This is a genomic window from Terracoccus luteus (assembly GCF_003635045.1).
Taxonomy (GTDB): domain Bacteria; phylum Actinomycetota; class Actinomycetes; order Actinomycetales; family Dermatophilaceae; genus Terracoccus; species Terracoccus luteus.
On the sequence record NZ_RBXT01000001.1, the window covers coordinates 971,251 to 1,027,803 of the forward strand.

55 protein-coding genes (2 of these 55 cut by a window edge) are annotated in these 56,553 nt (G+C 73.5%); 41 read left to right on the forward strand and 14 right to left on the reverse strand.

Annotated features, from left to right (window positions below; translation table 11 throughout):
• The 24 genes from smc to DFJ68_RS04610 all read left to right on the forward strand — a co-directional run.
• On the forward strand, positions 1-1,064 hold the 3' portion of the coding sequence (smc, locus tag DFJ68_RS04495; protein ID WP_121031359.1) for a chromosome segregation protein SMC. 2,623 nt of this gene lie to the left of the window's left edge; only the last 1,064 of its 3,687 coding nucleotides appear in the window; the start codon falls outside the window, past its left edge; the stop codon is at positions 1,062-1,064.
• 124 nt (positions 1,065-1,188) lie between these two features.
• Complete coding sequence (locus DFJ68_RS04500; protein ID WP_121031361.1) at positions 1,189-1,392, forward strand: hypothetical protein; 204 nt, start codon at positions 1,189-1,191, stop codon at positions 1,390-1,392.
• A 192-nt stretch (positions 1,393-1,584) separates the two neighbouring features.
• Positions 1,585-2,805 carry a signal recognition particle-docking protein FtsY gene (ftsY, locus tag DFJ68_RS04505; RefSeq protein ID WP_245963466.1) on the forward strand — a complete coding sequence of 407 codons (1,221 nt, stop codon included), beginning with the start codon at positions 1,585-1,587 and terminating at the stop codon, positions 2,803-2,805.
• A gap of 142 nt (positions 2,806-2,947) precedes the next feature.
• Entirely contained in the window at positions 2,948-4,372 is a 1,425-nt protein-coding gene (locus DFJ68_RS04510; protein ID WP_211333267.1) for an ammonium transporter, read from the forward strand.
• Positions 4,369-4,707, forward strand: a complete 339-nt coding sequence (locus DFJ68_RS04515) for a P-II family nitrogen regulator (RefSeq protein WP_121031367.1) — start codon at positions 4,369-4,371, stop codon at positions 4,705-4,707. The genes DFJ68_RS04510 and DFJ68_RS04515 overlap by 4 nt, the downstream gene beginning before the upstream one ends.
• 299 nt (positions 4,708-5,006) lie before the next feature.
• Positions 5,007-7,370, forward strand: a complete 2,364-nt coding sequence (locus tag DFJ68_RS04520) for a [protein-PII] uridylyltransferase (RefSeq protein ID WP_121031369.1) — start codon at positions 5,007-5,009, stop codon at positions 7,368-7,370.
• A 147-nt stretch (positions 7,371-7,517) separates the two neighbouring features.
• Complete coding sequence (ffh, locus tag DFJ68_RS04525) at positions 7,518-9,125, forward strand: signal recognition particle protein (protein ID WP_121031371.1); 1,608 nt, start codon at positions 7,518-7,520, stop codon at positions 9,123-9,125.
• Positions 9,126-9,234: 109 nt separating this feature from the next.
• Positions 9,235-9,594: a tRNA-dihydrouridine synthase gene (locus tag DFJ68_RS04530; protein WP_121031373.1), complete on the forward strand. Its 360-nt coding sequence runs from the start codon at positions 9,235-9,237 to the stop codon at positions 9,592-9,594.
• Positions 9,595-9,597: 3 nt separating this feature from the next.
• The gene (locus DFJ68_RS04535; protein ID WP_121031375.1) at positions 9,598-10,812 is read left to right on the forward strand and encodes a glutathionylspermidine synthase family protein; all 1,215 of its coding nucleotides are present in this window, start codon (positions 9,598-9,600) and stop codon (positions 10,810-10,812) included.
• Positions 10,813-10,894: 82 nt separating this feature from the next.
• Entirely contained in the window at positions 10,895-11,326 is a 432-nt protein-coding gene (locus tag DFJ68_RS04540) for a DUF350 domain-containing protein (RefSeq protein ID WP_245963467.1), read from the forward strand.
• Positions 11,327-11,611: 285 nt separating this feature from the next.
• Positions 11,612-12,631 carry a hypothetical protein gene (locus tag DFJ68_RS04545; protein ID WP_121031377.1) on the forward strand — a complete coding sequence of 340 codons (1,020 nt, stop codon included), beginning with the start codon at positions 11,612-11,614 and terminating at the stop codon, positions 12,629-12,631.
• Between the two features lie 194 nt (positions 12,632-12,825).
• Positions 12,826-13,926: an amidohydrolase family protein gene (locus DFJ68_RS04550; RefSeq protein ID WP_121031379.1), complete on the forward strand. Its 1,101-nt coding sequence runs from the start codon at positions 12,826-12,828 to the stop codon at positions 13,924-13,926.
• Between the two features lie 100 nt (positions 13,927-14,026).
• Positions 14,027-15,037, forward strand: coding sequence for a GNAT family N-acetyltransferase (locus tag DFJ68_RS04555; protein WP_121031382.1), 1,011 nt, complete (start codon positions 14,027-14,029; stop codon positions 15,035-15,037).
• A gap of 161 nt (positions 15,038-15,198) precedes the next feature.
• Positions 15,199-15,648 (forward strand): 30S ribosomal protein S16, encoded by a 450-nt coding sequence (rpsP, locus tag DFJ68_RS04560; protein ID WP_121031384.1) that lies wholly within the window; start codon positions 15,199-15,201, stop codon positions 15,646-15,648.
• 2 nt (positions 15,649-15,650) lie between these two features.
• Positions 15,651-15,893 carry an RNA-binding protein gene (locus tag DFJ68_RS04565; RefSeq protein WP_121031386.1) on the forward strand — a complete coding sequence of 81 codons (243 nt, stop codon included), beginning with the start codon at positions 15,651-15,653 and terminating at the stop codon, positions 15,891-15,893.
• Positions 15,894-16,134: 241 nt separating this feature from the next.
• Positions 16,135-16,701: a ribosome maturation factor RimM gene (gene rimM / locus DFJ68_RS04570; protein ID WP_121031388.1), complete on the forward strand. Its 567-nt coding sequence runs from the start codon at positions 16,135-16,137 to the stop codon at positions 16,699-16,701.
• Complete coding sequence (gene trmD / locus DFJ68_RS04575; RefSeq protein WP_245963468.1) at positions 16,698-17,921, forward strand: tRNA (guanosine(37)-N1)-methyltransferase TrmD; 1,224 nt, start codon at positions 16,698-16,700, stop codon at positions 17,919-17,921. Before rimM ends, trmD begins: the two co-directional genes overlap by 4 nt.
• A 236-nt stretch (positions 17,922-18,157) precedes the next feature.
• Positions 18,158-18,577 (forward strand): 50S ribosomal protein L19, encoded by a 420-nt coding sequence (gene rplS / locus DFJ68_RS04580; protein ID WP_121031389.1) that lies wholly within the window; start codon positions 18,158-18,160, stop codon positions 18,575-18,577.
• Positions 18,578-18,644: 67 nt separating this feature from the next.
• Positions 18,645-19,418: a signal peptidase I gene (gene lepB, locus DFJ68_RS04585; protein ID WP_121031391.1), complete on the forward strand. Its 774-nt coding sequence runs from the start codon at positions 18,645-18,647 to the stop codon at positions 19,416-19,418.
• 14 nt (positions 19,419-19,432) lie between these two features.
• A complete protein-coding gene (lepB, locus tag DFJ68_RS04590) occupies positions 19,433-20,380 on the forward strand; it encodes a signal peptidase I (protein WP_308331219.1) in 948 nt (315 codons plus the stop codon).
• Positions 20,381-20,504: 124 nt separating this feature from the next.
• Positions 20,505-21,359 (forward strand): ribonuclease HII, encoded by an 855-nt coding sequence (locus DFJ68_RS04595; RefSeq protein ID WP_245963758.1) that lies wholly within the window; start codon positions 20,505-20,507, stop codon positions 21,357-21,359.
• Positions 21,356-21,673, forward strand: coding sequence for a DUF2469 domain-containing protein (locus DFJ68_RS04600; protein WP_121031396.1), 318 nt, complete (start codon positions 21,356-21,358; stop codon positions 21,671-21,673). Before DFJ68_RS04595 ends, DFJ68_RS04600 begins: the two co-directional genes overlap by 4 nt.
• Positions 21,674-21,853: 180 nt before the next feature.
• On the forward strand, positions 21,854-22,792 hold the full coding sequence (locus DFJ68_RS04605) for an endonuclease/exonuclease/phosphatase family protein (RefSeq protein ID WP_121031398.1): 939 nt from the start codon (positions 21,854-21,856) through the stop codon (positions 22,790-22,792).
• A gap of 46 nt (positions 22,793-22,838) precedes the next feature.
• The gene (locus DFJ68_RS04610; protein ID WP_121031400.1) at positions 22,839-23,621 is read left to right on the forward strand and encodes a metallophosphoesterase family protein; all 783 of its coding nucleotides are present in this window, start codon (positions 22,839-22,841) and stop codon (positions 23,619-23,621) included.
• Positions 23,622-23,714: 93 nt separating this feature from the next.
• Here DFJ68_RS04610 and DFJ68_RS04615 read toward each other — a convergent pair whose 3' ends face one another.
• Positions 23,715-24,080, reverse strand: a complete 366-nt coding sequence (locus DFJ68_RS04615) for a bleomycin resistance protein (RefSeq protein WP_121031402.1) — start codon at positions 24,078-24,080, stop codon at positions 23,715-23,717.
• Positions 24,081-24,218: 138 nt separating this feature from the next.
• On the opposite strand from DFJ68_RS04615, the gene DFJ68_RS04620 reads away from it, so the two are divergent.
• The 3 genes from DFJ68_RS04620 to dprA are packed head-to-tail and all read left to right on the forward strand — an operon-like array spanning position 24,219 to position 27,282.
• Entirely contained in the window at positions 24,219-24,608 is a 390-nt protein-coding gene (locus tag DFJ68_RS04620; protein WP_372498830.1) for a YraN family protein, read from the forward strand.
• Positions 24,605-26,155 (forward strand): YifB family Mg chelatase-like AAA ATPase, encoded by a 1,551-nt coding sequence (locus DFJ68_RS04625; RefSeq protein ID WP_121031404.1) that lies wholly within the window; start codon positions 24,605-24,607, stop codon positions 26,153-26,155. The genes DFJ68_RS04620 and DFJ68_RS04625 overlap by 4 nt, the downstream gene beginning before the upstream one ends.
• Entirely contained in the window at positions 26,152-27,282 is a 1,131-nt protein-coding gene (gene dprA, locus DFJ68_RS04630; RefSeq protein WP_121031406.1) for a DNA-processing protein DprA, read from the forward strand. Before DFJ68_RS04625 ends, dprA begins: the two co-directional genes overlap by 4 nt.
• A gap of 175 nt (positions 27,283-27,457) precedes the next feature.
• On the opposite strand, the gene DFJ68_RS04635 is transcribed toward dprA, so the two are convergent.
• The 7 genes from DFJ68_RS04635 to DFJ68_RS04660 form a co-directional block, all read right to left on the reverse strand.
• Entirely contained in the window at positions 27,458-29,002 is a 1,545-nt protein-coding gene (locus DFJ68_RS04635; protein WP_121031408.1) for an aldehyde dehydrogenase family protein, read from the reverse strand.
• Positions 29,003-29,099: 97 nt separating this feature from the next.
• Positions 29,100-30,149 carry a proline racemase family protein gene (locus tag DFJ68_RS04640; RefSeq protein ID WP_121031410.1) on the reverse strand — a complete coding sequence of 350 codons (1,050 nt, stop codon included), beginning with the start codon at positions 30,147-30,149 and terminating at the stop codon, positions 29,100-29,102.
• Positions 30,146-31,060 (reverse strand): dihydrodipicolinate synthase family protein, encoded by a 915-nt coding sequence (locus DFJ68_RS04645; RefSeq protein ID WP_121031412.1) that lies wholly within the window; start codon positions 31,058-31,060, stop codon positions 30,146-30,148. The genes DFJ68_RS04640 and DFJ68_RS04645 overlap by 4 nt, the downstream gene beginning before the upstream one ends.
• Positions 31,057-32,616, reverse strand: a complete 1,560-nt coding sequence (locus DFJ68_RS04650) for an NAD(P)/FAD-dependent oxidoreductase (RefSeq protein ID WP_211333268.1) — start codon at positions 32,614-32,616, stop codon at positions 31,057-31,059. Before DFJ68_RS04650 ends, DFJ68_RS04645 begins: the two co-directional genes overlap by 4 nt.
• A complete protein-coding gene (locus DFJ68_RS18425) occupies positions 32,613-32,876 on the reverse strand; it encodes a (2Fe-2S)-binding protein (protein WP_245963469.1) in 264 nt (87 codons plus the stop codon). Before DFJ68_RS18425 ends, DFJ68_RS04650 begins: the two co-directional genes overlap by 4 nt.
• A 110-nt stretch (positions 32,877-32,986) precedes the next feature.
• Positions 32,987-34,177 carry an NAD(P)/FAD-dependent oxidoreductase gene (locus tag DFJ68_RS04655; RefSeq protein ID WP_121031414.1) on the reverse strand — a complete coding sequence of 397 codons (1,191 nt, stop codon included), beginning with the start codon at positions 34,175-34,177 and terminating at the stop codon, positions 32,987-32,989.
• An 88-nt stretch (positions 34,178-34,265) separates the two neighbouring features.
• Complete coding sequence (locus DFJ68_RS04660) at positions 34,266-34,967, reverse strand: GntR family transcriptional regulator (RefSeq protein WP_121031415.1); 702 nt, start codon at positions 34,965-34,967, stop codon at positions 34,266-34,268.
• A gap of 359 nt (positions 34,968-35,326) precedes the next feature.
• Between DFJ68_RS04660 and DFJ68_RS04665 the strand changes: the two genes are divergently transcribed.
• The 9 genes from DFJ68_RS04665 (at position 35,327) to DFJ68_RS04705 (ending at position 46,863) form a co-directional block, all read left to right on the forward strand.
• The gene (locus DFJ68_RS04665) at positions 35,327-37,348 is read left to right on the forward strand and encodes a glycoside hydrolase family 127 protein (protein ID WP_121031416.1); all 2,022 of its coding nucleotides are present in this window, start codon (positions 35,327-35,329) and stop codon (positions 37,346-37,348) included.
• 137 nt (positions 37,349-37,485) lie between these two features.
• Positions 37,486-39,219 (forward strand): ABC transporter substrate-binding protein, encoded by a 1,734-nt coding sequence (locus DFJ68_RS04670; protein WP_121031417.1) that lies wholly within the window; start codon positions 37,486-37,488, stop codon positions 39,217-39,219.
• Between the two features lie 6 nt (positions 39,220-39,225).
• A complete protein-coding gene (locus DFJ68_RS04675; protein ID WP_121031418.1) occupies positions 39,226-40,233 on the forward strand; it encodes an ABC transporter permease in 1,008 nt (335 codons plus the stop codon).
• Positions 40,233-41,225 (forward strand): ABC transporter permease, encoded by a 993-nt coding sequence (locus DFJ68_RS04680; protein WP_121031419.1) that lies wholly within the window; start codon positions 40,233-40,235, stop codon positions 41,223-41,225. Before DFJ68_RS04675 ends, DFJ68_RS04680 begins: the two co-directional genes overlap by 1 nt.
• Entirely contained in the window at positions 41,222-42,163 is a 942-nt protein-coding gene (locus DFJ68_RS04685) for an ABC transporter ATP-binding protein (RefSeq protein ID WP_121031421.1), read from the forward strand. Before DFJ68_RS04680 ends, DFJ68_RS04685 begins: the two co-directional genes overlap by 4 nt.
• Positions 42,160-43,143, forward strand: coding sequence for an ATP-binding cassette domain-containing protein (locus DFJ68_RS04690; RefSeq protein WP_245963470.1), 984 nt, complete (start codon positions 42,160-42,162; stop codon positions 43,141-43,143). Before DFJ68_RS04685 ends, DFJ68_RS04690 begins: the two co-directional genes overlap by 4 nt.
• A 50-nt stretch (positions 43,144-43,193) precedes the next feature.
• On the forward strand, positions 43,194-44,459 hold the full coding sequence (locus DFJ68_RS04695; RefSeq protein WP_121035090.1) for an alpha/beta fold hydrolase: 1,266 nt from the start codon (positions 43,194-43,196) through the stop codon (positions 44,457-44,459).
• On the forward strand, positions 44,456-45,895 hold the full coding sequence (locus DFJ68_RS04700; RefSeq protein ID WP_121031423.1) for an aminopeptidase P family protein: 1,440 nt from the start codon (positions 44,456-44,458) through the stop codon (positions 45,893-45,895). The genes DFJ68_RS04695 and DFJ68_RS04700 overlap by 4 nt, the downstream gene beginning before the upstream one ends.
• Positions 45,896-45,948: 53 nt before the next feature.
• Positions 45,949-46,863 carry a tyrosine recombinase XerC gene (locus DFJ68_RS04705; RefSeq protein WP_121031425.1) on the forward strand — a complete coding sequence of 305 codons (915 nt, stop codon included), beginning with the start codon at positions 45,949-45,951 and terminating at the stop codon, positions 46,861-46,863.
• Between the two features lie 92 nt (positions 46,864-46,955).
• Here DFJ68_RS04705 and DFJ68_RS04710 read toward each other — a convergent pair whose 3' ends face one another.
• Positions 46,956-47,459, reverse strand: coding sequence for a peptidoglycan DD-metalloendopeptidase family protein (locus DFJ68_RS04710; protein ID WP_121031427.1), 504 nt, complete (start codon positions 47,457-47,459; stop codon positions 46,956-46,958).
• A 182-nt stretch (positions 47,460-47,641) separates the two neighbouring features.
• On the opposite strand from DFJ68_RS04710, the gene DFJ68_RS04715 reads away from it, so the two are divergent.
• The gene (locus DFJ68_RS04715; RefSeq protein ID WP_170165699.1) at positions 47,642-48,421 is read left to right on the forward strand and encodes an SDR family NAD(P)-dependent oxidoreductase; all 780 of its coding nucleotides are present in this window, start codon (positions 47,642-47,644) and stop codon (positions 48,419-48,421) included.
• Positions 48,422-48,573: 152 nt separating this feature from the next.
• On the opposite strand, the gene DFJ68_RS04720 is transcribed toward DFJ68_RS04715, so the two are convergent.
• From DFJ68_RS04720 to DFJ68_RS04740, 5 genes are all read right to left on the reverse strand, one after another.
• Positions 48,574-48,870, reverse strand: a complete 297-nt coding sequence (locus tag DFJ68_RS04720; RefSeq protein ID WP_121031431.1) for a DUF4235 domain-containing protein — start codon at positions 48,868-48,870, stop codon at positions 48,574-48,576.
• A 59-nt stretch (positions 48,871-48,929) separates the two neighbouring features.
• Complete coding sequence (locus DFJ68_RS18430; RefSeq protein WP_211333269.1) at positions 48,930-49,487, reverse strand: DUF3618 domain-containing protein; 558 nt, start codon at positions 49,485-49,487, stop codon at positions 48,930-48,932.
• Positions 49,477-49,923 (reverse strand): phage holin family protein, encoded by a 447-nt coding sequence (locus DFJ68_RS04730; RefSeq protein ID WP_121035091.1) that lies wholly within the window; start codon positions 49,921-49,923, stop codon positions 49,477-49,479. Before DFJ68_RS04730 ends, DFJ68_RS18430 begins: the two co-directional genes overlap by 11 nt.
• 150 nt (positions 49,924-50,073) lie before the next feature.
• Positions 50,074-51,246: a pyridoxal phosphate-dependent aminotransferase gene (locus DFJ68_RS04735; protein ID WP_121031433.1), complete on the reverse strand. Its 1,173-nt coding sequence runs from the start codon at positions 51,244-51,246 to the stop codon at positions 50,074-50,076.
• A 52-nt stretch (positions 51,247-51,298) separates the two neighbouring features.
• Positions 51,299-53,230, reverse strand: a complete 1,932-nt coding sequence (locus DFJ68_RS04740) for a DUF6541 family protein (RefSeq protein ID WP_245963472.1) — start codon at positions 53,228-53,230, stop codon at positions 51,299-51,301.
• A 359-nt stretch (positions 53,231-53,589) separates the two neighbouring features.
• Between DFJ68_RS04740 and rpsB the strand changes: the two genes are divergently transcribed.
• The 4 genes from rpsB to pyrH all read left to right on the forward strand — a co-directional run.
• Positions 53,590-54,552, forward strand: a complete 963-nt coding sequence (gene rpsB, locus DFJ68_RS04745) for a 30S ribosomal protein S2 (protein ID WP_121031437.1) — start codon at positions 53,590-53,592, stop codon at positions 54,550-54,552.
• A 131-nt stretch (positions 54,553-54,683) separates the two neighbouring features.
• Positions 54,684-55,514 carry a translation elongation factor Ts gene (gene tsf / locus DFJ68_RS04750; protein ID WP_121031439.1) on the forward strand — a complete coding sequence of 277 codons (831 nt, stop codon included), beginning with the start codon at positions 54,684-54,686 and terminating at the stop codon, positions 55,512-55,514.
• A gap of 129 nt (positions 55,515-55,643) precedes the next feature.
• Positions 55,644-56,279 (forward strand): putative antibiotic biosynthesis monooxygenase, encoded by a 636-nt coding sequence (locus tag DFJ68_RS04755; protein ID WP_121031441.1) that lies wholly within the window; start codon positions 55,644-55,646, stop codon positions 56,277-56,279.
• A 176-nt stretch (positions 56,280-56,455) separates the two neighbouring features.
• On the forward strand, positions 56,456-56,553 hold the 5' end (the start) of the coding sequence (gene pyrH, locus DFJ68_RS04760; protein WP_121031443.1) for a UMP kinase. The gene runs 631 nt beyond the window's last position; only the first 98 of its 729 coding nucleotides appear in the window; it begins with the start codon at positions 56,456-56,458; its stop codon lies off the right edge, out of view.

Genomic DNA, 56,553 nt, shown 5'->3' on the forward strand with positions numbered 1-56,553 from the left:
GCGAGGCGGCCTGCACCGAGCGCGACGCCCAGCTTGCCGCCGTTCGCCGTGACGTCGCCGGCCTGCAGGGCGAGCTGCGCGAGCTCACCGACACCGTGCACCGCGACGAGGTGGCCCGCACCCAGCAGCGCCTTCGCATCGAGCAGCTGCAGGCCCGCGCCGTCGACGAGCTCGGGGTCGCCCCCGACGCCCTCGTCGAGGAGTTCGGGCCGCACCGCCCCGTGCCTGTGGTCGCCGACGAGCCGGATGCCGGTCGGCGTGGTTCGTCGGCGTCGTCGGCGTCGCCGGCGAAGCCGTCGGGTGGGGCTGCGGCGGAGACGGCGTCTGGGGCGTCGGCGCAGTCGGACGGGTCGGTCGGGTCGGACGGCGCGGGGGAGCCACGGACGGTGCCCTTCGTGCGCGCCGAGCAGGAGAAGCGGCTGCGCTCGGCGGAGCGGCGCCTGTCCGCCCTCGGCCGCATCAACCCGCTCGCGCTCGAGGAGTTCGCAGCCCTCGAGGAGCGGCACAAGTTCCTCACCGAGCAGCTCGAGGACCTCCGCACGAGCAAGCGCGACCTGCTCGACATCGTCAAGGAGGTCGACGAGCGCGTCGAGAAGGTGTTCGCCGAGGCGTTCGCCGACACCGCAGTGCAGTTCGAGCGCGTCTTCCAGCGGCTCTTCCCCGGCGGGGAGGGGCGCCTCGTGCTCACCGACCCCTCGAACATGCTGACGACGGGGCTCGAGGTCGAGGCCCGGCCCCCGGGCAAGAAGATCAAGCGGCTCTCGCTGCTCTCGGGTGGGGAGCGCTCGCTCGTCGCGGTCGCCCTGCTCGTGTCGATCTTCAAGGCCCGGCCGTCGCCGTTCTACATCATGGACGAGGTGGAGGCGGCGCTCGACGACGCCAACCTCGGCCGCCTCATCACCCTCTTCGAGGAGCTGCGCGACAGCAGCCAGCTCATCGTCATCACCCACCAGAAGAAGACGATGGAGACCGCCGACGCGCTCTACGGCGTCAGCATGCGCGGCGACGGGGTGACGACGGTCGTCTCGCAGCGGCTGCGGGACGTCGCCGACCGGCCCGCCTGACGGTCGCAGTCGGCACCGCCCGATGACCGCCGAGGTCACGAAACGGTGTCGGATGCGTCACGAAAGGGTCTCCGTGGCCGCGCCGTGAAGAGGGACGAACGGTCACATCCGTCACTCTGGTCCCATGGCTCTCCTCATCGTCGCGATGCTCCTCGTCGTCGCCCTCGGCGTCGCCATCGTCGGTGTCGTCGCCCTCCCCGCCCATCGTGAGGGGCGGGACGTCCTGACCGACCGCGGCGAGAGCGTCGCCAAGGCGGCGGCCCAGCGCGTCGGCTCGGTGGCGACCGAGGTGCGCGAACGCACCCACGTGCGCGCCCGCACCCACTGACCCCCGCCCGACGCCCGGCCCGGAACACGGCTGGAGACACGGCCGGACGCGCAGTCGACGCCCCACCTCCCGGCATCCGCTGTCGGGGGTCGCTCCGGCGTACCCGGGGCCGCTCGACGACCCGGTCCGCGACCCACCCAAGGGGCCCGGACGTCGGCCGGAGGGCCGGCGCCGCCGTGGTTGGATGATCGCGTGGAACCAGTCCTGCTCTTCATCCTCATCGGCGTCGTCATCGTCGGCGGCATCATCGGCCTCGGCGTCAACCTGCTGAGGGGTGGTTCGCGCACGAACACCCTCGAGCGCGAGGCCCCCACCGTGGGCGCCCCGACCCGGCCGGGCCTGCCCGCCGACGACCTCGACCGCGAGCCGCCGGGTGAGGCCGTCACCTCGCCGCCGGAGACCACGGCCACGACCGCGCCCGAGCCGGAGGTCGTCGAGCCCGAGCCCGCCCCTCCGGCCGAGCCCGAGGCCCCGGCGTTCGAGAAGCCCGAGTCGGCGCGAGGCCGCCTGCAGCGCCTGCGCGCCCGCCTGGCCCGCTCGAACTCGGCGCTCGGCAAGGGCCTGCTCGCGCTGCTCTCGCGCGGGGGTCTCGACGAGGAGGCCTGGGAGGAGGTCGAGGACACCCTCATCGCGTCCGACCTCGGCGTCGAGGCGACGACCGAGCTCGTCGACTCGCTGCGCCGCCGCGTCTCGGTCGAGGGCGCGACCGACGAGGCGACCGTCCGCGGCTGGCTCAAGGAGGAGCTGCTCGCGCTCGTCCAGCCCGGCCTCGACCGCCGCATCGCCAGCTCGCGCGTGGGCGACCGCCCGGCCGTGATCCTCGTCGTCGGCGTCAACGGCACCGGCAAGACGACGACCGTCGGCAAGCTCGCCCGCGTGCTCGTCGCCGAGGACCGCGACGTCCTGCTCGGTGCGGCGGACACCTTCCGCGCCGCCGCGGCCGACCAGCTCGCGACGTGGGGCGACCGCGTCGGCGTGCCGACCGTGCGCTCCGACCGCGACGGCGCCGACCCCGCGGCCGTCGCCTTCGACGCCGTCAAGGCGGGCATCGAGGAGGAGGTCGACGTCGTCATCATCGACACCGCCGGCCGCCTCCACAACAAGGTCGGCCTCATGGACGAGCTCGGCAAGGTCAAGCGCGTCATCGAGAAGCAGAGCGAGATCGACGAGGTCCTGCTCGTGCTCGACGCCACCACCGGCCAGAACGGCCTGCAGCAGGCGAAGGTCTTCTCGGAGGCCGTGAACGTGACCGGCATCGTGCTCTCCAAGCTCGACGGCACCGCCAAGGGCGGCATCGTCGTCGCGGTTCAGCGTCAGCTCGGCGTCCCGGTCAAGCTCGTCGGTCTCGGCGAGGGCCCCGACGACCTCGCCCCCTTCGACCCGGAGGCCTTCGTCGACGCCATCGTCGACTGAGCCCGCCCGATCCGGGGCGTGCGTCCCCTGCGTCCCCGTGCGTCCCGTGCGGAAACGTGGAACTTACGCGCCGGTCGCCCGGTTGACACGGCTGTAACACGAGGCGGCGCCGCGCGAAACAGGGCGCGACCACAGTGTCGCCATGACAACAGCTGCACTGATGCCGATCGCGGCAGACGCACCAGCGATCAACGAGGCGGCCACGGCGTTCATGCTCGTGGCGGCCTCGATGGTCCTCCTGATGACTCCGGGGCTCGCCCTGTTCTACGGCGGCATGACGCGCTCGAAGTCCGTCCTCAACATGATGATGATGAGCTTCGGGGCGATGGCCGTCGTCGGCGTCGTCTACATCCTGTGGGGCTACTCGATGGCGTTCGGCAACGTGCAGGACGGCACGAGCGACATCGCCGGCATCTTCGCCAACCCCTTCCACCTCTTCGGCCTCGGTGACCTCGTCACCGCCGACGGACCCCGCCTCATCGACGTCTTCGGCGTCGACGTCTACATCCCCGAGGTGCTCTTCGCCGGCTTCCAGCTCACCTTCGCGGTCATCACCGTCGCGCTCATCAGCGGCGCCGTCGCCGACCGCGTGAAGTTCTCGACCTGGCTCGTCTTCTCGGGCATCTGGGTCACCGTCGTCTACTTCCCGATCTCGCACATGGTGTGGGGCGGCGGCCTGCTCTCGGGCGCCGAGAACGGCCTGTCGGCCACGCTCTTCGGGGCCACCGACGGCGTCGCCAGCGTGCTGCCCATCGACTTCGCCGGTGGCACGGTCGTGCACATCAACGCCGGCATCGCGGGCCTCGTGCTCGCCCTCGTCGTCGGCAAGCGCCTCGGCTTCGGCAAGGTGCCGATGCGCCCCCACAACGTCCCGCTCGTCATGCTCGGCGCCGGTCTGCTGTGGTTCGGCTGGTTCGGCTTCAACGCCGGCTCCGAGCTCGCCGCCGACGGTCTCGCCTCGCTCGTGTGGCTCAACACGACCGCCGCCACGTGCGCCGCGGCCGCCGGCTGGCTGCTCGTCGAGAAGGTGCGCGACGGCCACGCCACGTCGGTCGGTGCCGCCTCCGGCGTCGTCGCGGGCCTCGTCGCCATCACCCCGGCCTGTGGGGCGCTCTCGCCCGTCGGGTCGCTCGTCCTCGGTGTCGTGGCGGGTGCCCTCGCGGCCCTCGCCGTGGGCCTCAAGTACCGCTTCGGCTACGACGACTCGCTCGACGTCGTCGGCGTCCACCTCGTCGCCGGCCTCTGGGGCACCATCGGCGCCGGTCTGCTCTCGACCACGACCGGCCTCTTCTACGGTGGTGGCTTCCGCCAGACCCTGCTCCAGGTCCTCATCGCCCTCATCTCCCTCGTCGTCTCCGGCGCCCTCACCTTCGTCATCGCCATGGCGCTGAAGAAGACGATGGGCTGGAGGGTCTCCGACGACGTCGAGAGCGACGGCATCGACCAGTCCGAGCACGCGGAGTCCGGCTACGACCTGGGCGGTTTCCCCGGTGGCGGCCGCAGCAGCTCGATCCCGCGCAGCACGGCGACGTCGCCCGTGCCGCAGTCAGAAGGAGCCAACGCATGAAGCTCATCACCGCCATCATCAAGCCCCACCAGCTCGACGAGGTGAAGGAGGCCCTCGAGGCCTTCGGGGTCGCCGGCATGACCATCAGCGAGGCCAGCGGCTACGGCCGCCAGCGGGGCCACAGCGAGGTCTACCGCGGCGCCGAGTACACGGTCGACTTCGTCCCGAAGGTGCGGCTCGAGGTGCTGGTCGACGACGTCGACGGCTCGGACGTCCTCGAGGTCATCCTCAAGGCCGCCCAGACCGGTCGCATCGGCGACGGCAAGATCTGGTCGGTCCCCGTCGAGGAGGTCGTCCGGGTGCGCACCGGCGAGCGGGGCGTCGACGCCCTCTAGGGCTCCGTCGCCACGTCCGTGGGGCACACCGGATGCCGTGGGGCCGGGCAAGCAGCGACCCGGCCCCACGGCATCCGTGCCGTCGCGGGCCCCACCGGCAGGGCACGAGCGCAGGGCACGACCAGCAGGGCACGACCAGCAGGGCACGACCAGCAGGGCACGACCGCAGGGCACGACCAGCAGGGCACGACCGCAGGGCACCACACGCATGACAGGCACGGCACGGCACGGACGGCACGACGGCACGACGGACGTACGGAACGACACACGCAGGACGACACGCGGGGGCGGCGCACGACATGACAGATGTGACCTCGAGGCGGCTCGACCTCGCCGGCACCCGCAGCTTCGCGGCGCCCGGCGCCGGGGCCCAGCGTCGGCGGGCCCTGGCCGAGTTCGGCTTCTCGTGGCTGCAGGACCTCTGGCGGGACGCCTGCGCGGGCCGGCGGCACGAGGGCGTGGCCCTGGCCGCCGTCGGGTCGCTCGCCCGCGGCGACGGCGGTCCCCTCAGCGACTACGACCTCGTGCTCGTCCACCACCCGCGCGGCCTGTCGGGCAAGGAGGTCGGCGCCTTCGCCGACAAGCTCTGGTACCCGATCTGGGACGCCGGGGTGCGGCTCGACCACAGCGTGCGCACCGTCTCGGAGTGCCGCGCCGTGGCGAGCGACGACCTGTCCGCCGCCGTCGGCCTGCTCGACCTCACGCACGTCGCCGGTGACGCCGACGTCGTCAACGCGGCCCGCTCGACGGTGGCCCACGACTGGCGCGCCAACGCCCGGACCCGCCTGTCGGAGATGCACGAGTCGGTGCTGGCCCGGCACGCCCGGCAGGGTGACCTCGCCCACCTCGTCGAGCCCGACCTCAAGGAGGCCCACGGCGGGCTGCGCGACATGTCGGTGCTGCGCGCGCTCACCGCGGCCTGGCTCACCGACCGGCCGCACGGCGAGGTCGACCTCGCGCACGAGCGGCTGCTCGACGTGCGCGACGCCATCCACGTCGTCACGGGTCGGGGCCGCGACCGCCTCACCCGCGAGGAACAGGACGCCTGCGCCGCGCTGCTCGGCTACACCGACAGCGACGACCTGCTCACCGACGTCTCGACCTCGGCGCGCACGGTGGCCTACGCCGTCGACGGCACCCTGAGGCGCGCCCTGCAGTCGCAGCGCGCCCGCACGCTGCGCGTCGGCCCGCGCCGCCCGCAGCTGGCCCCGCTCGGCTACGGCCTCTACCGCCACGACGGCGAGGCCGTGCTCGGGCCGTCGGCCGACCTCGCCTCCGACCCCGTCATCCCGCTGCGCGCCGCGCTCGTGGCCGCGCGGGGCGGCATCCCGCTGTCGCCGACGACGCTGCGCAACCTCTCGGAGCAGGCCCCGTCGCTGCCGGAGCCCTGGCCGGAGGTCGCCCGCGGGCTCTTCTCCGACTTGCTCGCCGCCGGGCCCGGCCTCGTCACCGTGTGGGAGGGGCTCGACCTCGCCGGGGTGGTCGAGCGCTGGATCCCCGAGTGGCGCGCCGTGCGCAGCCGCCCGCAGCGCAACGCCGTGCACCGCCACACCGTCGACCGCCACCTCGTCGAGTCGGTCGTCGCCGCGAGCGGCATGGTGCGCGACGTCGCCCGTCCCGACCTGCTCATGCTCGCGGCCCTGCTCCACGACATCGGCAAGGTCCCCGGCTCGACCGACCACTCGGTCACCGGCGCCCAGGTCGCCGACACCGTCCTGCGACGCATGGGGGTGCCCGACGCCGACCGGGAGATCGTCGTGCGGCTCGTGCGTGAGCACCTGACGCTCGTCGAGCTCGCCACGCGCCGCGACCCCGAGGACCCGGCCACGATCTCGGCCCTCTCGGATGCCGTCGGGGGCTCGGTCACGACGCTCGACCTGCTGCGCGCCCTCACCGAGGCCGACGCCTCCGCCGCCGGGCCCAAGGCCTGGAGCGACTGGCGGGCCGGGCTCGTCGTGCGCCTGCACGCCGCCTGCCGCGCCGCGCTCGTCGCCGCGCACGAGGGTGACGAGCCGCAGGCGCTCGAGCCGGCGCCCTCGCTCTCGCTCAACGACGACGCGCTCGAGCGCATGGCGTCGGGGGAGCCGTACGTGCTCGTCTCCTCGCTCGGCGGGGCTCACCGGGTCGACGTCGTCGACCGTGACCGGGCGGGCCTCTTCGCCGACACCGCCGGCCTCCTCGCCGCCCACGGGTTCGTCGTCCGCTCCGCGATCGTGCGCACCGTCGACGGGCTGGCCGTCAACGAGTGGTGGGTCGACTCGCCCGGCGGGGAGACCCCGCTTCCGGCCGTCATCTCCCGCGACCTCATGCGCGTCGCGACCGGTGACCGCAGCCCCCTGGGCAGGCTGCAGCGGCGCCGATCGAGCGGCGTGCGCAGCCCCGGCACCGGGCACCCCGACTCGGCCCGCGCCATGGTCATCAGCAGCGCCTCCGACACGGCGACCGTCATCGAGGTGCGGGCCACCGACCGGCCCGGGCTGCTGCAGGACATCGGCATCACGCTGGCGCGCGCCTCGCTGTCGGTGCGCTCGGCCCACATCGCCACCTACGCGGGCCAGACGCTCGACACCTTCTACGTCACCGAGTTCGGCGGCGGGCGGCTGGCCCCGGCCCGGGCGGCGCAGGCGGTCGCCATGATCATCGACACGTGCGACGGCCCCTGAGCCCACCGCCGCGCACCCCCGCCACCCCCTCGACCCTCTGACGGCGCGACCCGGCATCCGACGTAGGCGGGGGTGGCGGGGGTGGCGCAGGTTCTTGAAGGTGGCGGTCGGTCGGCCACCGGCCCGGCACCGGATAAAGTTGCGCGGGTGTTCGCATCCCTGTCTGACCGGCTGACCGCCACCTTCAAGAACCTGCGCGGCAAGGGCCGCCTGTCGGAGTCCGACGTCAACTCGACGATCCGTGACATCCGGCTGGCGCTGCTCGACGCCGACGTCGCGCTACCCGTCGTCAAGCGGTTCACCTCGGCGGTGCGCGAGCGCGCGCTCGGGGCCGAGGTCAGCGGGGCCCTCAACCCGGCCCAGCAGGTCGTCAAGATCGTGCAGGACGAGCTCGTCGGCATCCTCGGTGGGCAGACCCGCCAGCTCGAGCTGGCCAAGACGCCGCCGACGGTCATCATGCTCGCCGGACTCCAGGGGTCGGGCAAGACGACGTTCGCCGGCAAGCTCGGCAAGCGCCTCAAGGACCAGGGCCACACCCCGATCCTCGTCGCCGCCGACCTCCAGCGCCCCAACGCCGTGACCCAGCTCGAGGTCGTCGGCGAGCGGGCCGGCATCCCGGTCTTCGCGCCCGAGCGCGGCAACATGGGTGGTCACGACGCCGTCCTCGACAGCGGTGAGGGCACGCGCTCGTTCGGCGACCCCGTGACGGTCTCGCGCCAGGGCATCGAGTTCGCCCGTGCCCGCCAGCACGACGTCGTCATCGTCGACACCGCCGGACGTCTCGCGGTCGACGAGAACCTCATGCAGCAGGCCGCAGACATCCGCGAGGCGATCCGCCCCGACGAGGTGCTCTTCGTCATCGACGCGATGATCGGTCAGGCCGCGGTCGAGACGGCGCAGGCCTTCCACGACGGCGTCGCCTTCACCGGCGTCGTGCTGAGCAAGCTCGACGGTGACGCCCGCGGTGGCGCCGCCCTGTCGGTCGCGGAGATCACCGGCGAGCCGATCATGTTCGCGTCGACGGGTGAGAAGGTCACCGACCTCGAGGTCTTCCACCCCGACCGCATGGCCAGCCGCATCCTCGACATGGGTGACGTGCTCACCCTCATCGAGCAGGCCGAGCGCGCCTTCGACAAGCGCGAGGCCGACGAGATGGCCCGCAAGTTCATGGCGGAGGAGGACTTCACCTTCGAGGACTTCCTCTCGCAGATGAACGCCATCAAGAAGATGGGCTCGCTCAAGTCGATGCTCAAGATGATGCCGGGCATGCAGGGGATGCGTGACCAGCTCGACGCGTTCGACGACCGCGAGTTCGACCGCGTCGAGGCGATGGTCCGCTCGATGACGCCGTTCGAGCGCACCCACCCCAAGCAGATCAACGGCTCGCGCCGCGCCCGCATCGCCAAGGGCTCCGGCGTCACCGTCACCGAGGTCAACCAGCTGCTCGAGCGCTTCGGCCAGGCCCAGAAGATGATGAAGTCGATGGCCCGCGGTGGTGGCGGCGGGCTGCCCGGCATGCCCGGCGTCCCCGGGGGTGGCAAGCGCGGGCGCGCGCAGCAGCCGCAGCGCAAGAAGAGCAAGAGCGGCAACCCGGCCAAGCGCGCGGCCGAGGAGCGGGAGGCGGCGCAGAAGGCGTCCGCCCGCCCCGCCGGCGGCGCCTTCGGTGGCCAGGGCGCCGACGCCCCGGCCGACCCGACGGCCGACTTCGACCCGTCGAACCTGCCCAAGGGCTTCGAGAAGTTCCTCGGGCGCTGAGCCCCACGGCATCCGACGTGGCTTCCGAGGGAGCCGACCGGATGCCGGGAGCGTCCACCCCGACGGAGCCGCGCACCGCGGCTCCCACCTCACGAACAGGAGCGCTCGCATGCCCGCCCGCCGTCGCTCGGCCCTCGTCTCCGTCGGCACCGTCGCCCTCGTCACCGTCGGCCTGTCGGGCTGCTCGAACCAGGCCGACTACGACTACGCCGGCGTGTGCGTCGACCAGAAGACGAACACCCGCGTCAGCGACGACCGGTGCGACAGCCGCCAGACCACCGGCTTCCACGGCGGCTACGGCTGGTACTACGTGCCGAGGGGCGTCGCGGCGCCCAAGGTCGGGCAGGCGGCATCCGGCGGGACGACCACCCCGCGCAGCGGCGCGTGGACGGGCAAGGGCTTCTCCGCCGACGGGGGCACGGTCACCCGCGGCGGCTTCACGTCGGCGCACTCGACCCTCGGTGGGTGACCGGTGGACCGCATCGCGTCCGTCCCGCGTGACGGCTGGCTGCAGACGGTGCAGGACCAGGGGCTGACCTACGCGGTCGAGCGGTCCGAGGCCGGCGGCGGCGTCGAGCCCTACTGGGACGAGCGCGCCTGCTACACCTTCACCGAGCACGACGTCGAGCGGCTCGAGACGGCGACCGCCGACCTGCACCGGATGGCCCTCGAGGCGGTGCGGCGGATGGCGTCGGACCCGGGCATCACGGCGCGGCAAGGGCTGCCGGAGGGCTCGTTCCGCTGGCTCGCCGACTCGCTCGCCGACCCCGACGGCACCTCGCTCTACGGGCGGTTCGACCTCGCCTGGGACGGCGACGGGCCGCCGAAGCTGCTCGAGTACAACGCCGACACCCCGGCCGGGCTCGTCGAGGCGGCGGTCGTGCAGTGGATGTGGCTCGAGGACCTGCACCCCGACCGTGACCAGTGGAACCTGCTGCACGAGAGGCTGGTCGAGGCGTTCCGACGGCTGCGCCGGCGGGCCGGCATCGACCGCATGCACTTCGCCGTCGGCCAGGACGAGCCGACCGAGGACTGGGCCACCGTCGCCTACCTGCGCGACGCCGCGCAGGAGGCCGGCCTGCTCGCCCTCGGGATCACGATGGAGGACATCGGCTGGGCCCACGAGGCGGAGCGCTTCGTCGACCTGCAGGGCGAGCCGATCACCCACTGCTTCAAGATGTACCCGACCGAGTGGATGCTGGCCTCGCCCTTCGGCCAGTACCTCGTGTCGGGGCGCTCGTGCACCCAGTGGGTCGAGCCGCCGTGGAAGCTGCTCGCCGGCTCGAAGGCGCTGCTGCCGGTGATGTGGGAGATGTTCGAGGGCCACCCCAACCTGCTGCCCGCGTACTTCGACCACCCGCACGGGATGCCGGCCTACGCCGCCAAGCCGCTGTTCGGCTGGGAGGGCGACGGCGTGCGGGTCGTGAGCCCCGACGGTCTCGAGGAGACGCCCGCGACCCACTCCGCCGGCCAGCCGCTCGTCTACCAGCAGTACGTGCCGCTGCCCGACTACGACGGCAACCACCCGGTGCTCGGCACGTGGGTCGTCGACGGCAAGCCGGCCGGTCTCGGAGTGCGCGAGTCGACCAACCTCATCACCAACACGCGTGCGCGCTTCGTGCCGCACCTCATCCTCGGCCCGCGCTCGAGCCCCGACGACATCGCGTCGTGGGTGGCGCAGCCGTGACCGCCCTGCCCATGACCGCCCTGCCCATGACCGCCCTGCCCGTGACCCGTCCGACGCCCGACCGCCACCCCAGGAGAAGCCCATGGACCTGATGGACCTGACCAGCCACGTCGGTTACGCCGCCGCCTACGCCGCGGTCGGCATCGTCATGCTCGGCCTCGGCTACCTCGCCCTCGACGTGCTGACGCCCGGGCACCTCGGCCGGCATATCTGGGTCGAGCGGTCGGTCAACGCGGCGGTCGTGCTCGGCGCCGGGTTCGTCGGCCTCGGCGGCATCGTCTTCACGGCCATCTGGACCAACGGCGAGTCCGGCTTCGGCTCGGCCCTGGTGTGGACGGTGGTCTTCGGCCTGCTCGGCGTGCTGCTGCAGGCGGCGGCCTTCCGGCTGCTCGATCTCGTCACGCCGGGGGACATGGCCGCGATGGTGGTGGAGAAGGCCTTCCACCCGGCCTGCGTCGTGGCGGCGGCCGTCCAGGTCGCGGTGAGCCTCGTCGTCACCGCCAGCATCGCCTGACCTCCGCCCGCGTCAACTGGCAGATCAACTCGCAGGTGGTGCTGCCCTGACGACGCCTTCCGCCAGTTGATCTGCCAACTGATCCGCCAGTTGACCGGAACAGCGCCAGCGCGGTTGCAGATCGATCAACTGGCCGATCACCTTGCAGGTGCTGCTGCCCTGACGACACCACCCGCCAGCTGATCTGCGAGTTGATCTGCCAGTCGACGGGTGAGAACGCTGGTCCCGTCCTGACCCTGTGGATGAGCCGGACGGCGATCGGGTCGGTGGCGGCACGCTGAGGCGATGGAGCTGCCGGACCACCTTGCCTCGCTGGCCGACGAGCAGTGGGGCGTGCTCACGCGACGACAGCTCGTCGACGGGGGAGTCTCTCCCGCCATGGTCCGTTGGCGGGTGGGTCACCGGTGGCGGGCACTGCTCCCCGGGGTGCTACTGATGTCTCCCGGCCTACCGAGCGACGAGCAGCGTCTCGTCGCGGCGCTGCTCGCGGCCGGCCCGGAGTCGTGGCTCAGCGGCACGACCGCGGCGATGCGTCACGGACTCGTTCCTCCCGGACCGCTGGCACCCGTGCAGGTGATGGTCCCGTTCCCGGCCCGGAGCCGGCGCATCGGCTGGGTGACGGTGCGCGCGACCGCCCTGACCGACGAGCGCCTGCTCGCGCAGGGCCCGCTGCGGCTGGCCTGTCGCCCGAGGGCCCTGGTCGACGCCGCTGCCCAGGCCCCTGACGACGATGCTGCGACAGCCATGATCATCCGCGCGGTGCAGGAGCGCCTCGTCAGGGTCGACGACGTTCAGCACTGGGTCGGGGTCCGGCGTCGCAACGGCACCGTTCGCCTCAAGAAGGCTCTCGCGGCGGCGGCCACGGGTGCGTGGTCGGTCCCGGAGGCCGAGCTCGGCGCCCTGCTCCGCCGGAGCGGCCGGTTCCCGCAGCTCATGGCCAACCCGGCGCTGGAGGACGAGAACAGCCGCCCCCTCACCACCCCTGACCTCTGGCTCGACGAGGTCGCCCTCGCCGTCATGGTCCATTCGCGCCGGTTCCACGCTGGGGCGCTCGACTGGGACGCGACGGTCGACGGTGACGAGGACCTTCGGGAGTGCACCATCGAGGTCGTCGGGGTGACGCCCAACGCCATCACACGGCATCCGGACAAGGTCGTCGCCCGGGTGCTCGCCGCCCGTGAGCGTGCGGCCCGCCGTCCACGACCACCGGTCACGGCCACCCCGCGCGACTGGGCCGCACGCCTCGCGGGGGCGCCCCACGACGTGCCAGCCGATCATCCGGCACATCAACAGGCGGATCAGTAGGCGGTCGGTGCTGCTGGGGCAACGCCGAACGCCAGGTGATCTGCCAGTTGATCGGGATGCCGGGCGGCTGGGTCTCGCCAGACAATCAACCGGCGGATCAGCTGGCAGATCATCGGGCGGTGCGTGCTGCCAGGACCGGCGCGGCGGCGCGTCGGGAGCGGGCGGGGGAGCGGGCGCATCGGTAGGGTCGCTGCATGGCTGCTGCTCCGGTGCTGCACGTGCGCGGTCGGGTGCTCGTGGGCCCCGACGAGGTGGTCGACGAGCTCTGGGTCGTGGGCGGGCGGGTCACCTTCGAGCGCCCCACCTCGCCCGAGGCCGCCGCGACCATGCAGACCGTCGAGGGGTGGGTGCTGCCGGGACTCGTCGACGCCCACTGCCACATCGGTCTCGGACCGCACGGCGAGGTCGGGCGCGACGAGACCGAGCAGCAGGCCCTCACCGACCGCGCCGCCGGCACCCTGCTCGTGCGCGACGCCGGCCAGCCCGGCGACACCCGCTGGATCGACGAGCGTGACGACCTGCCGAAGATCATCCGCGCCGGCCGCCACATCGCCCGAACCCGCCGCTACATCCGCAACTTCGCCCACGAGGTCGAGGAGGACGAGCTCGAGAGGCACGTGCGCCTCGAGGCCCACCGGGGCGACGGCTGGGTCAAGCTCGTCGGCGACTGGATCGACCGCGGCACGGGCGACCTCGCGCCGAGCTGGTCGCAGGACGTCGTCGCGGCCGCCATCGCCGCCGCCCACGAGGAGGGGGTGCGCGTCACCGCCCACTGCTTCGGCGAGCAGTCGCTGCGTGACCTCGCCGCCGCCGGCATCGACTGCATCGAGCACGCGACCGGGCTGCAGGAGGACAGTATCGACACCTTCGCCGCCCAGGGCATCGCCATCGTGCCGACCCTCGTCAACATCGCGACCTTCCCGGCCATCGCGGAGCCGGCGAAGGAGAAGTTCCCCGAGTACCACCGCCACATGCTCGACCTGCACGAGCGCCGCTACGCCACCGTCGGCGCCGCGCACGAGGCCGGTGTGCCCATCTTCGTCGGCACCGACGCCGGCGGCAGCCTGCCGCACGGCCTCGTCGCCCAGGAGATGGCCGAGCTCGTCCGAGCCGGGATGCGTCCCGAGCAGGTCGTCTCGGCGGCGACGTGGGGAGCGCGCGAGTGGCTCGGCCGCCCGGGCATCGTCGAGGGGGAGGACGCCGACCTCGTCGTGCTGGCCGGCGACCCCCGCGCCGACGTCGGCGTCGTCGCCGACCCCGTGGCCGTCGTCCTCCGGGGCCGTGTTGTCGCCTGACCCCCGGCCCGGCCCGCCCCACCCGCGGTCCCCGCTGCCCCTGCCCACCTCGGCCATCGCGCCGCTCGACGCAGAGCCCGCTCACGACACGACCGCCCGGATGCCGTTCAGCGCCGTCGGCGACCGCGTCGAGGTACGCCCGCCGACCCTCGCCGACGTCGAGGCCTACCGCGAGGCCGTCACCCGGTCGCACCACCGCCTGGCCGACTTCGCCGTGCCGGACCCCGAGAACCTCCCCGCCATCGTCGCGTCGCAGAGCGCCGTCTACCGCAGCTTCATGGTCTGGTCGCGCGACCCCGGCCGCGAGCACGGACTCGTCGGCCGGGTCAACGTCGCCAACGTCGTGCGCGGGTCCTTCCGCAGCGCGACGATGGGCTACGACGCCTACGACCCCTACGCCGGCACGGGCCTGTTCGCCGAGGGCCTGCGGCTCGTCGTCGGCCTGCTCTTCGCCCCGGAGCCGGAGGGCATGGCCCTGCACCGCGTCGAGGCGAACATCCAGCCGGTCAACGGGCGCTCGGCCGGCCTAGCCCGTTCCCTCGGCTTCGTCCACGAGGGCTTCTCGCGCGACTACCTGCACATCCCCGGCCCCGACGGCAGGCGCGACTGGCGCGACCACGACCGATACACGATGCTCGCGACCGACTGGCCCGCCGAGCCGTACCGCCCCCACCCCAGGCGTCGCACCGCCGTGCTCGTCAGCGGGCTCCCCGGAGCCGGGAAGGCACGTGTCGCAACGGCGCTCGCCGCCGAGCTCGGCCTGCCCCTGCTGAGCGCGGATGCCGTGAAGGTAGGTGTCGCCGGCTCGTCTCCTCCCGACGTGGTGGGGGTGGGCGAGACCCTCTGGCGGCTGCTCGCCGACTCGCCGGTCGGCGCGGTCGTGGACGGCCCCTGGCAGGCCCGTGACGCCGACCACGTGCAGAGGGGGCTGACCGCGGCAGGGTTCGACCCGGCATCCGTGCCCGAGGTTCACTGCGACCTGACTTGCGTCGACACCGCAGGGCCGCTCGCGCTGGGACCGGTCGTCACGGTCGACACCCGCGAGCCGCTCACCCCGCGACAGCTCGTCGCGGTCGCGCTGCGGGCGCGGGTGGCGTCGAGCTCACCGTGACCGACGGTTCGGAGCACGACACCCCGTCTGGCAGAATGGACGGCTGTACCCGTCGGGCCGGAGACCATCTCGCCTGACCCGGACGCCTACACCGAGCATCCGGCACCCCACGCGATCCTGCGTGGTCTCGCCGCGCTCACCACAGACAAGGAACCACACCAGTGGCCGTGAAGATCCGTCTCAAGCGCATGGGCAAGATCCGTGCCCCGTTCTACCGCGTCGTCGTCATGGACTCGCGCACCAAGCGCGATGGCCGTGCCATCGAGGAGATCGGCAAGTACCACCCCACCGAGGAGCCCTCGGTCATCGAGATCGACGGCGAGCGCGCCCAGTACTGGCTGAGCAAGGGCGCCCAGCCCACCGAGTCCGTCGCCGCACTGCTCAAGATCACCGGTGACTGGCAGAAGGCCAAGGGCCTCGAGGGCACCGAGGGCACGCTCCGGACCAAGTCGGAGAAGACGTCGAAGAAGGACCTCTACGAGGCCGCCGTCGCCGCCGCCGGTTCGAGCGAGGACCGCCCGGCCCGCAAGCGCGCCGAGAAGAAGGCCGACGCGCCCGCCGCCGACGCCACCGGCACCGAGAGCGACGACAGCGCGAAGGCCGAGGCCTGAGCATGCTCGAGGAGGCGCTCGAGCACCTCGTCAAGGGCATCGTCGACCACGACGAGGACGTCGTCGTTCGTCGCAAGGACCTGCGCCGGGGCGAGCTGCTCGAGGTGCGCGTGCACCCCGACGACCTCGGCCGCGTCATCGGCCGTTCGGGTCGCACGGCGAGCGCGCTGCGCACCGTCGTCGGGGCCCTCGCGGGCAACGGCAACGTGCGCGTCGACATCGTCGACACCGACCGCGCCCGCTGAGCGCAGCCCCCAGCTCGACCACCGGAGGGTGGGCGCACCGCACGGTGCGCCCACCCTCCGTCGTCGTCCCCCCGGGGGGCTACCGGCGCGCCGCCCCCAGCACCGTCGAGTGGCCAGTTCCTGTCGTCACGAAATGGCCCCTCGACGGTGAGGGCGTCGCGAAATGGCCTCTCGACGGTTTGTGAGGTGTCGGGACGTGGCCACTCGACGGTGGGGGTGACCGACCTGAGAGGATCGGCCCATGAGCCGCGACAACGTGCTGGTCGCCCGCATCGGCAAGCCGCACGGCCTGAACGGTGAGGTCACCGTCCAGCTGCACACCGACGACCCGTACCGACGCTTCCCCGACGGGGCCGTGCTCGACACCGAGGCGGCCGCCGGCTCCGGGGTGCCGCGGCAGCTGACCATCCGCTCGACCCGCGTGCACAACGGCGTCTGGCTGATCGCGTTCGCGGAGGTCCCCGACCGCACCGGCGCCGAGGGCCTGCGCGGCACGCGGCTGCTCGCCGACGCGGATGCCGGTGCCGGTGACGGGGTCGACGGCGACACCGACGCGGCCGACGAGGACGCCTGGTACGAGGAGGATCTCGTCGGCCTGGAGGCCCGTGACGCCACCGGCGCCGTCGTCGGCACGATCTCGGGTCTCGAGCTCGGTGCCGCGCAGGACCGTCTCGTCGTGACCCTCACCGACGGCGTCAAGGCCTACGTGCCGTTCGTGCGCCAGTTCGTGCCGACGGTCGAGTCCGACCACGTCGTGCTCGACCCGCCCGCCGGGCTCTTCGACCTCTACCGCGACGAGGCCCGATGACGGCCGTGCCGGCGCGGCGACCCGCGCTGCGCGTCGACGTCGTCACGATCTTCCCCGACTACCTCGCCCCGCTCGACCTCAGCCTCATCGGCAAGGCCCGCGCCGACGGCATCCTCGAGGTCGCCGTCCACGACCTGCGCGAGCACGCGCACGACCGGCACCGCTCGGTCGACGACACGCCCTACGGCGGCGGCGCCGGCATGGTGATGAAGCCGCAGCCGTGGGCGGAGGCGCTGGAGGCCGTCGTCGCCAAGGCCGGCCCCACCGAACGGCCGCGGCTCGTCGTGCCCGGCCCCGGCGGCGCCCCCTTCACCCAGGCCATGGCGCGCGAGCTGGCGCAGGAGCCGTGGCTCGTCTTCGCCTGCGGTCGCTACGAGGGCATCGACGAGCGGGTGCTCGACCACGCCCGCGAGGACCTCGGCCTCGAGGTCAGCGTCGTCAGCCTCGGCGACTACGTGCTCAACGGGGGCGAGGTCGCCGTGCTGGCGATGGTCGAGGCCGTGGCCCGGCTCGTCCCGGGCGTCATCGGCAACGCCGCGTCCCTCGTCGAGGAGTCGCACGAGGACGGCCTGCTCGAGTACCCCGTCTACACCAAGCCCGACCCGTGGCGCGGACGTGCGGTGCCGGAGGTGCTGCTGTCGGGCAACCACGCCGCCATCGCCGCGTGGCGCCACGAGCAGCGACTGGCCCGCACCGCCGCCCGGCGCCCCGACCTGCTGCACCCCTCGCTCGGCGACGCCGGCCTCGAGGTGCGGCTTGCCACGCCCGCCGACGCCCCCGAGCTGCACCTGCTGATGCTCGCGTGCTGGGTGAGCGAGGCGGTCAGCAACGACCGGCTCGACATCCCGGCGCTGCACGAGAGCCTCGACGACGTCGTCACCGCCATCGCCGCGCACCGGACGTGGGTGGCCCGCCGGGCCGGACGGCTCGTCGGCTCGGTCCGCACCTCGGTGCGCACGACCGCGACCGGTGCCGACGACCTCTTCGTCGGCCGGCTCTGCGTCGCCCCCGACCAGCAGGGGCGCGGGCTCGGCCGCCGCCTCCTCGCCCTGGCCGAGGACGACGCGACCGACGCCATCCGCACCGTCTCGCTCATCACCGGCGCCCGCAGCGAGCGCAACATCCGGCTGTACCGCAAGGCGGGCTACCGCCTGCTGCCCGGCCCGCCGCAGATCGCCGGCACCGTCGAGCTCGTCAAGCGCCGGCGCACGGGCGCCTGAACCGTGCCGCTCGACCCGGTCGCGCACCGATTTCAGGTCTGACCCCCCGCTCTGGCAGACTCAGTCCTTGCGTCCGGTCATCGACGGCCCCTGCCACAGGGGGAGTCGGGGCACCGCACGGAGCCGGCCCACCGGCATCCGGTGCCCTCGACGTGGCCACGACCGACGCATCCAGACGGACTCAGACAGACCTGACCCGACCGGGTGGCCTGTGGCGCCCAGGAAAGCGAACCGACATGCACACGTTCGACGACATCGACTCCGCCTCTCTGCGGTCCGACGTCCCCGACTTCCGCGCCGGCGACACCCTCAAGGTGCACGTCAAGGTCATCGAGGGCACGCGCTCGCGCGTCCAGGTGTTCCAGGGCGTCGTCATCCGCCGCCACGGCGGTGGCATCGGCGAGACCTTCACCGTCCGCAAGATCAGCTTCGGCGTCGGCGTCGAGCGCACCTTCCCGCTGCACACGCCGATCATCGACCACATCGAGGTCATGACCCGCGGTGACGTGCGTCGCGCCAAGCTGTACTACCTGCGTGGCCTGCGCGGCAAGGCCGCCAAGATCCGCGAGAAGCGCGACTCGGTGCCCGTCAAGGGCGCGGCCAAGGCCGCCGCCAAGGCGAGCGCCGCCAAGGCGAGTGCCGCCAGCACCAGCTGAACGACGTGACCAGCCGCCACTCCGGCGGCACCAGAGGCGCGGTGCCCCCCGCCCGGCAGGACCCCCGATGAGCGGGGGACCCGCCGACCGGGTCGGGGACACCGCGCCTGCTGCTGCCCCCACCGACTCCGAGGCCACCGAGCCCACCGAGCCCACCGAGCGCACCGAGCCCTCGGGTGGGCGCCCGATGACCCGCGAGGATGCCGGCACGGCCGGGTCCGCGCGCCGGGGTCGGTCGCTGCGGTGGGTCATCACCCCCGCGGTCCTGCTGCTGCTCGTCCTGCTCGTGCGCACCTTCGTCGTGACGCCCTTCGGCATCCCGAGCGCATCGATGGAGGACACGCTCGAGATCGGCGACCGCATCCTCGTGACGCGGCTGACCGCGCCGGGTGACCTGCACCGCGGCGACATCGTCGTCTTCGACGCCTCGCGGGCCTTCGACCTCGACGTGCCGGCCCGGGGGCTGTTCGGCAGCATCGTCGCCGGGGCCGAGAGCTTCTTCGGGCGGGGCCAGCCGACCGACTACGTCAAGCGCGTCATCGGGCTGCCCGGCGACCGGGTGCGGTGCTGTGCGGGCGACGGCCGCCTCGAGGTCAACGGCCGCCCGGTCGACGAGCCCTACCTCAAACCGGGGCAGGACCCGAGCCTGACGACCTTCGACGTCACCCTGCCCGCCGACCGGTTCTGGGTCATGGGTGACAACCGCGGAGACTCCGCCGACTCACGTGCGCACCTGGGCGACCCGGGCAGCGGCATGCTGCCGGGGGAGGACATCATCGGTCGGGTTTGGGTGCGATACTGGCCGCTCGATCGGCTGGGGTCCCCCGACCGCGGCCAGTGAGAGAACGGTGAGTGATGGCGCAGGACACCGGGCAGACCGACGAGGGCGCCGCGCAGTGGCGCGCCCGAGCCGACGCCATCCGTCGCGACTCCCGTGACGACGACTCCTGGCGCTCCGAGCAGGCCCGGCGCGCCGGTGGCCAGGGGGGTGGCAGCGCACCGGTCGCCACGATGGAGGAGCCCGAGCCGGAGCACCGCCGGGGCATCGGCGGCAGCATCCTCGCCGGCATCCGCGAGATCGTCATCGTCGTCGTGCTCGCCATGGCCCTGTCCTTCGTCGTCAAGACGTGGCTGTTCCAGGCCTTCTACATCCCGTCGGGCTCGATGGAGAACACGCTCGTGCCCGACGACCGGGTCATCGTCAGCAAGCTCACGCCCGGACCCTTCGACCTCAAGCGCGGCGACGTCGTCGTCTTCGAGGACCCGGGCACGCCCGAGCCCTGGCTCTCCGGTGCCAACGCCACCCCCTCGACCGCGGGCGGTCCGTTCCACGACCTGCTCGTGTTCGTCGGCCTGCTGCCCGAGGACGCCGAGAACCACCTCATCAAGCGCGTCATCGGCCTGCCGGGCGACCGGGTGCAGTCCGACGGTGGGACCGGCCCGATCAAGGTCAACGGTGTCGCCATCAACGAGCCGTACGTCAAGGCGGGCGACGCCCCGAGCGAGGGCAAGGCGTTCAACATCGTCGTGCCCCAGGGCCGGGTCTGGGTGATGGGCGACCACCGTAGCGACTCGGCCGACAGCCGGTACCACGACCCGGGTGGCACGGGCGCGAACGGCTCCGTGCCGATGGACAAGATCGTCGGGCGGGCCCTGTTCGTCGTGTGGCCCATCGACCACGTCACGTGGCTCGGCGTCCCCGAGCGCACCTTCCAGGACGTCCCCGCCCCGAGCCCGGCGTCGAGCAAGGCGGTCAACCCGGCCCCGTCGTCCTCCGGCGCCGCCACCGGCAAGGCCGGCTGAACGAGCGCTCGTGCCTGCTGCCCCACCCCCGCCCGCCGGTTCCGCGGGTGCCCGCCGACCGGCATCCACCTCGGCGTCGGCGTCCCCGAAGGCGCGCCGCCCGACGCCCTCACGCAAGCCCTCTCTGCGCGTCGAGCGCCAGCTGCAGCGTGACGGCCACCGCCTGCTCGCCGGCATGGACGAGGTGGGACGGGGCGCCCTCGCCGGGCCCGTCAGCGTCGGCGTCGTCGTCATCGACGAGACCGTGCGCACCGCCCCGACGGGCGTCAAGGACTCCAAGCTGCTCACGCACCGGGCCCGCACGGCGCTCGTGCCGCGCATCGAGCGCTGGGCCGTGGCCCACGCCGTGGGGCACGCGAGCAACGACGAGATCGACGAGATCGGCATCATGGCCGCCCTGCGGCTGGCGGGCGTCCGCGCCCTCGAGGCCGTCGCCGCCCGTGGCGTCGTGCCCGACCTCGTCATCCTCGACGGCAACCACGACTGGCTCACCGCGCCCGACGAGGTGGGGCTGCTGGCCTTCGCCGGCGACGGGAGCGACGACGGTGCCGGGTCGGTCGGCACGCCGCCGGTGACGACGATGATCAAGGCCGACATGAAGTGCTCGTCGGTCGCCGCCGCCAGCGTGCTCGCCAAGGTCGAGCGTGACGGCCTCATGGTCGGTCTCGGCGAGGAGCACCCCGACTACGGCTGGACCCTCAACAAGGGCTACGCCGCCCCCGAGCACCTCGACGCGCTCGGCCGGCTCGGCCCCTGCCGGTGGCACCGGCGCTCCTGGCGGCTGCCCGGGGTGCCGGGCCTGCCGTCACCGGCGGTTGCGGGACCCGACGACCCGGGTGCCCGGGCCCTGCTCGAACCGGCGGCCGCCGCGGTGTTGAATGAGATGGTCGACCCGCGGGACGCCAGCGTCCCGGGTCGCGCGCCCGACCTGCCCCACCTGCCCCACCTGACACCGCTGACCGGAACGGACGACACGTGAGCTCGGAAGACCTCGAGAAGTACGAGACCGAGATGGAGCTGCAGCTCTACAAGGAGTACCGCGACGTCGTCGGCCTCTTCACGCACGTCGTCGAGACCGAGCGCCGGTTCTACCTTGCCAACTCGGTCGACGTGAAGGTGCGCAGCGACGGCGGCGAGGTCTTCTTCGACGTCACCATGGCAGACGCCTGGGTGTGGGACATCTACCGTCCCGCCCGCTTCGTCAAGAACGTCCGGGTCGTCACGTTCAAGGACGTCAACGTCGAAGAGCTGCCGAAGCCAGACATCAAGCTGCCCGACGGCGACTTCAGCTGAGACCGGCCCACCGGGGTCCGTGACCGCGGCACTCCTGCCCGGTGCGGGTCGTTGGACCCGTGACCCTGCCCCCTCCGTCTGGACCTCTCCGTGACCTCGACCCCCACCCGTCCCGTGCCGGACGCGACCGCGCACCCCGCGTTGACCGTGCGGTCACGCGCGCGGGGCTGGAGACGGTGGATGCCGGGGGCGCCGGGTGAGGCGCCCCGCGCGGTCCGTGCGGCGCGGGCCATCGCGGTGGCTGCCGGCCTGCTGACGCTCGTGCTCGTCGGCCACCGCCTGCTGCCGGGCGAGCTCGGCTTCCTCGTCGAGACGGCGCTCGTGTGGCTCGGGATGCTCGTGCTGCCGCTGCTCGCCTGGGCCGCGGTGGCCCGGAGCCGGGGTGGGGCCACCGTCGCCCTCGTGCCCGCGGTGGTCTGGGCCCTGCTCTTCGTCCCGGCCGTCGTGCCTCTGACGTGGACCGCCGCCGACCCGGTCACGGGGCGGCAGCTCGTCGTGGCCAGCCAGAACGTCGCCGCGGGGGCGCGCACGGCGGGCGACTCGGCATCCTCGCTCGCGGCCGGCGGCGCCCAGGTCATCGGGCTGCAGGAGCTCACCGCGTCGGCCCGGCGTGACGCCGCCGACGTGCTGCGCGAGAGCCACCCGCACAGCTACACCGTCGGGACGGTGGGGCTGTGGAGCGCCTACCCCATCGAGAACGCCCGGCCCCTCGAGCTGCGCCTCGGGTGGCGGCGGGCGCTGCGCGCCGACGTCGTCACGCCGAGCGGGACGGTGCGGGTGTACGTCGTGCACGCCGCGTCGGCGCGGGTCGGGGCGCACGGGGAGCGTGACGCGATGCTCGAGGCGCTGGCACGGGTGGTGGCGGCCGACGACTCCGAGCGCATCGTGCTGGTCGGCGACCTCAACGCCGTCTCGACCGACCGGGCGCTGTCGGGGTTGCATGACGAGCTCGACGAGCCGAACCTCGGCTCGGGCGGTGTGCTGCGCACGTGGCCGACGACCCTGCCGCTGCTCGGCCTCGACCACGTCATGGGGCGCGGCGTCGAGTTCACCGACAGGGAGTCACTCGTGGTCGGCGAGGGTGACCACCTCGCGACCCGCACCACGTTGAACCTCTGACGGCCGCGGCCCCGCCGCTGGGTGTGACGGGGTGCAGGCTGGGGTCATGACACGGTCGATCGCGGTGCTCAGCGACACGCACGGCGTGCTGCCCACGCTCGATGCTGTGCTCGCCGAGCCCGACGTGCGCGCTGCCGACGTCGTGGTCGTGACCGGCGACCTCGCGGCCGGGCCGCAGCCGACCGAAGTGCTCGACCTGCTCCTCGGGCTCAGTGAGCGCGTCGTGCTCGTGCGCGGCAACGCCGACCGCGACCTCGTGACGGGGGCCCGGGGCGGGGCATTGCCCGAGGGGACGCCCGAGATCGACCGGTGGGCGGCGGCGCAGCTCGACACCCGGCACGTCGAGCTGCTCGCCGGGCTGCGGCATCCCGTCACACTCTCGCTCGACGGGGTGGGCCACGTGCTCTTCTGCCACGGCACCCCCCGCGACGACGACGAGGTGGTGCTCGTCGACACCCGGCCGTCACGGTGGGCGCAGGTGCTGGCCGACGTGCCTGACACCGTGCGCATCGTCTGCTGCGGACACACCCACGCGCCGTTCGTGCGGCTCGTCGGTCGCCGTTGGGTCGTCAACAGCGGCAGCGTCGGCATGCCGTACGGCACCAGCGGCGTGCCGTGGGTGCTCCTCGACGACCATGGGGTGAGCCTTCGCTCAACGACCGTGGATGTGGCTGACGTGGCCCGGGCGGTCGTCGTCGGGAGCACGTTCCCCGGGGTGGGCGAGTGGGTGCGCGACTACGTGCTCGAGCCGCCGTCGGACCTCGACGCCCTCACGGCGTTCGCCCTGCGGGACGGCCGGTCCGAGGGGTGGGACGACCCAGGGGTCTGAGAGCCGGACCGCCGTGCGTCGCGGCGTGGGCTCGTGTGGCGGTCGTGCGTCCCTTCGGGTGGTGGGTTGCCGCGGGTCCCGGTCGGGACCGGGCTACGAGACGTTCTCGATGAGGTTGAGCTGTGTCCCGTCGGGGTCGATGAGGAACCCTGCTCGCTGCCCCCACGGCTGCCGCCGAACGGGGTGCAGGCGGGGGAAGCCGGCGTCGCTCTCGACGACCCCCGTCTGCCGGATCCGCCCGTACAGCTCGTCGACGTCGTCGACCCGAACGCTGCACATGAACGAGCTGTGCTCGGGCACGAGGTCGGGGAAGGCGAAGAACTCCAGCCGCAGCCCTCCACGGTGCATGACCAGCCAGCCGTCGTCCCGGTACGCCACCTCGAACCCGAACGCGGCGTAGAAGGCGACCGTGACGTCGAGGTCGCGGGAGGGCAGGTTCGGTGCCGCGTGGTCGGTCATGCTCGACCCTAGCGATCCCGGCCCTGTCGACGGGTGGTCGTGCACACCCCCTGCCGAGGATGCCGGCGCGGCGGCGGCCGTCCACAGGTGGGCGGAGGGCGATGGCCCCTGGTGTGGTGACGCGGGCAGCCTCGGTGCATGACGACGATGACGACCCGAGAGCTCGGCGACTACGGCGAGCGGCTCGCCACCCGGTACCTCACCGACCAGGGCATGCACGTGCTCGACCGCAACTGGCGGTGCGGGCGGGGTGAGCTCGACATCGTCGCCGTCGAGGGTGAAGACCTCGTCGTGTGCGAGGTGAAGACGCGCACGACGACCGCGTTCGGCGCCCCGTTCGAGGCGGTGGGCTGGCAGAAGCTGCGGCGGCTGCGCCGGCTGGCCGGGCTCTGGATCGAGCAGCGTTCGGGCCTGGTCGAGTGGCCCCCGGGCGTCGTGCCGACCAACGCGGTGCGCATCGACGTCGTCTCGGTGCTGCGACCCGTGGAGGGGGTCGCCACCGTCGACCACCTGCGAGGTGTCGAGTGAGCGGGCTGGGCCGTACCCGGTCGGTCGGGCTCACCGGTGTCGCCGGCTTCCTCGTCGAGGCGGAGGCCCACGTCACGAACGGGCTGCCGGGCTTCGCCATCGGCGGGCTCGGCGACTCGGCCGTCTCTCAGTCCCCGGGGCGCATCCGGGCGGCGGCGTCGGCCGTGGGTCTGCCGGCGAGTCAGCGCCGCGTCATCGTCAACCTCTCGCCGGCCGGGGTGCGCAAGGTCGGCGCCGGCTTCGACCTCGCCGTCTTCGTGGCCGTGGCGGTCGCGATGCAGAAGGTGCCCCAGGCGCTCGTGCACGACGTCGTGCACCTCGGCGAGCTCGGCCTCGACGGCTCGGTGCGCCCGGTGCCGGGGGTGCTGCCGGCCGTGCACGCTGCGGCGCTCGCCGGGGTGCGGCACGCCGTCGTCCCGGTCGCGAACGCAGCCGAGGCGGGGCTCGTGCCCGGTATCCGGGTGCACCCCGTCGCCCACGTCGCCGAGCTGGTCGACCGGTACGACCGGCTGAGCCGGGGCCGGCCCTTGGACGAGGTGGCCGTGCCACCACCGGCGCCCGTCGCCTCGGAGACGCCGAAGGACCTCGCCGAGGTGATGGGCCAGTCGGAGGCCAAGCTCGCCCTCGAGATCGCGGCCGCCGGCGGCCACCACCTGCTGCTCGCCGGGCCGCCCGGGGCGGGCAAGACGATGCTGGCCGAGCGGCTCCCCGGCATCCTGCCGCCGCTCGACGCCGCCGAGTCGATGGAGGTGACGGCCATCCACTCGGTGCTCGGCGTCCTCGGCGACGACGTCCGGCTGCTGACGCGCCCACCGTTCGTGGCACCGCACCACGGAGCCTCCATGGCGGCCGTCATCGGCGGGGGCAGCGGCCGGGTCCGGCCCGGGGCCATCACCCAGGCCCACCGTGGCGTGCTGTTCCTCGACGAGACGCCGGAGTTCGACAAGGCGGTGCTGCAGTCGCTGCGCACGCCGCTCGAGCGGGGCACGGTGACGATCGCCCGGGCCAACGAGGCGGTCTCGTTCCCGGCCCGGTTCCAGCTCGTGCTGGCCGCGAACCCCTGTCCCTGCGGCAACGGGTGGGGGCGTGGGGCCGACTGCACGTGCACGCCGATGATGCGGCGCTCCTACTTCGGCAAGCTGTCCGGGCCGCTGCTCGACCGCGTCGACCTGCAGGTGCACGTGCAGCCACCGGGGCTGTCGATGGCGGGGCACCCGGTGGGGGAGCGCAGCGAGCTCGTCGCGGGCCGGGTGGCCGCGGCGCGGGCGGCCCAGCACGAGCGGTGGCGGGCCGTCCTCGGGAGCGAGCGCGCGCTCAACGCCGACGCGCCGGGGTCGGTGCTGCGGGCCGTGCCCTGGCGCCTGCCGGCGGGTGACGTCAGCCCGCTCGACCGCTCCCTCGAACGCGGCGGCATCAGCCTGAGGGGCTACGACCGGAGCCTGCGGGTGGCCTGGACGATGGCCGACCTCGCCGGGCGGCAACGACCCGGGCGCGACGACGTCGACCTGGCCCTGTCCCTGCGCGGCAGCGTGGGGGCGGCCGCATGAGCGACGAGCGGCTCGCCCGGGTGGCCCTCTCCCGGCTCGTCGAGCCGGAGGACACCGAGGTGCACGACCTCGTGTCGCGTCTCGGCGTCGTGCGGGCGGTGGAGCGCATCGTGGCCGGTGGTGGGACGCTGGCCCGCTTCGCCGCCCGGGTGTCGGCCCTCGACGTCGACCGCGACCTCGCCGCCGCCCACCGGGTCGGGGCGCGGATCGTGCTGCCCGGCGACGACGAGTGGCCGCTCGGGCTCGACGACCTCGAGCGGGGTCCGTGGGTCCTGTGGGTGCGGGGGGAGGGCCACCTCGCGCAGCTCGTGAGCCGGTCGGTCGCCGTGGTCGGCGCCCGGCTGGCCACCCGGTACGGCGAGCAGACGGCGGCCGAGCTCGCGGCGACGCTGGGCTCGAGCGGCTGGTGCGTCGTCTCCGGCGGGGCCCTCGGCATCGACAGCGCCGCGCACCGCGGGGCGCTCGCGGTCGAGGCCGCCACCGTGGCCGTGATGGCGTGCGGCATCGACCGCAGCTACCCCGCCTCCAACTCCGAGCTGTTGCAGCGCGTGGCCGCGTCGGGGGTGGTCGCCACCGAGACGGCGCCCGGCAGCGCGCCGATGAAGTCACGCTTCCTGCACCGCAACCGGCTCATCGCCGCCATGACGCAGGGCACCGTCGTCGTCGAGGCCGGCCTGCGGTCCGGCTCGCGCAACACGGTGCGCCACGCGAGCGACCTCAACCGGCCGGTCGGGGCCTTCCCCGGCCCGGTGACCTCGACGGAGTCCGCCGGGTGCCACCAGGAGATCCGTGACGGTCGAGCCGTGCTCGTGACCGGGGCGCGTGAGGTCGTCGAGCTGGTCGGACACATCGGCGACGACGCCGCCCCGGCCGACCGCTCGCCGGCGCTGGTCGTCGACGCGCTGCCCGACGCCGACCGTGCGGTGCTCGAGGTCGTGCCCTACCGCAAGGCGGTCGACCTCGACGAGGTCGCTCGGCTGACGACGCTGCCGGTGCTCGCCGTCCGCGCCGCCCTGGCCCGGCTCGAGGGGGCCGGGCTCGTCGACGCGGTCGAGGGACGGTGGCGCAAGTCGCGGGCCAGCGCCCAGCTGCGACTGGCCGTCACACCGGTCGAGGCCGGCGCCTGACGCGTCGCTCCCCGGCCGGCCCGGCCGGCCCGGCCGAGGGACACGGGAACGCGGGAGCCCGGTGGCCGGCATCCGCTGCCTTCCACCAGGCTCCCGGTCTCGCGCCGGCTCCCTCGGTGAGCACTCGAGGGTGGTTACGCGCCCTCTCGACGGGGCGAGACGGGGGAGCGGTGGGTCACCAGCGCTGGGACTCGCCGGCGGTGCCACGCGACTGCGGGACCCCCCACGGGTTGTCGTCACGCAGCGGCGCCGGCAGCAGCGACTGGGGAGCACCCTGGTAGGCCACGCCGCGGAGGAAGCGTCCGACGGCGGCGGTCCCGACGGAGGTCGCGTCGGTGGTCGTCGCCGGCCACGGTCCGCCGTGCTGCATCGCCGGGGTGACGGCGACGCCGGTCGGCCAGCCACGGAAGAGAACGCGGCCCGACGTGCGGGTCAGGGCGTCGACGAGGCGGGCGAGGTCCGCCGCCGCGTCGGTGCCGTCGGTGTCGCCGGTGTCGCCGGTGTCGGCGGTGTCGGCGCCCAGCAGCGTGCCGGTGAGGTTTCCCGGGAAGAGGTCGAGCACGACGGCCGCGAGGTCGGTGCCGGGCTCGTACGCCACGACGACCGACAGGGGTCCGAAGGCCTCGTCGAGCAGGGTGTCGGCGTGGGCCCGCAGCGTGTCGAGCGAGCAGGCGACGAGGGTGGGGGTCGCCCAGCCCTGTCCGTCGTCGTCGCGGCGCACGCCGCCCTCGTGCAGCACCGTGACGTCGGGGGTCGCGAGGACGGCGTCACGACGCGCCTCGTAGCCGTCGCTGATGGCCGGGCTGAGCAGTCGCTGTTCGGCGACGCCGGCCGCTGCGGTCGCCACCGTGTCGAGGTTCGTGCCGGTCGGGACGAGCAGGAAGCCCGGCTTGGTGCACAGCTGTCCCGCCGAGCCGGACACGCTCGTGACGTACCCCTCCAGCAACGAGTCCGCCTGCGCCGCAACGGCACCGGGGAGGGCGACGACCGGGTTGACGCTGCCCAGCTCGCCGTAGAACGGGATGGGGTCGGGTCGCCCGGCAGCGATGTCGGCCAGGGCCCGCCCACCGCGCAGCGACCCGGTGAACGACGCCGCCCGGATGCCGGGGTGGCGCAGGGCGTCGACACCGGCCTGCTGGCCCTCGACGAGCTGCAGCGTGCCGGCCGGCAGCCCGGCCTGCTCGAGCGCCGCGGCGACGAGCTCGGTCACCCGCCGTGAGAGGCGCGGGTGGCCGGGGTGCGCCTTGACGACGACGGGGCAGCCGGCCGCCAGGGCCGCCGCGGTGTCCCCGCCTGCCACCGAGAAGGCGAAGGGGAAGTTGCCGGCGGCAAAGACGAGCACGGGCCCGACGGGCGACAGCATCCGCCGCAGGTCGTCGCGCGGCACCCCGAGGGCGAAGTCGGCGTCGGCCTCGTCGATGCGCACGTCGAGGAACGCGCCCCGCTCGACCTCCCGGGCGAAGAGGCGCAGCTGCACCCGGGTGCGGCGCAGCTCGCCGGTCAGGCGGGGGACGCCGAGGCCGGTCTCCTCGCCGGCGAGGGCGATGAGCTCGTCGGCGGCGCCGTCGAGTGCCGCCGCCGCGGCGTCGAGGGCGGCGGCTCGCACCCGCGGTTCGAGCGCGGGCAGCCGGCCCGCCGCCTCTGTGGCGCGGGCGACGACGGCGTCGAGGTCGGCGCCGGTCGTCTCCCGTGTGGTGGTGTCGGTGGTCGTGGTCGTCATGTGAGGTCCTGGTTCGTCGTCGATGGGGCGTTCACCGGGTCGTGGGTCGGCGCGCGGCCGCCTCCCGTCGGAGCGGGTCGGCCGGATGCCGTCGGGCTCAGAAGGCGAACCCGGTGGGGAAGGGGTCGGTCGGGTCGAGCACGTAGGTCCCGCTGCCGGTGACCCACGCCCGACCGGTGATGGTCGGGACGACGGCCGGGACGCCGCCGATCTCCGTCTCCGCCACGAGGCGCCCGACGAAGCGGCTGCCGATGAACGACTCGTTGACGAAGTCGGTGTCGAGCGCCAGCTCGCCGCGCGCCCACAGCTCGGCCATCCGGGCGGACGTGCCGGTGCCGCAGGGCGACCGGTCGAACCACCCGGGGTGGATCGCCATCGCGTGACGCGACAGGACGGCATCCGAGCCGGGGGCGATGAACTCGACGTGGTGGCAGTGGTCGACGCCGTCGATGGTCGGGTGGTGCGGCGGCGCCGTCGTGTTGATGGCGTCCATGATGGCCAGGCCCGCGGCGAGGATGTCGTCCTGCCGGTCGCGGTCGAACGGCAGGTCGACGTCGTCGAGGTCGACCATGGCGTAGAAGTTGCCGCCGAAGGCGAGGCTGTACGGCACCCGCCCCAGACCCGGGACCTCGACGACGTCGTCGAGGCGCACGACGAAGCTCGGCACGTTCTCGATGGTCACCGAGTCGGCGTGCCCGTCGCTCACGGCGACCCGGGCGACGACGAGACCGGCGGGGGTGTCGAGGCGGATGGTCGTCACCGGCTCGACGACCTCCACGAGGCCGGTCTCGACGAGCACCGTCGCGACACCGATGGTCCCGTGCCCGCACATCGGCAGGCACCCCGAGACCTCGATGTAGACGACACCCCAGTCGCAGTCGTCGCGCGTGGGCGGCTGCAGGATCGCGCCGCTCATGGCGGCGTGCCCGCGCGGCTCGTTCATGAGCAGCTGCCGTAGACCGTCCAGGTGCTCGATGACGTGCAGGCGGCGCTCGTTCATCGTCGCCCCGGGCAGCACGCCGACGCCGTCGGTGACGACGCGGGTCGGCATCCCCTCGGTGTGCGAGTCGACGGCGGTGTAGACGGCGGCCCCGTCGCGCAGGCGCAGCCGCGGCTCGGTGGCGACCGCCGGGTGCGTGGCCGTCATCGCGCGGCGAGGTGGGCGAGGGCCTTCTCGGTGTCCTTGCGCACCTGGGCCTCGTGCTCGGGGGAGAGGGGGCCGCGCGGCGGGCGGGTGCGCCCGCCGTAGCTCTGGCCGGCGATGTCGATGCTCAGCTTGATGGCCTGGACGAACTCGGTGCGCGAGTCCCACCGGAAGACGGCCACGAGGTGCGAGTACAGCTCGCGCGCCTCGGCGATGCGGCCCTGCTGCACGAGCGAGTAGATCTCGACGGCCTCCTTGGGGAAGGCGTTGGGGTAGCCGGCGAACCAGCCGACCGCGCCGGCCACGAGCGACTCGAAGAGCAGGTCGTCGGCACCCGCGATGACGTCGATGTCGCACAGCTCCTGGATCTCCATGACCCGGCGGATGTCGGCCGAGAACTCCTTGATCGCGACGACGTTCTCGAGCTCGGCCAGCTCGGCGACGAGGTCGGGCGTCAGGTCGACCTTGGTGTCGAAGGGGTTGTTGTAGGCCATGATCGGCAGCCCGACCTCGTTGACCTTCGCGTAGTGCTCGACGACCTCGGCCCGGTTGGCGCGGTAGATGGTCGGGGGCAGCAGCAGCACGCCGTCGGCGCCGTCCTCCGCCGCGATGCGCGCCCAGTGCTGGGCCTGGTGCCAGCCGACGCCGTGCACGCCGGCGACGACGACACCGCGGCCGGCCACGGCCTCGACGGCGACCTGCACGACGCGGCGGCGCTCGTCGTCGGTGAGGGACGAGTACTCGCCGAGCGAGCCGTTGGGCCCGACGCCGCGGCAGCCGTTCGCGATGAGGAACTCGCAGTGCTCGGCGTAGCGGTCGTAGTCGACGGCGAGGCCGGCGGGGGCGGAGTCGTCCGCCTTGAACGGGAGGGTCGTCGCGACGACGACGCCGCCGAGGTCGATGGTGCTGCTCACGGGTGGGTCCTTTCGGTGGTGGCGCTGTGAGGTGCTCGTGCTCGTGCGTGGTCGTGGTCGGGTGAGTGCGGTGGGCCGGGTGGGCCAAGTGGTGCCGGGGCCGGCGCGGTCGCGGGCTCGGCTGCCCCGGGTGCCTGCGGGACTCCCGGGGCGGCGAACGGCGGCGTCGCGGCGAGGTCGCCGAGCCGCACGGGGGTGACCACGGGGCGGGCCTGCATCGGTGACGACGAGCCCAGCAGCTCGGACACGACCCGCCCGCAGACCCGGCCCTGGCAGATGCCGAGCCCGGCCCGCGAGGTGAGCTTGACCGAGACGGGGTCGCTGCTGCCGGTGACCTCCACCGCGGTGCGCAGCCGCCCGACGGTGACCTCCTCGCACCGGCAGACGAGGGTGTCGTCGCGCAGCCAGGCGGTCCAGCCGGGCCGGATGCCGTGGGCGGCCTCGATGCGGGACGTGACGTCGGCGCTGGCCCGGCGCCGCGACACCGCGCGCCGGAGCGAGCGGTCGCTGCGGTCGCCTCCGGCGGCGACGTGACCGGCCACCCAGCCCTCGGCGAGGGCCGCGTCGACGCCGCCGATCCCCGTGAGCTCGCCTGCCGCGTAGATGTTCTCGGCGCTCGTGGCCTGGTCACCGTCGACGGCGACGAAGCGCGACGACGAGATCGACGCGCCCAGGGCGATGGCCACCTCGAGGCGGGGGGTGAAGCCGTGGCTGACGCACACGGCGTCGACCTCGACCCGTCGCCCCGAGCCGGGCACGGGCGCCCAGCGCTCGTCGATCCGGGCGACGGTGACGGCCTGGACGCGGTCGCTGCCGTGCGCGGCGACCACGGCCTCACCGGTGCGGTAGGGGATGCGGTGACGCACGTGGCCGGCGACGTACCCGGCCAGCTCGACCGCCTTGCCGGGGCTGGCGGCGAGGCGCCACGGCCGGGGGAGCCAGCCGCGCACGAGCCCGGCGGGACGCGAGGCCTCGTGCACCCCGACGACGGTGGCGCCGACCTCGGCGAGCGTCGCGGCGACGGGCAGCAGGAACGGCCCGGCCCCGGCCACGAGCACCCGCCGGCCGACGGCGACGCCGTCACCCTTGGCGAGGGCCTGCGCGGCGCCCGCCGTGACGACGCCGGGCAGGTCCCAGCCGGGGAAGGGCAGCGTGCGGTCGTGCGCCCCGGTGGCCAGCACGACGGCATGCGGCGCGAGGCTCAGGTGCGTGCGGCCGTGACCGTCGACGTCACCGACGAGCACGTGCAGGCGGGGGCCGTCGTCGTGCTGCTCGGCGGCCCAGACCTGCGCCCCGGTGCGCAGCTCGACCCGGGGGTGCGTGCGGGCGAGGTCGCGGAGGACCTCGTGCACCCGCCACTGGTGCTGCAGCCGCTGCTCGGCCGGCGTCGGCGTGGGGGTGTCACGGTGGCGCCAGTACTGCCCGCCCGTCTGGTGGGAGGCGTCGAGGAGGGTCACGCGGGCGCCCTGCTGCACGGCGGCGCGGGTGGCCGAGAGCCCGGCGGGCCCGGCCCCGACGACGACGACGTGACGCGTGCCGTCGCGTGGCGCCCTCACGCGTCGGCCCCGGGGAGCAGGTGGTGCTGACGGGTGACGACGTCGCCGTCCTGCGCCCGGCGCAGGCAGGCCCGCACGTCGGCGAGGTCGTTGACGGTGACGATGCAGTCGAAGCACACGCCGATGCCGCAGAAGAGGCCGCGCGGTCGCGCGGCGACCGACGTCGTGCGCCAGTCGCGGCGGCCGTCGGCCATGAGCACCCCGGCGATGCTCTGCCCGCGGGCTCCGGTGACGGGCGCGCCGTCCACGGTGATCGTCACCGCGTCGTCCGCCCGGCCGTCCACCGCAGCGGATGCCGTCGCGGTCGTCGCACGCGGATCGTCGCCGAGTGCGGGGGCCGGCGGCCTCGACCAGCGGCGGGCGCGGGGCGTCACGAGGCCACCGCCGTCTCGGCGAGGTGGCCGGCGAGGCTCGGCCGGTCGAGGCGGAAGGGGGTCGCGTCGTGCTCCGGCCGCTCGCCGAGCACGAGCGCGGCCAGCATCTCGCCCGTCGCGGGGGCCAGGCCGATGCCGGCGCCCTCGTGGCCGGTCGCGAAGAACAGGCCGGGCAGGCGGTGGTCGGGGCCCACCACGGGGAGGTGGTCGGGCATGTAGGGACGGAAGCCGAGGTAGCTGCGCATGACCCCCGCGGTCGCGAGGAAGGGGAAGAGCCGCAGGGCCCGGGCGGCCACCTCCTGCAGCACCTGCACCCGCAGGCGGGGGTCGAAGCCCACCTGCTCGCGGCTCGACCCGATGAGCACCGTGCCGGCGGCCGTCGACTCGACGACGGCCGACGTCTGCAGGGCCGCGTCGGCCGACTGCGTGGCGCCGAAGTAGTCGCCGTCGTAGACCTTGTGGTGCACGCGGTGCGGCATCCGGGTCGTCACGAGCACCATGCCGCGTCGTGGCCGCACGGGCAGGTCGCTGCCGAGGGCCTCGGCGACGTGGCCGGACCAGGGCCCGCAGGCCACGACGACGGCGTCGGCCGCGACCGTGCCCGCGTCGGTGCGCACACCGACGAGCCGCCCGTGCTCGACGACACCGCCGCGCACCTCGCGGTGCCCGAGCACGCTGGCGCCGAGGCGGCGTGCCGAGGCGAGGACGGCCTCGGTGGCGACGACGGGCTGCACCTGCGCGTCCTCGGGGTAGTGGACAGCGGCGGTCGCGGAGGGCGTCAGCCACGGCTCGAGCGCGCGCGCCTGCCGCTCGTCGACGACACGGGCGTCGACGCCCGCGGCCCGCTGGGAGGCGGCGAAGCCCTCGAGCGGGCCGGCTCCGGCATCCGTCGTGGCGACGACGACGCCGCCCTTGCGCTCGTACTCGATGGACGGAAAGCGGGGCCCCAGCTCGTCGGCGAGCTCGGCCGCGAGGGTCGGCCACAGCGCCGCCGCGTAGCGCGCGAGGTCGAGCTCGGCGCCCGGCCCCTTGTCGGACACGAGGATGTTGCCCTCGCCGTGCGCGCTCGTGGCCGTGGCGGGTGCGCCCTTGTCGAGCACCGTCACGCGGGCGCCGCGGCGGGCCAGCGAGCGCGCGCAGGACGCACCGACGATGCCCGCGCCGACGACGACGACGTGCGCGCTCATGACTCTCCTTCGGACGTGGGGTGCGGTACCTACCCGCATCGAGCGGGCCGGCGGATGCCGGGTGGTGGGGTGGGCGGGGACGTGCGGCTCAGGTGGCCGAGGCGCGGGCCGGGGTGGGCTCGCTCTGGCCCGCCCACAGCCCGACGGAGTGGCCGATGTGCCGTTCCATGAGGGCACGGGCGCCGGCCCCGTCACCGGCGGCGAGCAGCTCGAGCAGCTCGTGGTGCTCGTGGGCCGACTCGACGAGCCGGTTGGTACCCGCCATGGCCGAGAGCCCGAGCAGCCGGGCGCGGCTGCGCAGGTCGCTGACGATGTCGACCGCGACGGGGTTGCCGACCATCGCCGTGAGGCGCACGTGGAAGGCGGTGTCGGCCTCGAGGTAGGCCACGAGGTCGCCGGTGCGGGCGCCCTCGACGATGCGGTCGGCGCCGGCGCGCAGCTCGGCCAGGGCGGCGGTGGGGAAGGCGCCGGCGAGCCGTTCCATGCAGACCGGCTCGATCATGAGGCGCACGGCGGCGACGTGGCGCAGCGAGTCCTCGCTGACGACGGTGATGCGGAAGCCCTTGTTGCGCACCGGCTCGACGAAGCCGGACTTCTCCAGCTCGAGGATCGCCTCACGGACCGGGGTGGCGGAGACGTTGAACCGGGTCGCGAGCGTCGGCACCGACACGAGCTGGCCCGGCGCGAGCTCGCCGGTGACGATGGCGGCAACGAGGGCCCGGCGGACCCGCTCGCGCAGGCTCTCGGTGTGCTCGATGCGCCGCAGGGACACGGGGGTCAGGGTCGTCATGCTCGTCCTTTCGCGACGCGCTGGTGCCAGCGGTCGAAGGATACGGGCGACCGGTTCTGCACGATCAGTAGAATACTACTCAGTCACTCGACGCCCCTGTCAAGGGTGTGGCTCCTCGGTTCTAGACCGCCCGTCAACCCGGCCTCGCCGAGCATGCGCCAGCAGTCGAGGGAGGTGGGTAAACAGCGCCAGTTGCGCTGTCACGATGGGGTTCTCGCTGGGAGTCTGCTTGGTCGTCCATCCGCCGAACCGGCTGAGCGCAGGGGGTTCCATCCGGTGCCGCGCTGTGGTTGACTGCCCGCCATTCCCATTCGCGATGTGCCATGTGGAATATCACATGGCACACCTCAGGAGGCGTCATGACGACCGTGCACCCCACCGCCTGCGTCGGTGCGAGGGGCCCGCTGGGGCGCCCCCTCGGACCGGACGCGGTGCGGCTGCACGACGGGTCCGGCCCCGAGCCAGCCCGCTCGGGCCTGCTCGGTCGGTGGCAGCGCCGCAACCGCGAGGCGACCGCGCCGCACGTGACCCGTGAGATCCGCGGCGCCGGCAACCTCGAGAACTTCCGCCGGCTCGTCGACGGCACGGCCGCCGACTCGCCCTACCGCGGCCGGTATCCGTTCCTCGACACGGACGTCTACAAGACGCTCGAAGGGCTCGCCTACGAGCTCGCCCGTCCGGCGGCGCCGGGCGAGGACCCCGCCCTCGTGGCCGGGTTGCGGGACTTCTACGAGGAGGCCGTCGACCTCGTCACGCGGGCGCAGGCCCCCGACGGCTACCTCGGCACCGCCTTCCAGGGCCCCGACCCGCTGCGGGTCCCGTGGGACGACCTCGCCTGGGGCCACGAGCTCTACAACCTCGGGCACCTCACGCAGGCCGCCGTCGCCGCCTCCCGCGGCCTCGACGACCGCCGCCTGCTCGAGGTCGCCTGCCGCTTCGCGGACCTCGCGGTCGGCCGGTACGGCGATGACGGCGAGGCGCTCTACTGCGGCCACCCCGAGGTCGAGATGGCGCTCGTCGAGCTGGCCCGCGAGACCGGTGACGGGCGCTACCTGCGCCTCGCCCAGCTCTTCGTCGACCGTCGTGGCAGCGGCGCCCTGACGCACACGGTCTTCCCGCCCGAGTACTTCCAGGACCACGTGCCCCTGCGCGAGCTCGACTCCGTCACCGGCCACGCCGTCCGCATGGCCTACCTCGGCGCCGGGGCCACCGACGTCGCGGTCGAGACCGAGGACGCCGACCTGCTCGACCACCTCCTGCGCCTGTGGGACGACATGGTCGCCACCAAGGCCTACGTCACCGGCGGTCTCGGGGCCCGGCACTCCGACGAGGCGTTCGGTGACCGCTACGAGCTGCCGAGCGAGCGCGCCTACGCCGAGACGTGTGCGGCCATCGGGGCGATGCAGTGGGGCTGGCGGCTCTTCGTCGCGACCGGCCGCGCCGACATCCTCGACGACGTCGAGCTCATGCTCTACAACGCCTACGCCGTCGGGCTCTCGGCCGAGGGGACCTCGTTCTTCTACGACAACCCGCTGCAGCGCCGCCCCGACCACGAGCAGCGCTCCGGCGCCGAGACCGGCGGTGAGCCGCTGCGCCGCGCCTGGTTCGGCTGCCCCTGCTGCCCGCCCAACGTCGTCCGGTGGGCCGCCGAGCTGCAGGACCACGTCGCGGTCGCCGACGAGCGGGACCTCACCATCGCGCTCCTCACCGCCGCCGACGTCCGCAGCGACCCGCTCGACGTCACCGTCGAGACCGGCTACCCCTACGACGGACGCGTGGTCGTCACGGTCACCCGGGCCTCGGGCGACGCCCGCCACCTGAGACTCCGGGTGCCCGGCTGGGCCACCGAGGGCGGTCGGCGCCTCGCCGTGACCGTCGACGGTGGGGCGCTCGACGCCCGTCCGGATGCCGGGTGGCTCACCCTGTCGGGGCCGTGGCGGTCGGGCACACGCGTCGTGCTCGAGCTGCCCCTGCAGACCCGGTGCGTCGTCAGCCACCCCCACGTCGACGCGACACGGGGCGCCGTGGCGGTCCTGCGCGGACCGGTCGTGCACTGCCTCGAGCAGCAGGACGCCGCCGCCCCGGTCGACGACCTCGTCCTGGTCGGTGTCGACCCCGCCGACCGGCCCGACGGCGAACCCACCGGCGCGGCCGGCGCATCCCCGGCCGCTGCCGACGACCCGTGGTCGCCGCTGGCCCACGCGGTCACGGCTCGCGTCGTCGCCCGCCCACCGGCATCCGGCCGTCTCTACCCCGAGCTCACCGACCCACCGGCGGCACCGGAGGGCGAGCCCGTCGTGACCCGCGTCCGCCTCGTGCCGTACCACCTGTGGGGCAACCGCGAGGTGGGCGCGATGCGGGTCTGGTTGCGGCGCAGCTGAACCCGCCCTCCTCGGCCGCCGCTGACGCACGAGCCGCGACCCCGTCGTCGTGCTCGAAACGCACCACCGAACCCACCCCGACCCCACCCCGACCCCTGCAGCACCCACCCCTGCAGCACCCACCCTGGAAGGTCACCATGAAACGGCACCTCACCACCACCGTGGCGCTCGTCGCCACGACCGCCCTCGCGCTCGGCGCCTGCAACGGCGGCGGGTCCGGCGGGTCCGGCGGCGCCCAGAACGGCGGCGGCAGCACCTCCGGCAGCACGTTCACCGCGACACCCGCGACCGGAGGCACCGTCGAGGTGCTGCAGAACGCGGACTTCAGCTACCTCGACCCGGCCCGCGGCTGGGACGGCGGCGTCAACAACTTCTACCGACTCGTCTACCGCACGCTGACGACGTCTGCACCGGGCGACGCCAAGGACCCCAACGCCGTCGTCCCCGACCTCGCCGAGGGGCTGGGGAAGCAGTCCGCCGACGGCCTGACGTGGACCTACCGGCTCAAGGAGGGCCTGAAGTTCGAGGACGGCACCCCGATCACGTCCCAGACCGTCAAGTTCGGCATCTCGCGCGCCTGGGACCCCGAGATCGGCATCGGCTCGCCCTACGCGAAGTCGACCATCGCCGCCCCCGATGGCTACCAGGGCCCGTACAAGTCGGGTGACCTGTCGACGATCAAGACGCCGGACGACCGCACCATCGTCTTCACGCTGAAGAAGAAGTTCCCCGAGTTCGACGCCGTCGTGTCGCAGGTCAACATGACCCCCTTCCCCGTGGGCAGCGGGGGCGGCGACGAGTTCATCAAGAAGATCATCAGCTCGGGGCCTTACACGCTCGCCGCCTACACCCCCGGCAGCCTCATCCAGCTCGAGCGCAACCCGAACTGGGACGGCAAGACCGACCAGGTGCGGACGGCCAAGCCCGACGGGTGGCGCTTCACCATCGGCCTCGACCCGGCCACCATCGACGAGCGGCTCATGGCGGGGCAGGGCACCGACGTCAACGCGATCTCCGGCACGATCTCGGCCTCCACGCTGCCGCGGCTGCAGGCCCCGCAGTTCGCCGGGCGCACCCTCAAGATGCCCGGCGTGTGCACGACGTACATGTCGCTCAACACGACGAAGAAGCCGCTCGACGACGTCAAGGTGCGCCAGGCCATCAACCTCGCGGTCGACAAGTCGGCCGTGCTCAACGCCACCGGTGGCACCCAGCTGGCGACGATCGCGAACACGATCCTGCCGACGACGGTCGCCGGCCACAAGGACTACGACCTCTACCCGAGCGAGGGTGACAAGGGTGACGTGGCGGCCGCGAAGAAGCTCTTGGACGAGGCTGGACAGTCGCAGGGGTTCTCGCTGACCCTCGACATCCGCTCGCAGCCCAAGATGCAGAAGCAGGCCGAGGCGGTGCAGGAGTCGCTCAAGCGCGTCGGCATCGACGTCCAGCTGAACGTCATCGACACCTCGAAGTACTACGAGACCATCGCGACCCGCTCGCAGCAGCACGACGCCGCCATCACCGGCTGGTGCCCCGACTGGGCGTCGTCGGCGGCGACCTTCCTGCCGCCGCTCTTCTACGGCCCCAACATCACCGACAAGGGCAACCCCAACCTCGCCCAGCTCGACGACAAGCAGGTGAACGCCCGCATCGACGCGATCGGCGCGCTCACCGACCTCAGCGAGGCCAACCGGCAGTGGGGCGACCTCGACGAGCAGATCATGAAGCTCGCCCCCATCGTGCCGCTCAACGTCGAGCAGGCGGTCTACCTGCCCGGCACGAACATCACCGGTCTGTTCGCCTCGCCCGGCGCGGCCACCGGCGGCATCGACTACGTCCTCGTGGGCCTGCGCGACCCGAACAAGAAGTGAGTCCGCATGACCTACCCACCCACCGAGCTCGAGATCGCGCGGACGCCTGACGGCGACCGTCGGGACGGGCACGAGGGCGGCGTCGGGGGAGGGGGCACGGCGCCGGATGCCGTCGTGGCCCCTACGCCGTCGGGGGGCCGCGTGTGGCGGGCCCTGCGCCACGACCCCGCCGCCGTGCTGTGCCTGGCCTACATCGGCCTTATCGTGATCATGGCCGTGTTCGCCCCGCTCATCGTCCGGGTCAGCGGCTGGTCGCCCTACGAGTTCGACCAGTCGGCCATCGACCCCAACCTCGGCGGGGTCCCGCTGGGACCCTGGGGCGGCATCAGCGCCGAGCACTGGTTCGGCGTCGAGCCGGGCAGCGGCCGCGACATCTTCGCCCGCATCGTCTACGGGGCACGGGTCTCGATGGTCATCGCGCTGTCGGCGACCGCCCTCACGACCGTGCTCGGCACGACCTTCGGCCTGCTGGCAGGCTACTTCGGCGGCAAGGTCGACCAGGTCGTCTCGCGCGTCATGGACTTCCTCATGGCTTTCCCCGCCCTGATCTTCATGATCGCGGTCCTGTCGGCGCTGCCGGCCGGCAACCGCTCGACGCTGCTCGTCGTCGTCATCTCCGTCTTCGGATGGCCCTACCTCGCACGCATCGTGCGCGGCCAGACGATGTCGGTCTCGAGGCGCGAGTTCGTCGAGGCGGCAGGGGCGTCCGGCGCCTCCGGGGCACGCGTCGTCTTCACCGAGATCCTGCCCAACCTGCGCTCGACGATCATCGTCATGGTCACGCTCGCCGTGCCCGGCTACATCGGCACCGAGGCCGGGCTGTCGTTCCTCGGCGTCGGCGTCGTTCCGCCCGAGCCCTCGTGGGGGCAGATGATCGCGAGCTCGGTCAGCTGGTACTCGGTCGTGCCGACCTACTTCGCCATCCCCGGGCTGTTCCTGTTCCTGCTCGTGCTCTCGTTCACCGTCCTCGGTGACCGGCTGCGCGCCGTCGTCGACTCCGGGGAGGCCCGCTGATGCCCCGCTACCTCATCGGCCGGCTGGCCGCCATGGCGGGAGTGCTGCTGCTCGTCTGCCTCTTCACCTACGCCGTCTTCTTCCTCCTCTCGCCCGACCCGGCGGTGCAGGTCTGCGGCAAGAACTGCACGCCCGACCGGATCGACCAGATCCGGTCGAACCTCGGCCTCGACCAGCCCTTCTGGAGCCAGTTCACGACCTTCCTGCGAGGACTGTTCGCCGGGCGGACCTACGGTGAGGGCGCCACGGCGGTCCAGTGCTCGGCCCCCTGCCTCGGCTACTCGTTCCAGTCGAGCCAGTCGGTCACCGACATGATCGTGCAGCGACTGCCCGTCTCGGCGACCGTCGCCGTCGGCGCGGCCGTGCTGTGGCTCGTCAGCGGCGTCGTCGGCGGCCTGGTGAGCGCGGTCAAGGAGGGCACGTGGGTCGACCGGGTGACCGCCGGCCTCACCCTCGGCGGGCTGTCCGTCCCCAACTACGTCCTCGCACTCGTGCTGCAGTACGTCCTCGTCGTGCAGCTGCAGTGGCTGCCGTTCCCGCAGGCCGTCGGCTTCACCGACGACCCCGGGCGGTGGTTCCTCAACTTCGTCATGCCGTGGATCGTGCTCGCGGTCGGCTACGCCGCCGCCTACACGCGCCTGACGCGGGCGAACGTCATCGACACCCTGCAGGAGAACTTCCTGCGCACCGCCCGGGCCAAGGGGCTCGCGCCGCGGCTGGTGTGGCGACGGCACGCCCTGCGGCCCGCGCTCACGCCCGTCGTCACGGTGTTCGGCATGGACTTCGCCGGCCTCCTCGGCGGGGCGCTCATCACCGAGACGGTCTTCGGGCTGGGCGGCGTCGGCAAGCTGGCCGCCGACTCCATCGCCAAGAACGACCAGCCGGTCATCATGGGCGTCACCCTGCTCGCCGCCTTCTTCGTCGTCGTCGGCAACGTCGTCGTCGACCTCGTCTACACCGTCATCGACCCGAGAGTGAGGGTGGGCGCATGACCGGCACCACGGCATCCGTCACGAGACCACAGGCCGCGCAGGCCGGCCGGTCGGGCGACACGCCGTTGCTCGAGGTGGAGCACCTCACCGTGTCCTTCCCGACGGCGACCGGCAGCAGCAAGGTCGTGTCCGACCTGAGTCTGACTCTGCCGCAGGGTGGTTCGCTCGGCATCGTCGGTGAGTCCGGCTCGGGCAAGTCGATCACGAGCCTCGCGGTGATGGGTCTGCTGCCGACGAAGGCGACCCGCACCGGCAGTGTCCGCCTCAACGGTGACGAGCTCACCACGCTGTCGGAGTCGCGGATGCGACGGGTGCGCGGCGACCGGGTGGCGATGGTCTTCCAGGACCCGCTTAGCTCGCTCAACCCCTACTACACGGTGGGCGCGCAGATCGCGGAGGCGTACACCTCGCACCGGCGCGGGGTCACCCGCCGGCGCGCGCACGCCGTGGCCGTCGAGGCGATGGAGCGCGTGCACATCAAGGATGCCGCGCGGCGGGTCGACGAGTACCCGCACCAGTTCTCGGGCGGGATGCGCCAGCGGGTCATGATCGCGATGGCGCTGTCGACCGAGCCCGAGCTGCTCATCGCCGACGAGCCGACCACCGCGCTCGACGTGACGGTGCAGGCGCAGATCCTCGCGCTGCTGCAGGAGATCCGGCGCGACACCGGCAGCGGCCTCGTGCTCATCACCCATGACCTCGCCGTCGTCAGCGAGATCGCCGACGACATCGTCGTCATGCGCAACGGGCGGTGTGTCGAGCGCGGCCCCGTCGAGCAGATCTTCAGCGACCCGCAGCACGAGTACACGCAGTCGCTGCTCGACGCGGTGCCGCGCATCGACGACGAGATCGGCCTGCTGCGCGACACGGCGGCCGGTGCCGGTGCCGACGTGGCCGACACCGCCGCGTCCGACACGATCACAGGAGGCCCCTCGTGACCGGCTCATCCGGGCGCACGGCCCCACCGACCACCCCGACCACCTCGACCACCTCGACCACCTCGACCACCTCGACCAACCCGGCCACCCCGTCGCCCGGTGCGAGGCCGGGGGGCCCGGCCCCCGGCGATGTGCTGCTGCGGGCGGAGCACCTCGTCAAGGAGTTCGCGGTTGCCGGCAGCGGCGGTCTCTTCAGCCGGGGCGAGACCTTCCGGGCCGTCGACGACGTCAGCCTCGAGATCGGCCACCGCGAGACGCTCGCGCTCGTCGGCGAGTCGGGCTCGGGCAAGTCGACGACGGCGCGCCTCGTCGCCCGGCTCGTCGACCCCACCTCCGGCCGCGTCGAGCTCGACGGCCGGGACGTCACGACGACGACGGGCCGCGACCTGCACGCGTTCCGTGGCGACGTGCAGATGGTCTTCCAGGACCCGTACTCGAGCCTCAACCCCCGACACACCGTCGAGCGCATCATCACCGCGCCGCTCGTCTACCAGGGCCGCAAGCCGCCGGGCGGGGCGCGCGCCTTCACCCAGCAGCTCATGGAGCGCGTCGGCCTCGACCCGCAGCAGTGGCAGCGTCACCCGGCTCAGTTCTCCGGCGGGCAGGCTCAGCGCATCGGCATCGCCCGGGCCCTCGCCGTCTCGCCCCGGCTCGTCGTCTGCGACGAGGCGGTGTCGGCGCTCGACGTGTCGGTGCAGGCCCAGGTCATCAACCTGCTCCGACGCCTGCAGCGGGAGGAGGGCTTCAGCTACCTCTTCATCGCCCACGACCTCGCGGTCGTGCGCCAGATCGCCGACCGTGTGGCGGTGATGAGCGGGGGCCGCATCGTCGAGGAGGGCGCGCGCGACGCGGTGTTCGAGCACCCGCGGCACGAGTACACCAAGGCCCTGCTGGCCGCGGTGCCCCGCATCCGGCCCGAGTGGGAGGCTGCTCGACGCGCCAACCGGCAACGGCACCACGACAGGAGCGTCACCCCGTGACCCGAGAGACCACCCGACCCGGCATGGCCGATCCCGTGCGGCGGTACCCGATGCCGGGCCTGCACGTCAGCGAGCGCACCGTCTCGGTGCCCCTCGACTGGGACCGCCCCGACGGCGAGACCATCGAGATCTTCGTCCGTGAGCTCGTCGACCCGGACCGCCGCGACGACGACCTGCCGCTGCTCGTCTACCTCCAGGGTGGCCCCGGTGGCCAGTGCCCGCGCCCCGTCGACCGCAGCGGCTGGGTCGACGAGGCGCTGAAGGACCACCGCGTCGTGCTCGCCGACCAGCGCGGGACCGGGCTCAGCCACCCCCTCGAGGCGGCCGACCTCGAGGGGCTCGACCCGGCATCCGGCGCCGACCACCTCGCGCTCTTCCGGGCCGACTCGATCGTGCGCGACCTCGAGCGGGTGCGGGACGAGGTTTACGGCGGTCGCCGGTGGAGCGGGTTCGCCCAGAGCTACGGCGGCTGGATCACCCTGGCTTACCTGTCGATCGCGCCGGAGGGGCTCGCCGCCTGCTACGTCGCGGGCGGCATCCCGGGAACCCCCGCCGACGCCGCGGAGGTGTACCGGCGCACCTTCACGCGGGTCGAGGACAAGACCGCCGAGTACTACCGGCGCTACCCCCAGGACGTCGACGCGGTGGCTGCGGTCGCCGACCGTCTCGCCGAGGGCGACGTGCGCCTGCCCGACGGGGACACGTTGACGGTGCACCGGTTCCAGTCGCTCGGCATCGACTTCGGCATGAAGCCCGGCTCCGAGCGCATGCACTGGCTCGTCGAGCAGGCCTTCGCCCGGCCGGGTCGGCTCTCGACGACGTTCCTCGAGCAGTGCCTGGCCCGCAGCTCGTCGGCCGGCAACCCGTTGTTCTGGACGCTGCAGGAGTCGATCTACGGCGACCGCGACAACGGCCCGATCGCGTTCGCGGCGCAGCAGGAGCGCGACCGACGTCCCCAGTTCGACCCGTTGCGCCGGCCGTTGCTCTTCACCGGCGAGATGGCCTTCCCGTGGATGTTCGACGAGGTGCGGCTGCTGCGCGGCTTCGGCCCCGCGGTGCGCGAGCTCGCGGCGCGGCCGTCGTGGTCGGCGCTGTACGACCTCGACCGCCTCGCCGCCAACGAGGTGCCGCTCGCCGCGGCGGTCTACTACGACGACATGTACGTCGACGCCCACCTGCAGCTCGACACGCTCTCGCGCGTCGGCGCCTCGCAGGCCTGGGTCACCAACGAGTTCGAGCACGACGGCATCGGCAGCGGGCGGGTGCTCACGCACCTGCGCGGGCTGGTCCGCGACCGAGGAGGAGAACGACGATGACCGGTCCGACCGCAACGAGCACCCGGCCGCCCTTCGCGGACACCCGCCCTCCGCGCCTGGCCGACGCGCCCGGCTTCACGGCCTCCATCGCGGCGGGCTGGGACCTCGGCCGGGCCCGGCCCGACCTCGCCGCCGGGGCGGCGGAGGCGGCGGCCGAGCACCGGCGCCGGCTCGGCGAGAGGCTGGCCGGGCACGACGTCGTCGTGTCGTCGTCGGTCGCCCCGACGCGCAACGGCGACGCCGCCTACGCCTTCCGCCCCGACAGCGACTTCGTCTGGCTCACGGGCTGCCAGGTGGAGGGCGCGACCCTCGTGCTGCGGGCGGTCCCCGGTGGCCACGACGCCACGCTGTACCTGCCGCCCCCGGCGCGCCCGGGCGACCCCGGCTTCTACGGCGACGCCCTGCACGGCGAGCTGTGGGTGGGTGCCTCACCGGGCCTGCAGGAGTGGTCGGACGCGCTGGGCCTGACGGTTCGCGCGTCCGACGACCTCGCCGCCGATCTCACCGGATGCCGGGGGGCCAGGGCCGCGCCGAGCGTGCCGACCGGGCTCGTGTCGGCTCACGGGCTCGAGCCGTCGGCCGTGCTGGCCGAGACGTTGTCGGACCTGCGGATGGTCAAGGACGAGTGGGAGATCGGGCAGCTGCGCGCGGCCGTCGACCACACGGTGACCGGGTTCGCCGCCGTGATGGCCGAGGTTCCCCGCGCCGTCGACGGGCTGGGGGAGCGCTGGCTGCAGGGCACCTTCGACCGGCACGCGCGCACCTTCGGCAACGGCCCGGGCTACGCCAGCATCGTCGGCTCCGGGCCGCACGCCCCGACGCTGCACTGGGTGCGGTGCGACGGGCCGGTGCTGCCCGAGGCCGCCCTGCTGCTCGACATGGGTGTGGAGACGACGACGCTTTACACGGCCGACGTGACGCGGACGGTGCCGCCGTCGGGGACGTTCACGGCGGAGCAACGGGCGGTGCACGACCTCGTCGAGCGGGCCCACCGGGCCGGGATGGAGCAGGTGCGGCCCGGCACTCAGTACACCGACTTCCACTTCGCCTCGATGGAGGTCGTGGCACGAGGTCTGCACGACTGGGGCCTGCTCGACGTGTCGGTCGACGAGGCGCTCTCGCCGCAGGGCCAGCAGCACCGCCGCTACCTCGTGTGCGGCATCGGGCACCACCTCGGTCTCGACGTGCACGACTGCGGCTCCTCGGGCTACGAGAGCTACATGGGCGCGGACCTCCGGCCCGGCATGGTGATGACGGTCGAGCCGGGCCTCTACTTCCACGCCGGCGACCTCACCGTGCCGCCCGAGCTGCGGGGCATCGGCGTCCGTCTCGAGGACGACCTGCTCGTCACCGAGACGGGGCACGACGTGCTGTCGGACGGGCTGCCGATCGACGCCGGGGGGGTGGAGGCCTGGGCCCGGGGGCACCTCGGGTAGGCCTCCCGGCGGGTCGGTTTGGTCGGTGGCCCCGCGTGGGTCACTGTGCTGACATGGCAACCCGGCCCTGGCACGACGAGCTGCTCGCCGCCTTCGGCCGTCACCTCGAGGCCGAGCGCGGACGCTCGCCGCACACCCGCCGGGCGTACGTCTCGGACGCGAGGGCGCTGCTCGAGCACACCGCCGACCGCGGAGTGGCCGGGCTCGACGACCTCACCCTCGGCGACCTGCGCGGGTGGCTGGGCGACCTCGCCGACGGTGGGGCCGCCCGCAGCACCGTCGCCCGTCGTGCCGCGTCGGCCCGCACCTTCCTCGGCTGGGCCGAGCGGACCGGTCGCCTCGCGGCCAACCCCGCCCTGCGCCTCGTCGCACCACGGCGGGGTCGGTCCCTCCCGGGCGTGCTCAAGGAGGGCGAGGCGAGCGAGCTGCTCGACGTGGCGGCCACGCGCGCCGACGACGACGACCCCGTCCACGTGCGCGACCGTGCGGTGCTCGAGCTGCTGTACGCCTCCGGCATCCGGGTGGGCGAGCTCGTCGGCCTCGACGTCGACGACATCGACCCCGCGCAGGACCTCGTCCGGGTCATGGGCAAGGGTGGCAAGGAGCGCGTCGTGCCCTTCGGGCGGCCCGCCGCCCGCGCGGTGCAGGAGTGGCTGCGGGTGCGACCCCGCCTGGCGACGGCCGAGTCGGGGCCGGCCCTGTTCCTGGGACGCCGCGGCCGGCGGGTCGACCCGCGCCAGGTCCGGTCGGTCGTGCACGCCCTGCTGGCCCACGTGGGCGACGCGCCCGACATCGGGCCGCACGGCCTGCGCCACAGCGCCGCCACCCACCTGCTCGACGGCGGCGCCGACCTGCGCATGGTGCAGGAGCTGCTCGGGCACGCGAGCCTCGCCACGACGCAGATCTACACCCACGTCTCCGTCGACCGCCTGCGCCGCAGCTACGAGCAGGCCCATCCCAGAGCGTGACTCGTGCACGGGGTCGTGCACGGGGTCGTGCACGGGGTCGCGGTCGGCGGATGCGGCGGAGCCTGTCGACCCGCCGACCGACACGCACCACGTCATCGGAGCGGCAACAGCACGACCGGCCGCGCGCCGATCAGCGCCAGCGGGTCGAGGTAGGTGTCGCCGCGACGGACGCCCCAGTGCAGGCAGGTCGCCGGAGAGCAGTGACCGGCCACCGGCTCGACGGTGCCGACCGGGTCGCCCCGGGCCACCGCGGTGCCGACGGGAGGCCCGGCCGTCACGGGCTCGAAGGTCGACCGCAGGCCGCCAGCGTGACCGACGACGACGACGCCTCGTCCGGCGAGCCGACCCGAGTAGGTCACCTCGCCGCCGGTCGGGGCGCGGACCGGCTGCCCGACCCGGGCGGAGAGGTCGACGCCGCGGTGCCCCGCGAGCCACGGCCGGTCGGGAGGGTCGAAACCGCGCACGACCGAGGGCTGCGGCGCCAGCGGCCACGTCCAGCCCCGAGCGGGTGCCGGTGCCTCGGCGGCGAGCGGGGCCGGGGCGAGCAGGGCGGCGACGGAGAGCACGGCGGCGGCCAGGGACGACACGAGGGACATGCCTCCAGCCTCGCCGTGGGCGACACACGTCACCCGGGTGCTGCATGAGCGTTGTGGACGGCCTGCTCGGACGGGCCGTCTCGCCCCGGGGGTGTGGACGGAGACCGCCGCCCGGTCACCGGTCCGGCCTCGCCACCAGGCGTGCCGTCGTGGCCGCCGACGGCCGGCGGTACGGTCCGGCGGTGACCCCTTTCGACCTCAGCCACCGGACCGCGCTCGTCACCGGTGCCGGCGCCCCGGACGGGATCGGCGTCGCCGTCGGGCGACAGCTCGGTCGGCAGGGCGCCCGCGTCGTGCTCTCGGCCACGACCGGGCGCGTGCACGAGCGTGCCGCCGAGCTGCGCGACGAGGGGATCGACTGCCGGGCGCTGCTGGCCGACCTCACCGACGAGCGGGCCGCCGCCGACCTCGTCGCGGCGAGCACCCAGGCGCTCGGGCGGCTCGACGTCGTCGTCAACAACGCCGGCATGGTGCAGACCGGAGTCGACACCGGCAGCGCGACCCTGGCCGAGCAGGACCCCGCCGCCTGGCGACGCCAGCTCGACATCACCCTCATGACCGCCGTCCACGTCACCCGGTCCTGCCTGCCGGTCATGCGAGGGCAGGGCCACGGGCGGGTGGTCATGGTCTCCAGCGTCACCGGGCCGCTCGTCGCCATCGCGGGCTCCAGCGCCTACGCTGCGGCGAAGGCAGGCATGGAGGGCCTCATGCGCGCCGTCGCCCTCGAGGAGGGGCCGCACGGCATCACGTGCTGCGCCGTCGCCCCGGGCTGGATCCGGACCGGCTCCTCCGAGCCGGACGAGGTCACGGCCGGCCGCCACACACCTGTCGGCCGACCCGGCCGACCCGACGAGGTCGCCGCCCTCGTCGGCTTCCTCGCCAGCGACGAGGCGTCCTACGTCACCGGCCAGTCACTCGTCGTCGACGGTGGCAACACCGTCCAGGAGGTCAAGGGCGGCTGAGCCGCCCCGCACGCACCCACGGCGAGTCGACGGTGGACCTCGCGAGCCCGGCTGTCACCGTCCGGACGCGAGGATGTCGCGGGGCCGGCACGGGCGCACCCGCCCGGCCCCGCGGCATCCTCGTCGTCACGAGACGTGGAGCGACGTCGGGCTCAGTCGCCCGGCCACTCACCGGTCCAGCGCTGGAACGCCCGGGCCCCACCACGGTCGGCCAGAGCCTTGACCGTGGCGAAGATGGCGCCCTGGACCGCGGCGGCGACGAGCACCTGGCGCAGGCGGTACTCCGACTGCAGGGCCTGCGGCGGGTCGGCGTTGTCACCGGCGGTGGCGCGCTTCCACACCTGGCCGACGAGGAAACTGGACAGGGCACCGGCGGCGATGCTGCCGACGAGACCCACGGGGCGGTAGAGCATCTTGGCGGTCTTGGTGCCGTGCTGTTCGCGGGGCATGGGACTCTCCTTGGACGGGCTGGTTCTCGGGCCGTGCTGCTCGGGCTGGCGAGTGCTGCTCAGCGACGGGTCGCGACGTAGCGGACGACACCGACGACGGCGACGGCCAGCCCGCCGAGGGCGACCATGGCCTCCGTCGAGAGCGACGAGGCGGGGGCGGACGTCGGGGCCCGGTGCGCCCCGACGGCGGGACGAGGCGTCTCGGCGAGGGGCCGCGGCCGGCTCGACGAGGTCGGTGCACCCGACGGCCGCGACGCGAGAGCGCTGTCCACGACGTCCTCGGCCCCGCCGGCCCCGCTGCCACTGCCGACCGACTCGGTGACGCGGTGGGCCTGGGTCGCCACGGTGTCCTTGGCGTGGGCGGCGGCGTCCTTGGCGTGCGAGGCGGCGTCGACGACCTTGTCCTTGGTCTGGGACACCTTCTCCTTGACGCCCTCCTTGACGCCCTCGACGCGGTCGCCGACCTTCGCCTTGACGTCGTCGACCTGATCGCCGACGCGCGACTTGACGTCGAGCTTGGCGGCGAGGGCGTCGACGGTGTCGGCGAGCTCCCCGCGGGTGTGCTCGAGCTGCGCCTGCAGCTCGTCGACGTCGGGCTTGGGGTTGTCAGTGCTCACGGTGGGCTCCGTCCTTGATCGTCTCCACGTCGGCCTTGACGCTCTGCACGGTCGCCTGCACAGGCGCGCTCGCCTGCGAGACCTTCTTCTTGCCGACGAGCGCGGCGATGCCGGCGACGGCGAAGAGCACGACGGCGACGATGAGCGCGGCCAGCCACGGCGCGACGACGTTCGCGAGGCCGAGCACCGCGCAGGCGACGAGGGCCCCGCCACCGTACAGGGCGAGCACGCCGGCGCCGCCGAAGAGCCCGGCACCGATGCCGGCGCGCTTGCCGCTCTCCTGCAGCTCGGCCTTGGCCAGCTGCAGCTCGCCGCGGATGAGATCGGAGACCTGCGTCGACAGCTGGCTCACGAGCTGTCCCGTCGAGAGGCCGTCGGTGGAGGTGTGCGCGGTGGCGCCGTTCGGTCCCGCGGTGGGGTCGAGCCTGTCGCTCATGACCACTCCTCAGCTGGGGGATGGGGGTCGTTCGGGCACCCGACCTGCGGGCGACCGTCCCGCCCTGCGTACCCCGCGCCCGCCGTGACTGAACGCCGCCTGGACCCGCGGCCGGCCGTCAGGCGAGCGGTCGGATGCCGGTGGGCCGGCTCAGTGCGCCGCGCCCTCCCGGGCCCCGGCGAGACGGCGGGTGGCCTCGTGCAGCACGGAGTCCTGCTTGCAGAAGGCGAACCGGATGAGCGTGCGGGCGGCCTCCGGGTCGTCGTGGAAGACCGACACGGGCACCCCGACGACCCCGGCGAGGGAGGGCAGCCGGCGCGCGAACTCGAGGCCGTCGACGGCACCCAGCGGTGCGGCATCCGCGATGACGAAGTACGTGCCCTGCGGGCGCGACACGTCGAGGCCGAGGTCGCCGAGCGCCTCGCAGAGCAGGTCGCGCTTGCGCTGCAGCGAGGCTGCGATGTCGTCGTAGACGTCGTCACCCAGCCCGAGGGCGAGGGCCACGGCGGGCTGGAACGGGCCGCTGGCGACGAAGGTGAGGAACTGCTTGACGGTGCGCGCCGCCGCGACCGCCTCGGCCGGCCCCGAGAGCCAGCCGACCTTCCAGCCCGTCGCCGAGAAGGTCTTGCCGGCCGAGCTGACGGTGATGGTGCGCTCGGCCATGCCGGGGAGGGTGGCCATGGGCACGTGCTCGGCGCCGTCGAAGACGAGGTGCTCGTAGACCTCGTCGGTGACGACCCAGGCGTCGTGCTCGCGGGCCAGCGACGCCACGAGCTCGAGCTCGGCCCGGGTGAAGACCTTGCCGGTCGGGTTGTGCGGCGTGTTGAGCAGCACGAGCCGGGTGCGGGGCGTGAAGGCGGCGCGCAGCGACTCCTCGTCGACCGCGAAGTCGGGGAAGCGCAGCACCGACGTGCGCCGCGTCGCGCCGGCCAGCGCGATGGTGGCGGCGTACGAGTCGTAGTACGGCTCGAAGGTGACGACCTCATCGCCCGGCTCGCAGAGCGCGAGCACCGTCGCCGCGATGGCCTCGGTCGCGCCCGCGGTGACGAGCACCTGCGACGCGGGGTCGAGCCGGATGCCGTAGAAGCGCTCCTGGTGCGCCGCGACGGCCGTGAGCAGCTCGGGCACCCCCGGGCCCGGCGGGTACTGGTTGCGGCCACCGTCGATCGCGGCCTTGGCGGCGTCGAGCATCGCCTGCGGTCCGTCGGTGTCGGGGAAGCCCTGACCGAGGTTCACCGCCCCGGTCGACGCGGCCAGCGCCGACATCTCGGCGAAGATCGTCGTGCCGAACGACTGCATGCGGGAGACGAGAGGCGAACCCATCCCGCCACCCTACGAGCCGGTCCACCTCGCAGGGGCGGCACCGGAGCGACGGTCAGCCGCAGCCGGTGACGCGGTAGAGGGTGTAGGCGCCGACGGTGCGCACCGGCTCGACGCCGTCGACGTTCGCGAGGTCGGTCAGGCCCGACGAGCGCTCGGGGCGGTCGAGCCAGTAGACGTGGGTCGAGTCGATCGCCCAGCGGATGTCGTGCCGGGCGAGGGCGGCGCACACGTCGGGGCGGGTCGTCATCGCGTCGAAGCCGGTGCCGATGAGGATCTCGTCACCGGTGAGCGGGATGGGGATGGAGCGGTAGAGCGTGTTCGTGCCGAAGAGCGCGTACATGAGCGGCGAGCCGTTCTCGGGTCGCCCGACGACACCCTGCCCGGGCGGGATGAGCCGCGCCAGCTCGCCGAGGTCGCGTTGCCCTTCGTCGCTGAGGATGACCCGCTCGGGGAACGACGGCCGGAAGAACTCGTCGAGCATGCCGCTGCGCAGGCCGTGGTCGGACACGACTGTCAGCGCCGGGAGGACGAGCAGCGCGACGACACCGGCGGCGGTGGGCCGTGACCGCAGCGGCGTGAAGCGCCGCAGCACCCACCTGACGGCCGGCGCCGCAGCCGCGACGACGACGACGCCCGGCACGGCGGCGAGCGAGGCCAGCCGCACCTTGTCGTTGTACCAGTAGCCCGTGAGCAGTGCGCTCCAGTCGGCGGTCGACCACGCGGCCAGCACGTAGAGCACGACGCAGGCGAGCCACATGGCCACGACCGGGATGGCGACCCGACGCCGCAGGACGATCCATAGGATGCCGGCCGGCAGCAGCACGAGCAGCCCCCACAGCACCGACGGCAGCTGCAGGCGGCCGCCGACGACCTCGGTGAGCGCGGTCCACACCGAGACCTGGCCCTCCCACGTGTACGACTGGGTCGAGGCGAGCCGGGCCGAGACGGTGGGGGCGAGGTAGAGCAGTGCCCCGAGCGCCAGCGCGACCCCGAGGAGATCGCGGGCCACGACCGCCCACGAGGCGTGGTGCAGCGCACCGGCCCGCAGCCGGGCCGCGACGAACCACGCGAGGGCGAACACGGCGATGGCGACGAGCGAGTTCGGCTGCACGAGCGCAAGACCCGGCAGGGACGCCGCGAAGCCGAGCCACTGTCCGACCCGGCGCGAACGGGCGGCCTGGAGCATGAGGGCGAGCACCCCGGGCGTGAGCGCGGTACCCATGAGGTTGGGCCACAGCACCCCCCACCCGAGCAGGATGGTCGGGAAGGCGACGAAGGCCGCCGACGCGAACCCGGCCGCGTAGGTGACCAGCCGCGACGGCCCGAGGGCGTGCCGCACGAGCGCGACGCAGCCGATCGGCCACACCACGGCGGCCAGCGCGATGGTGGCGACGTTCGTGCCGGGCAGCACGTCGGCCCACCCTGACAGCAGGCCGGTGGCGATCCACGCGTGGAACCCGTTGGGGTAGAAGGTGTTGTTCGCGATCGAGAAGTTGTCGGTCTCGAGGAACAGGCGGATGCGGTCGAGGTGGTAGACGGCGTCGGGGGAGTCGACGAGCTCTGCCGGCCTGCCGATGGCCGGCACGGTCGTCAGCAGCCCGAGCACCACCCCGATGACGATGGCGACGACGGCATCCGGCCTCGGGCGGCCCAGCAGGGCGCGCCGCACCGGCAGCGGTGGTCCGACCCCGCCGCCCCGTCGGCGGGACAGCAGGCGCGTCGCGAGGCGGCCGACCACCCAGGCCACCGCCACTGTGACGAGGGTGGTCGCGACGAAGGGGACCAAGCCCCACGACACCCCGACACGCGGCGCGACCGTCGCCCACGCCGCGACCGCCCCGGCCGACACCGCGGGCGCCACGGCCAGCGCCTCGAGCCCGCGGGCCCCCAGGGCGCGCACGACGAACCACCCGGGGGCGAGCAGGACGGCCAGCAGCACGAGCAGCACCGGGACCATCGAGAGCCACGACGGGCTGGGCGCCACGGCGGTCCTCCTGGTGGTCGCGGGTCTGGGGTCGAGCAGGGCAGAGCGGGTGGTCGGGCCGGTCCGCGCCGCCATTGTGGCCGCTCGAACGGATTTCTCCCCAACCGGTGTCGACGCGTACGATGACGGGCGGTCACGTGTGCCTGTCGCACGCGACCGAAATTCGCGCGTCTCCGTCCGACCGCAGCCCCGGGTGACCGGGTCACGGGTCGGGTCGCATCACGGCAGTCCCCGCACGGCGGGGCGGGGTGCGTCGAGTCGCCAGGAGCGGGGCGGATGCCGTCCGGTGCCCTCACGGGGCCGGCGTCGCCGCGATGCCCCGCAGACAACTGACAACCATCGAATGAGGAGGACACGGCATGGCCGTCGTCACCATGCGCCAGCTCCTGGAGAGCGGCGTCCACTTCGGGCACCAGACCCGTCGCTGGAACCCCAAGATGAAGCGCTTCATCATGACCGAGCGCAACGGCATCTACATCATCGACCTGCAGCAGTCGCTGACGTACATCAACAACGCGTACGAGTTCGTCAAGGAGACCGTCGCCCACGGCGGCACGGTCCTCTTCGTCGGCACGAAGAAGCAGGCCCAGGAGCCCATCGCCGAGCAGGCGACGCGCGTCGGGATGCCCTACGTGAACCACCGCTGGCTCGGCGGCATGCTCACCAACTTCCAGACGATCTCCAAGCGGCTCACGCGCCTCAAGGAGCTCGAGGAGCTCGACTTCGACGACGTGGCCGGCTCGGGCTACACGAAGAAGGAGCTGCTCATCCTCCGTCGCGAGAAGGACAAGCTGGCCAAGACGCTGGGCGGCATCCGCTCCATGGGCAAGGTCCCCTCGGCCGTGTGGATCGTCGACACGAAGAAGGAGCACCTCGCCGTCGACGAGGCGCGCAAGCTCGGCCTCCCCGTCATCGCGATCCTCGACACGAACTGCGACCCCGACGAGGTCGACTACAAGATCCCCGGCAACGACGACGCGATCCGCTCCGTCACGCTGCTGACGCGCGTCGTCGCCGACGCCGTCGCCGAGGGTCTCGTGCAGCGCTCGGGCGGTCGCTCGGGCGAGGCGCAGGTCGAGGAGCCCCTGGCTGAGTGGGAGCGTGAGCTCTACGCCGACGCCGCCGAGGCGCCCGCCGCCCCGGCCGCCGACGCCACGGAGGCGCCCGTCGCCGCCGAGGCCGTCGCGGACGCCGCGGTCGACGCCGACGCGACCGAGCAGGCCGCCGACGCCACCGCCGACGCGCCCGCCGAGTCCACGGAGGACGCGCCCGCCGCCGACGCCGAGGCGCAGCCCGCCCCGGCCGGTGCCGAGCAGGCCTGACCGGGCTGTCGGCGCGAGCCGACGCCGCACCACGCCGAGGTCCACGACCGGTGGGCCCGAGCCTCGCTCGGGCCCACCGGGTCGCGTGGCCTCGCCCGAACACCACACCGACGAAAAGAGCGATAGAGAGCATGGCGAACTACACCGCCGCTGACATCAAGGCCCTGCGCGAGCAGACCGGCGCCGGCATGATGGACGTCAAGAAGGCCCTCGACGAGGCCGACGGCGACCGCGCCAAGGCCGTCGAGATCCTGCGGGTCAAGGGCCTCAAGGGCGTCACGAAGCGTGAGGGCCGCTCGGCCTCCAACGGTCTCGTGGCCGCCCAGGCCGACGGCTCCGTCGGCACCCTCGTCGAGGTCAACTGCGAGACCGACTTCGTCGCCAAGGGCGAGAAGTTCATCGCCCTGGCCGACCAGGTGCTGCAGCAGGCCGTCTCCGCGAAGGCCACCGACGCCGACAGCCTCCTCAACAGCAGCCTCGAGGACGGCAAGACCGTCAAGGACCTGCTCGACGAGGCCAACGCCACCATCGGCGAGAAGATCGAGGTGCGCCGCGTGGCCCGCCTCGAGGGCGAGAAGGTCGTCAGCTACCTGCACAAGACGAGCCCCGACCTGCCCGCGCAGATCGGTGTCCTCGTGGCGCTGCAGGGTGGCGACGAGCAGGTCGGCCGCGACGTCGCGATGCACATCGCCGCGTTCAGCCCCACCGTGCTGACCCGTGACGAGGTCGACGCCGAGACGGTCGAGAACGAGCGTCGCGTCGCCGAGGCCACCGCCAAGGAGGAGGGCAAGCCCGAGGCTGCCCTGCCCCGCATCGTCGAGGGTCGCGTCAACGGCTACTTCAAGGAGAACGTCCTGCTCGAGCAGCCGTTCGCCAAGGAGCCCAAGAAGACCGTCGCCAAGGTGCTCGAGGAGGGTGGCGCCAGCGCCACCGCCTTCGCGCGCTTCCGCGTCGGCCAGTGAGGCCCTGAGCCCACACCCCAGCACCACCCGTGGCGCCCACCGGCGCACGACGGCGACGGATGCCGGTCACCCCACCCGGGTGGCCGGCATCCGTCGTCGTAGGCCCCCTCACCACCCCGAGAGGCACCCATGACGCAGGACACCGGCCCCACCACGGGCACCACCGCCACCTCCGACTCGACCGACGGCGGCCCCCTCACCGTCGCCATCCACCGGCGGGTGCGGCCGGAGGACGAGCTGCTCATGACCGCCTGGGTGCACGCGGGCACCTCGATGGCCGAGCGGTTCGACGGGTTCCTCGGCGCCGGCTGGGTGCGCTCGGGCGAGCGCGACTGGCACATGCTCTACCGCTTCGAGTCGCGCGCCACGCTCGAGCGGTGGGAGCGATCGACGGAGCGCCAGCGCTGGCTGCGCTCGGCCGCCGACCTCGTCGAGCACCACCGCACCGAGTACCGCACCGGCATCGAGGGCTGGTTCGACGAGCCCACGGAACGCCGGCTCGACGAGAGCGGCACGCCGACGAGCGCCCCGGCCCCGGCCGCGCCGCCGCGGTGGAAGCAGGCGAGCGTCATCTGGGTCGCGTTCTTCCCGACGAGCCTCGCCCTCGCGCTGCTGCTCGGGCCGGTCAGCGGCGACTGGCCCGTCGTGCTGCGGGTGCTCGTGACGACCCTGCTCGCCACGCCGTGGATGACGTATGTGCTGCTGCCCTTCGTCACGCGCCTCTTCAGCCCCTGGCTCACCCCACCCCGTCGAGAGGGCGCGTAGACCCCGTCGAGTGGGCACGGGCAGATCCTCGCGCCGAGGGACGAGGCCCGCTGGTCGTCCCAGGCGCCCCGAGAGCCCTCACGTGCCCCTGGTCCGCCCTCGATGCGCCCCCCGGGTGGGTGGTGTGGAAGGATCGGGCGACCGCCGGAACGCTGCCCACGAGGAGGCCCTCCGTCATGAACGACGCCCAGTACCCCGCTCTCGGCCGGGTGCTCCTCAAGCTCTCGGGCGAGGTCTTCGGTGGGGGCCAGATCGGCCTCGACCCTGCCGTCGT

Bases quoted from the DNA above. Each gene is read 5' to 3' on its own strand.
- DFJ68_RS04500 (WP_121031361.1), top strand. From the start codon at position 1,189: ATGGCTCTCCTCATCGTCGCGATGCTCCTCGTCGTCGCCCTCGGCGTC.
- DFJ68_RS04510 (WP_211333267.1), top strand. From the start codon at position 2,948: ATGACAACAGCTGCACTGATGCCGATCGCGGCAGACGCACCAGCGATC.
- DFJ68_RS04515 (WP_121031367.1), top strand. From the start codon at position 4,369: ATGAAGCTCATCACCGCCATCATCAAGCCCCACCAGCTCGACGAGGTG.
- DFJ68_RS04520 (WP_121031369.1), top strand. From the start codon at position 5,007: ATGACAGATGTGACCTCGAGGCGGCTCGACCTCGCCGGCACCCGCAGC.
- DFJ68_RS04530 (WP_121031373.1), top strand. From the start codon at position 9,235: ATGCCCGCCCGCCGTCGCTCGGCCCTCGTCTCCGTCGGCACCGTCGCC.
- DFJ68_RS04540 (WP_245963467.1), top strand. From the start codon at position 10,895: ATGGACCTGATGGACCTGACCAGCCACGTCGGTTACGCCGCCGCCTAC.
- DFJ68_RS04545 (WP_121031377.1), top strand. From the start codon at position 11,612: ATGGAGCTGCCGGACCACCTTGCCTCGCTGGCCGACGAGCAGTGGGGC.
- DFJ68_RS04550 (WP_121031379.1), top strand. From the start codon at position 12,826: ATGGCTGCTGCTCCGGTGCTGCACGTGCGCGGTCGGGTGCTCGTGGGC.
- DFJ68_RS04555 (WP_121031382.1), top strand. From the start codon at position 14,027: ATGCCGTTCAGCGCCGTCGGCGACCGCGTCGAGGTACGCCCGCCGACC.
- DFJ68_RS04565 (WP_121031386.1), top strand. From the start codon at position 15,651: ATGCTCGAGGAGGCGCTCGAGCACCTCGTCAAGGGCATCGTCGACCAC.
- rimM (WP_121031388.1), top strand. From the start codon at position 16,135: ATGAGCCGCGACAACGTGCTGGTCGCCCGCATCGGCAAGCCGCACGGC.
- trmD (WP_245963468.1), top strand. From the start codon at position 16,698: ATGACGGCCGTGCCGGCGCGGCGACCCGCGCTGCGCGTCGACGTCGTC.
- rplS (WP_121031389.1), top strand. From the start codon at position 18,158: ATGCACACGTTCGACGACATCGACTCCGCCTCTCTGCGGTCCGACGTC.
- lepB (WP_121031391.1), top strand. From the start codon at position 18,645: ATGAGCGGGGGACCCGCCGACCGGGTCGGGGACACCGCGCCTGCTGCT.
- lepB (WP_308331219.1), top strand. From the start codon at position 19,433: ATGGCGCAGGACACCGGGCAGACCGACGAGGGCGCCGCGCAGTGGCGC.
- DFJ68_RS04605 (WP_121031398.1), top strand. From the start codon at position 21,854: ATGCCGGGGGCGCCGGGTGAGGCGCCCCGCGCGGTCCGTGCGGCGCGG.
- DFJ68_RS04610 (WP_121031400.1), top strand. From the start codon at position 22,839: ATGACACGGTCGATCGCGGTGCTCAGCGACACGCACGGCGTGCTGCCC.
- DFJ68_RS04615 (WP_121031402.1), bottom strand. From the start codon at position 24,080: ATGACCGACCACGCGGCACCGAACCTGCCCTCCCGCGACCTCGACGTC.
- DFJ68_RS04620 (WP_372498830.1), top strand. From the start codon at position 24,219: ATGACGACGATGACGACCCGAGAGCTCGGCGACTACGGCGAGCGGCTC.
- dprA (WP_121031406.1), top strand. From the start codon at position 26,152: ATGAGCGACGAGCGGCTCGCCCGGGTGGCCCTCTCCCGGCTCGTCGAG.
- DFJ68_RS04635 (WP_121031408.1), bottom strand. From the start codon at position 29,002: ATGACGACCACGACCACCGACACCACCACACGGGAGACGACCGGCGCC.
- DFJ68_RS04640 (WP_121031410.1), bottom strand. From the start codon at position 30,149: ATGACGGCCACGCACCCGGCGGTCGCCACCGAGCCGCGGCTGCGCCTG.
- DFJ68_RS04655 (WP_121031414.1), bottom strand. From the start codon at position 34,177: ATGAGCGCGCACGTCGTCGTCGTCGGCGCGGGCATCGTCGGTGCGTCC.
- DFJ68_RS04660 (WP_121031415.1), bottom strand. From the start codon at position 34,967: ATGACGACCCTGACCCCCGTGTCCCTGCGGCGCATCGAGCACACCGAG.
- DFJ68_RS04665 (WP_121031416.1), top strand. From the start codon at position 35,327: ATGACGACCGTGCACCCCACCGCCTGCGTCGGTGCGAGGGGCCCGCTG.
- DFJ68_RS04670 (WP_121031417.1), top strand. From the start codon at position 37,486: ATGAAACGGCACCTCACCACCACCGTGGCGCTCGTCGCCACGACCGCC.
- DFJ68_RS04675 (WP_121031418.1), top strand. From the start codon at position 39,226: ATGACCTACCCACCCACCGAGCTCGAGATCGCGCGGACGCCTGACGGC.
- DFJ68_RS04680 (WP_121031419.1), top strand. From the start codon at position 40,233: ATGCCCCGCTACCTCATCGGCCGGCTGGCCGCCATGGCGGGAGTGCTG.
- DFJ68_RS04685 (WP_121031421.1), top strand. From the start codon at position 41,222: ATGACCGGCACCACGGCATCCGTCACGAGACCACAGGCCGCGCAGGCC.
- DFJ68_RS04695 (WP_121035090.1), top strand. From the start codon at position 43,194: ATGCCGGGCCTGCACGTCAGCGAGCGCACCGTCTCGGTGCCCCTCGAC.
- DFJ68_RS04700 (WP_121031423.1), top strand. From the start codon at position 44,456: ATGACCGGTCCGACCGCAACGAGCACCCGGCCGCCCTTCGCGGACACC.
- DFJ68_RS04705 (WP_121031425.1), top strand. From the start codon at position 45,949: ATGGCAACCCGGCCCTGGCACGACGAGCTGCTCGCCGCCTTCGGCCGT.
- DFJ68_RS04710 (WP_121031427.1), bottom strand. From the start codon at position 47,459: ATGTCCCTCGTGTCGTCCCTGGCCGCCGCCGTGCTCTCCGTCGCCGCC.
- DFJ68_RS04720 (WP_121031431.1), bottom strand. From the start codon at position 48,870: ATGCCCCGCGAACAGCACGGCACCAAGACCGCCAAGATGCTCTACCGC.
- DFJ68_RS04730 (WP_121035091.1), bottom strand. From the start codon at position 49,923: ATGAGCGACAGGCTCGACCCCACCGCGGGACCGAACGGCGCCACCGCG.
- DFJ68_RS04735 (WP_121031433.1), bottom strand. From the start codon at position 51,246: ATGGGTTCGCCTCTCGTCTCCCGCATGCAGTCGTTCGGCACGACGATC.
- rpsB (WP_121031437.1), top strand. From the start codon at position 53,590: ATGGCCGTCGTCACCATGCGCCAGCTCCTGGAGAGCGGCGTCCACTTC.
- tsf (WP_121031439.1), top strand. From the start codon at position 54,684: ATGGCGAACTACACCGCCGCTGACATCAAGGCCCTGCGCGAGCAGACC.
- DFJ68_RS04755 (WP_121031441.1), top strand. From the start codon at position 55,644: ATGACGCAGGACACCGGCCCCACCACGGGCACCACCGCCACCTCCGAC.